Source organism: Streptomyces sp. NPDC101194, from assembly GCF_044767885.1.
Taxonomy (GTDB): domain Bacteria; phylum Actinomycetota; class Actinomycetes; order Streptomycetales; family Streptomycetaceae; genus Streptomyces.
Window position 1 is genome coordinate 343,301 of record NZ_JBIWOS010000003.1, and the last position, 57,671, is coordinate 400,971.

The following is a 57,671-nucleotide window of genomic DNA, read 5'->3' on the forward strand; positions in this document are numbered from 1 at the left end:
GCAAACTCCACCTCACCCCGCCCCCCCCGCTGGCCGGCGCGCCCTGGCGCCCGGGGTGTTTAACAGCATCGGCCCCCGGTCCCCGAATGTAACCTCCCCCGGGCGCCGCACTTACACGGATACCCTTGACACGTGACCGACGCCCAAGAGACCGCAGCAGACACTTCACTGCGAACCACCGGGGGCGCCCCCCCGGACGACGTCGCCCCGGCGCCGATCCCCTTGCTCGAACCGCGCGAGGGCATTCCCCCGGTGGTGGCCTCCGACGACGCCCTCGCCCGGGTGATCGCGGCCTTCGCCGCGGGCTCCGGCCCGGTGGCCGTCGACGCGGAGCGCGCCTCCGGCTACCGCTACGGCCAGCGCGCCTACCTCGTGCAGCTGCGCCGCGCCGGCGCGGGCAGCGCACTGATCGACCCGGTCGGCTGCCCCGACCTGTCGGGGCTCGGAGAGGTCCTGCACGGCAGCGAGTGGATTCTGCACGCCGCCACCCAGGACCTGCCCTGTCTGCGCGAAATAGGGATGACCCCCACCGGACTCTTCGACACGGAGCTGGCCGGACGCCTCGCCGGCTTCCCGCGGGTCGGCCTCGGTGCCATGGTCGAGAACGTGCTCGGCTACTCCCTGGAGAAGGGCCATTCCGCCGTCGACTGGTCCACCCGCCCGCTGCCCGACCCGTGGCTGCGTTACGCGGCGCTCGATGTCGAGCTGCTGATCGATCTGCGCAACGCCCTGGAGGACGAGCTCGACCGGCAGGGCAAGCTGGAGTGGGCGCGGGAGGAGTTCGACGCGATCGCCTCGGCACCGCCCGCTCCCCCGCGCAAGGACCCGTGGCGCCGCACCTCCGGCATGCACAAGGTCCGCCGCCGCCGCCAGATGGCGGTGGTACGGGAGCTGTGGACCGCCCGCGACGAGATCGCCCGGCGCCGGGACGTCTCCCCCGGCAAGGTCCTGGGCGATGCCGCGATCGTCGAGGCCGCACTCGCGCTCCCGCCGAACCTCCACGCGCTCACCGCCCTGCCCGGGTTCGGCCACCGCATGGGACGGCGGCAGCTGGAGCAGTGGCAGGCGGCCGTCGACCGGGCCAAGGCGCTGCCGGACTCGGAACTCCCCCAGCCCGGCCAGACCGTCGCCGGTCCGCCGCCGCCCCGCGCCTGGGCCGACAAGGACCCGGCGGCCGCGGCCCGGCTCTCGGCCGCCCGTACCGCCGTGTCGGAGCTCGCCGAGCGTCTGCACATGCCGCAGGAGAACCTCATCACCCCGGACACGGTGCGCCGGGTCTGCTGGGAGCCGCCCAGGAACCCGACCCCGGACGCCATCGAGACGGCGCTCACCGGGTACGGGGCGCGACGCTGGCAGATCGAACACGTCACCCCGCTCCTGGTCCGCGCGCTGACGTCGGCGGCCTGAGGGCTCGCCGACGAGGGTCGTATTCACGCCAGGTTGCGCGACCTCCGACCGCACCACGTCCTTGATCGCCGGACGGGCTCTTCCTGCGCCCCGTCCGGCGATCGGCGTTCACGGCGCCGCCGACACGACCGCCGCTCACGGCACCGCCGACGACCGGCCCCGCGGCCGTCCCGTCCGGCATTCGCGGCACCTCCGGCCCGTCCGGCTCCTGGGGCGAAACGGCCTCCGCACCGACGCCGTCCGCATGTGACCTTCGCCGCTCCCGTCGCAAGGGGTGGGCAGTGTGGTTACCCACAAGTAGCATGAGGGGGTGGCACGCCGGTGGGCGTGCCCCGCAGCAGTGCCATCCCGCACCCTGGAGGAGAGCCACCGTGCCTCGTACCATCCGGGACGTCGTCTTCGTCGACGGCGTCCGCACCCCGTTCGGCAAAGCGGGCCCGAAGGGCATCTACCACGAGACCCGCGCCGACGATCTCGTCGTGAAGGCCATCCGGGAGCTGCTGCGCCGCAACCCGGACCTGGACCCCGCGCGGATCGACGAGGTCGCCATCGCCGCGACCACGCAGATCGGTGACCAGGGTCTGACGCTGGGCCGCACCGCCGGAATCCTGGCCGGCCTGCCGCAGTCCGTCCCCGGTTACTCCATCGACCGCATGTGTGCGGGCGCGCTGACCGCCGTCACCTCGACGGCCGGCTCCATCGCCTTCGGCGCCTACGACGTCGTCGTCGCCGGTGGTGTCGAGCACATGGGCCGCCACCCCATGGGCGAGGGCGTGGACCCGAACCCCCGCTTCGTGTCGGAGAAGCTGGTCGACGAGTCCGCCCTGTTCATGGGCATGACCGCGGAGAACCTGCACGACAGGTACCCGCAGATCACCAAGCTCCGCGCCGACGAGTACGCGGTCCGTTCGCAGGAGAAGGCCGCCAAGGCGTACGCCAACGGCAAGATCCAGCAGGACCTGGTGCCGATCTCCGTGCGCCGCACCAACGCCGAGGCCGGCGAGACGGGCTGGGGCCTGGTCACCGCCGATGAACCGATGCGTCCGGGCACCACCCTGGAGTCCCTCGCCGGTCTGAAGACCCCGTTCCGTGCCCACGGCCGGGTCACCGCCGGAAACGCCGCGGGCCTCAACGACGGCGCCACCGCCTCGCTGCTCGCGGCCGAGGACGTCGCCCGCGAGCTCGGCCTCCCGGTCAAGATGCGCCTCGTCAGCTACGCCTTCGCGGGTGTCGAGCCGGAGGTCATGGGCTACGGTCCGATCCCGTCGACCGAGAAGGCCCTCGCCAAGGCCGGGCTGACCATCGACGACATCGGCCTGTTCGAGATCAACGAGGCGTTCGCCGTCCAGGTCCTCGCCTTCCTCGACCACTACGGCATCGCCGACGACGACGCGCGCGTCAACCAGTACGGCGGCGCCATCGCCTACGGGCACCCGCTGGCCTCCTCGGGTGTGCGTCTGATGACGCAGCTGGCCCGCCAGTTCGAGGAGCAGCCGGAGGTCCGCTACGGCCTCACCACCATGTGCGTCGGCTTCGGCATGGGCGCGACGGTCATCTGGGAGAACCCGAACTTCACCGGAGGCAACAAGTGAGCTCCACCACTGAGCTTCTGAAGGGCGCGGCCGAGCTGTTCCCCGGCGAGGTCGTCACCCAGGCGCACGTACGCCACCTGGACCTTCCGGCCGGTGCGGGCCGCTTCGCCCTCATCACGCTGGACAACGGCCTGGACCACACCAAGCCGACCACCTTCGGACCGCAGTCGCTGGCGAACCTGAACGCCGCCGTCGACCAGGTCGAGAAGGAGGCTGCCGAGGGTGCGATCACCGGTGTCGGCATCACCGGCAAGCCGTTCATCTTCGCGGTCGGCGCCGACCTCAAGGGCGTCGAGCTGCTGAAGAACCACGACGACGCGCTGGCCATCGGCAAGGGTGGCCACGACGTCTTCCGCCGGCTCTCCGGCCTCGCGGTCCCGACGTTCGCGTACTACAACGGTGCGGCGATGGGCGGCGGTGTCGAGGTCGGCCTGCACTGCACCTACCGCACCGTCTCCAAGGCGCTGCCCGCCTTCTCGCTGCCCGAGGTCTTCCTCGGTCTGGTCCCCGGCTGGGGCGGCTGCGCACTGCTGCCGAACCTGATCGGTGCCGACCGCGCGGTCTCCGTCATCATCGAGAACTCGCTGAACCAGAACCGCCAGCTCAAGGGCAAGCAGGTCTACGAGCTCGGGATCGCCGACGCCCTCTTCGAGGGTGCGGACTTCCTGGAGCAGTCGCTGATCTGGACCGCGAACGTGCTGAACGGCACGGTCACGGTGGAGCGCCCCGAGGTCGACCGCGGTGATGCCTGGGACCAGGCCGTCGCCCGCGGCAAGGCCATCGCCGACTCCAAGGTGCACGGCGCCGCCCCGGCCGCGTACCGCGCGCTGGAGATCATCGCCGCGGCGAAGGACGGCGACCTGGGCGCCGGCTTCGACGCCGAGGACCGGGCCCTCGCGGACCTGATCATGGGTGGCGAGCTGCGTTCCGGGATCTACGCCTTCAACCTGGTCCAGAAGCGCGCCAAGCGCCCGGCCGGCGCCCCGGACAAGTCCCTGGCCCGCCCGGTCACCAAGGTCGGCGTCGTCGGTGCCGGTCTGATGGCCTCGCAGCTGGCGCTGCTGTTCCTGCGCCGCCTGGAGGTGCCGGTCGTGCTGACCGACATCGACCAGGAGCGCGTCGACAAGGGTGTGGGCTACGTCCACGCCGAGATCGAGAAGCTGCTCGGCAAGGGCCGCATCAACCAGGACAAGGCCAACCGCCTCAAGGCCCTGGTGACCGGTGTGCTGGACAAGGCGGAGGGCTTCTCCGACGCCGACTTCATCATCGAGGCCGTCTTCGAGGAGATCGGCGTCAAGCAGCAGGTGTTCGCGGAGGTCGAGGCGGTCGCCCCGGCGCACGCGATCCTCGCCACCAACACCTCGTCCCTCTCGGTCACCGAGATGGCGTCGAAGCTGCAGCACCCCGAGCGGGTCGTCGGCTTCCACTTCTTCAACCCGGTCGCGATCCTCCCGCTGCTGGAGATCGTCCGCGGCGAGCGGACCGACGACGCCTCGCTGGCCACGGCGTTCGGGGTGGCGCGGAAGCTGAAGAAGACCGCGGTGCTGGTGAAGGACGCCCCGGCGTTCGTCGTCAACCGCATCCTCACCCGTTTCATGGGCGAGATCCAGAACGTCATCGACGAGGGCACCCCGGTCGAGGTCGCCGAGAAGGCCATCGAGCCGCTCGGCCTGCCGATGTCTCCGCTGGTGCTGCTGGAGCTGGTCGGCCCGGCGATCGGTCTGCATGTCTCCGAGACCCTGAACCGCGCCTTCCCGGAGCGCTTCACCGTCTCCGGGAACCTCGCGGCCGTCGTGAAGGCGGGCAAGCGCGGCTTCTACGTCTACGACTCCGGCAAGCCGGAGCTGGACCCGGAGGTCGCCGCTCTCCTCGAGCAGGGCGATGTCGTCCTGTCCGAGGAGCAGGTCCGCGACCGCGTCCTGGACGCGGTGGCGCAGGAGATCGGTCTGATGCTGGACGAGGGCGTCGTCGCCGAGGCCCAGGACATCGACCTCTGCCTGATCACCGGCGCGGGCTGGCCCTTCCACCTGGGCGGCATCACCCCGTACCTGGACCGTGAGGGCGTCTCGGAGCGGGTGAACGGCAAGAAGTTCCTCGCGCAGGGCGTGGCGAGCGTTCCGGCGTAACACCGCGCGCGCGACGACGGAGGGTACGGCCCGGTGGACGGGCCGTACCCTCCGTCCGTCTCTGCCCGGACCATCCGGGACCGACGGGGGCGATGACAGAATGTCCGGCCTCACCCCGGAGGTGGACGGCGTCCCCTCCCCGAGCAGGGACGGCGGTCACGGTCAGGCATGGCGGGCACCAGGAGCCACATCAGTCGCAGGGCGCTGCTCCTGGCGGGCGGCGGGACCGCGGTGGCGGCGGCCGGTGGCGCGCTGCTGGGCGGAGCTTCGGGTGGCGGTGCGGGCGACGGCGTACCGCGACCCGGATCCGTCGGACTGTTCGACGTCGACACGGCGTCGAAGCTGCTGCCGCCGAGTCCGCTGCACCATGTCTCGGGCCCGCAGTCGATCTCGTACGGCAGTGCGGCCGGCGACGTGTACGCGCTCCAGGTCGTACCGGCCTCCGTACGGCTTCCCGACGAGAAGCGGCCCCTCGGCGGCCGGGCCCGGCGGCTGGCGGGCGACATGTGCGTGACGGCGCTCTCCCCCTCGGGGGAGGAGACCGGGCACATGCATCTGCGGGGCTTCGGTCACGGGATCTCGTTCGGGGTGGAGCTTTCGGACGGGAACGTGCTGCTCTGGGTGGAGTCCGACGTGGACGGGCGGACCGGGTACGGGCGTGCCGTCGCCCGGGTCCCGTTCCACGACGGTGCGGTGCTCGACAGCGCTTCGCCCCGGATGAGGCACCATCGCCCGCTGCCCGGCAGCCACAAGGTCCATCCGACCCTGGATCCGACGGGCCGCCGCGTTCTGGTCAGCCACTGGATCGGCCGGACCCATCACTACGCGGTCTACCGCGTGGAGGACTTCCTCGCCGGACGGTACGCGCCGCTGCATCGCGTGAGGGACATCGCGCTGCGGGACGGCGAGACGTTCCAGGGCTGTGCCCTGCACGGGGATCACATCTACCAGCTGACCGGGAAGCCCTACACGGACGCGGGGGGCGACAATCCGCCCTCCTCCGGGGGCAACACCTATGTTTCGGCGATCGACGTGCGCAGCGGGCGGGCGGCGGGGCGCCGCAAGGTGACCGTCGCGCCGGGGCTGGACTTCCGTGAACCGGAGGGGATCGCCGTACGGCCGGGTCCGGAGCCCCGTCTCTGCGTGGGCTTCTCGGTCAAGACTCCGGGGCGCCGGAAGCTGACGGTCTACTCGTGTCAGCCGTGACCGGGAACCGTGATCGACCGGCATGACAACCGAACACGCGAGCGGATGTAACGAAGATCACAGCACAGCCCGTCCGTTCATAACTGTTCGGTATCCAGACATCGAATGTTCTACTTTTCAGCCAGTGAAAGTTCACCAAAAGCGTCAGCAGTGTCTAAAGTTCGGTCGGATGCTTCACAAGTTCCTTACGCACCGTGCGCACTCATGTTCGATTGCAGCTCGGCCCCCACTGTGACGTGCGGCAGTCCCTGTCCGCACCGGCGACGCAGTCATGCGCCGCACCCAGGCACAGAAGGAGGAGTCGGCTGCTCATGGGGAAAGCACGACGTCAGGCCGTGTCGGGTTTTCTGATCACCGCGGCCCTGGTGCTCAGCTTCGTCGCCATGCTGGCGGCGGTGGTGATGGCCTCCTTGCCCGTCTTCGCCTGTGCCGCGGCGGTCAGCTACGCGGCCGACCTGCTCCTGCACACCTCCGAGTCCTCGACCCTCGACCGCCTCCGGGACTCACGCTTCGGGCTCACCATCCGGTTCCTGATCCGGCAGTTCCTGCTGCTGGCGCTCTGCGGCTCCATCAACAACCTCGACTCGTTCGTCGTCCAGATGACGTCCGTGGGGCTGCTGCTGCTCTTCGTGCTGCAGCTCGCCTACGGCGCCCTGCTCAAGCGGGTCAAGTCCGAACGGGCCGCACTGCCCTTCACCACGCGCGGACTCGATCTGGACGCGCTGGGGATCCGGCGGCTGCCGCACCCGTTCCTGATGAACAAGCACGTCCGCAAGATGCTGCACCTGGACATCCCGCTGGTCGGCGGCGCGATCGGCACGATCGCCACCGACCGGTGGGAGTACGTGACGTACGGCGGGATCGCCTCGGTCTGGTTCGCGTTCGTCGCCTTCCTGGTCCTGCTGCCCGGGGCACGGAACGCGCTCGTCCTGCCCACCGCCGACGACGCCATCGCCGAGCTGAACTGGCAGCTGCGGCAGTACCGGCCGCAGGTCGCGCTCTACTTCACCTTCGCCGCAGTCTCCAGGGACTTCATGTACCAGGTGAACATGTGGCTGGAGTCGCTGGAGTCACTGGATCTGCGCCCCGTCATCGTGCTGCGCGAGCGGGCCACCCTGAGGTACCTGGACGCCACCTCCGTACCGGTCGTCTGTGTCCCGAAGGCCGAGTACCTGGCCCGTGTGGAGATGCCCGAACTCCGGGTGACGCTGTACCCGGGCAACGCCGGCAAGAACGTGCACATGCTCCAACGGCACGAGGTCAAGCACGTCTTCATCGGTCACGGCGACAGCGACAAGCTCGCCAGCAGCAACCGCGTCAGCAAGGTCTTCGACGAGATCTGGGTGGCCGGACGGGCCGGGCGGGACCGCTACGAGCGCATCAAGCACGCGGTCACCGCCCATCAGATCGTCGAGGTCGGCCGGCCCCAGCTGATGCCGTTGCACCGCTGGACCGGCTCCGTCGGCCAGGAGATACCGACCGTCATCTACGCCCCCACCTGGGAGGGCTGGACCGACGACGCCTGCTACACCTCGGTCATCCCGGCGGGCGAGCACCTCATCCGGACGCTGCTCGCGCACGAGCGGCAGCTGCGGATCATCTACAAGCCGCACCCGCTGACCGGCACCCGCTCCCCCGCCGCCGCGGCCGCGCACCGGCGCATCATCGCGCTGCTCCAGGACGACAACGCCCGCCGGTTCGGCCGGAAGATCCTGGACTCGAAGACCGCGGCCCGTCGGCTGGCCCGTATCGACAAGCGGCTCGCCGCACTCCAGGAGCGTGGCGTCCGCTCGAAGTACCCGGACCTGACCGAGGAGGAGCGGACCACCCGGATCCGCAAGTTCCGCGACCAGGCGGGCACGCTCTACTGGGACTCGCTGCCCGTCGACGCGCACCATGTCGTGACGGACAGGGTGCCCACGCTGTACGACTGCTTCAACCACTCGGACCTGTTGATCGGCGACATGTCGAGCGTGGTCTCGGACTTCGTGGCCACCCGCAAGCCGTACGCCATCTTCAACCTGGAGGGGCTGCCGGACGCGGAGTTCCGCAACGAGCAGCGCACGGCGTACGCCTCGTACCTGCTCGACTCCGAGTGCAACGGCCTGGAGACGGCGCTCTCCGCGATGTTCTCGCGGGACCAGGACGTCATGGCCCCGTACCGGGAACAGCTCAAGGACTACCTGCTCGGGCCGGACAATCCACCGTCGACCGTGCGCTTCGCCGACGCCGCGAACGATCTCTATCTGCGCGGTCTGCGGGACTTCCCCATCGAGTACCCGGAGCAGCCGGGATTCCCCGAGCCCCAGCCGCATCAGCCGGTCTGAGACCCGCCGCCGTACGCCCGTCACCCCGCCCCGCCCACAGGAAGCAGCAGACCTTGACCATCCGTGCCTCCCGTCGCCGTACCGTCGCCGTTGTCCTCGCCGGTGGCACCGGGCAGCGCATCGGGCTCGCCACCCCGAAGCAGCTGCTGAAGATCGCCGGGAAGTCGATGCTCGAACACACCCTGCACGTCTTCGAGAACGCCCCGGACATCGACGAGGTGGTGGTCCTGATGACGCCGGACCATGTCGCCGACGCCGAGAAGATCGTCGCCAGGGCCGGTCTGCGCAAGGTGTCCCGGGTGCTCGCGGGCGGCAGTACCCGGAGCGCGACCACACAGGTCGCGATCGAGGCGGTGGCCGCCGGGCTCGACGGTGACGAGGACTGCAACCTGCTGTTCCACGACGCGGTGCGTCCGCTGCTGTCGCAACGCGTGGTCGAGGAGTGCGTACGGGCGCTGGAGCGCCACCAGGCCGTCGATGTGGCGATCCCCTCCTCCGACACCGTGATCGTGACCCGGACGCACGGCGACGACGGCGAGTTCATCACCGAGGTGCCCGACCGCGGGCGGCTCCGCCGCGGCCAGACGCCCCAGGGCTTCCGGCTCTCCACGATCCGCCGGGCGTACGGGCTCGCGGCGGCCGACCCGCTGTTCCGGGCCACCGACGACTGCTCGGTCGTCGTGAAGTACCTGCCCGACGTACCCGTTCACGTGGTCATGGGCGACGAGCACAACATGAAGGTCACCCAGCCCGTCGACGTCTTCATCGCCGACAAGCTCTTCCAGCTGGCCTCGACGACCGCTCCGGCGCACGGCACCGAGACCTTCTACCGGGAGCAGCTGGCCGGACGGACCCTCCTGGTGTTCGGCGACTCGTACGGGATCGGCGCCGACATCGCGCGCACGGCCGAGGGGTACGGGGCCCGGGTGTACGCCCTCGGCCGCTCCGCCACCGGCACCCACGCGGAGAACCCCGAGGAGGTGGAAGCGGCCTTCGCCAGGGCGTACGCGGAGACCGGCCGGATCGACCACGTCGTCAGCACTGCGGGTGCGCTCCCGATCGGCCGGCTCGACGAGACCGACGGCGCCACGATTCGCGAGGCGCTCCGGGTCGACTACCTCGCCCCGGTCAACATCGCACGCGCCGCGTACAAGTACCTCGCCGAGACCGCGGGCCGGCTGCTGCTCTTCACCTCGGGCGGCTACACCCGCGGGCGCGCCGAGTACAGCATCTGCTCCTCGGTCGAGGCGGCGATGGTGAACCTGACCCAGGCGCTGTCGGAGGAGTGGGCCGAGGACGGCATCCAGGTCAACTGCATGAATCCGGCGGGGGCCGGGGCGTCCGGGCGGGAGTCCACCGGTTCGTCGCCCGCCTCGCGGGAGGTCGCGCGCAGCTCGCTCGACGTCCTGCTCTCCGGCATGACCGGCCAGGTGATCGACGTGCGCCGGCCGGGCCCGGCCCCGACGCCCGGCTCGGCATTCGAATCCGCCCTGTCGCAGGTGCTCGACGACTCCGGGAGCCGACCCGTCTGAACCCCGTACCGGAGACCGGCGCCCACGGAATTCGGAGCTGAAGCCGCCACGGCCACGGATCCAGGAGGACCCGCGTGAAGATCGCTTTTCTGATGTACAGCGCCTACGGACAGGCCGGTACGTCCGTCGCCACCCAGACGCTGGCCAATGCGCTCGCGGCCCGGCAGCACGAGGTGGAGCTGGTGAGCCTGTTCCAGTACCACGACGTTCCGCCGCTCCGCTTCGGGCCGGGCGTCACCCTGCGCACGCTCGTGGACACCCGCAGCGGCTCGCCGGACCTGGAGAACCCGCTGCACGCGACGGCGTCCCAGCACTGCACGGGGTTCAAGGCCGACGACAAGAACCGCTACAGCCGGCTGGTGGACGAACGGGCCGCCGCCCATCTCCGGAGCTGCGACGCCGATGTCGTCATCGCCACCGCCCCCAACACGGTGTCCCTGCTGACCGCTCTGGGGACCGGGCAGTACATCGCGCTGGGTCAGGCGCACACGCACTACCACCACCAGACCGCGGCTTCGCGGAAAATGCTGGACGCCGCGATTCCGCGGCTGGACGGCTTCGTCACCGTGACGGCGAAGGACGCCCAGACGCACCGGGACGCGTACGGCGCGGTCGGGACGGTGTTCCAAGCCATTCCCAACGCCGTCCCCGGCACCTTCCTGCGGGCCGATGTGCACGGCTCGCGCATCGTCACGGCGTCGGGACGACTGGTCGACTGGAAGCGCTTCGACCTCCTCGTGAACGCCTTCGCACAGCTCGGTGGAAAGCACCCGGACTGGACCCTGCGGATCTACGGGAACGGCGAAGAGAAGGCGAGACTGCGCAAGCTCATCGACGATCTCGGGGCGAACGAGCGCATCCTCCTCATGGGGCATACCACGCAGCTGCGTGAGGAGCTGGCCAAGGCGGCGCTGCACACCTCGACCTCGACGGACGAGACGTTCGGCCTGACCATCGTGGAGGCCATGACCTGCGGTGTGCCGGTACTCAGCACGGCAGGTCCGCACGGCCCGTCCGAGATCATCTCCGACGGGGTGGACGGCGCGCTCTCGCCCGTGGGCGACGTGGACGCGTTCGCCGAGAACCTGGACCGGCTGCTGAGCGACGCCGAACTGCGCGTACGGCTGGGCTCGAACGCGGTGGAGAAGTCCCGGCACTACAGCAACGAGTCGCAGGCGCAGGCGTACGAGTCGTACCTTTCGCGTCTCCTCACGGCGCGCGCCTACCGGCCCGAGGCACTGTGCCGGGCCACCCCCGCGGGGGACCTGGAGTTCGCGGTCGATCCGGCGCGGGCGCCGGGCAGCCGGTTCACCGTGCTGTGCGTCAACGCGGCGGACGGGCGGCAGGCGCTGCTGGCGGCGCAGGCCGAGCAGACGACCGACGGGCGTCTGTACGCCTGCGTGCCGGGGCAGTTGCGGCTGGGAACCGGAACGTGGAACGTGCTGCTGCGCCGCGAGGACGACGGTGTCATGCGCCGGGTGAAGGTCGACGAACTCCAGCAGTCGGCGCATGCGCTGATCTCCTCCCCGACCCAGGCCGGCCCGGTGCGGTTCCGCACGTTCCGGCGTTCCGAGGACGGGGGCTTCCTCCAGATCGTCTCGCGCGAGTTCCCCGCTCACGCGGAGGTGCTGTCGGTGGAGACGAACGGCTCGCATCTCAGCGTCCGGTGCTACGTTCTGGGGGTCCCCTCGGTGCCCGGCGGTCCGCAGGTCGACCTCGCCGGTCACGGCGCGAAGGTGATCGCGCAGAGCCGGAAGGACGCGGACTCCTTCATCACCGTCCCGTGCGCGTTCTCGGACGGCTCGGCCGTCTTCACCCTCGACCTCCACCAGTACGCGGACCGGATGATCGGCGTCGACACCATCTGGGACCTGTCGCTGAGCATTCCGGGGAATCTGACGGTGACGGGCGAGGCGCACCGGCTGCGGCTGGGGCGGTTCGGCGACGAGATCATGCAGCGCAAGCACGTCCACGTCTATCCGAAGCGGACGGTCACCACCGCGGAAGGCCGCTCGGTGACCTTCAACCCGTACTACACGGACAGCAATTACCTGTCGCTCGGGCTGAAGTCCGCCTCCTGAGCCATGAACCCGCCCGCTGACGTGAACGGGGCACTCACCGCGGTGAGTGCCCCCGGTCCGCGCGGTCCTCGCGGCTCAGACCCGCGCCGACCGTTCCAGCGCCAGGCCCGGCTCACGACTCTGCCGGGCGACGTGCAGAGCGCCGTCCTCACCGATCAGCGCGAGCACCACGCGGCCGTACGCGTCGTACGCGAGCGCCGGTCCGCCGGTACAGCGCTCGCCCGTCGGCGACCACCACACACCCGCCCCCTCGTTCTCCGTACCGCAGGCGGTGAGCATGATCTGGCCCTCGTGGTCGCGATGGGCCAGTACGGTGCAGTCGTAGCCGTCCAGCATGGCGCGCAGCGCCGCCACGGGGCCGTTCGCGGCGGAGCTGTTGAGCGGGATCGCCCAAGTGCCGGGGCGGTGCGCGACGACACCGCCGGTGGCCTCGTCGGCCCAGTAGTACGTCACCCTGTCCGGTGCGGTCTCCAGGGCCGAGGCACTGCCCGGGACCTGGGCGAACGGTATGTCCTGGTCCTGCGTGAAGGCGCCGCCGGACTCGCTCTGGCTCCAGCGCATCGCCCGCCCCTCTCCCGGGACGAGCACCTCGACGCGTCCGGAGGCGGTGGCGGCCACGGCCGCCCCGTCCCGGAGCGGGCCGCCCTTGAGGTCCTGCCAGCCCTCCCATTTGCCGCCCGACTTCTCACGCCGCAGCGCGAGCCGGCCGTCGGCGTTGCGGACGAAGACGTGCAGCAGCCCCTCGGTGTTGACGACGGCCGTCGGCGTCCCGAGCCGGGCCGCCTTCTCGCGGTCCTTGTGCGGATTACCGAGGGAGTGCCACGCGGTGACGGGGCGTCCGGACTGGAACTGGGTGGCGTGCACGAGGTCGACGACGGGTCCCGCGTCCTTGTGCACCGTGCGACGCCCGGTGAAGTGCACGAAACCGTCGGGGCCCTGAGTCACCGACAGCCGGGTCAGACCGGCCGCCGGAAAGAGGTCCGGTCCCTGCCAGTCGGGGCCGCCGGGACGGACCTCCGTCCAGCGGAGCATTCCCTCGTCGCAGAGCGCGTAGGCGGTGAGCCTGCCGTCCTTGCCGAGCACGAGCCAGCGGCCGTCGGCAGTCGCCCGCGCCGCCCGCTCCCTGCCTTCGTCGTGGACGTCGGCGCCCGGGATCGGGGCCCTTCCCCGGGCAGCGCGCCTGGATCTGACCGGCATGACGTGAAGTCGTCCTTCCCCATGGTTCCTCGGCCCCGGCATCGGAGGCCGTTTCGGCTCTCCGGCTCGCAAGGGGCCGAACCCACCCATCATAGTTTCCTGATCCGCCCCGGGGACCAGCGCTCCCCCGGCATCGGGGTGCCCGTCGGACAACCGCCCCATCACAGAAGGAATAACAATTCGATTCCGGAGTTGAAGATTGCGCGAAGGATTACACAAAAATCGAAAACCTGTCTATAGTGCACGCTCAGCCCCCCACATGCGTGGACCGGCCCCACCCGAGTCCCCAGCCCCATCGGCCCTTCCGCGGCCACGAGATCAAGGGACTCGCAGGATGAGCCATGACGTCGTTCCCCCCGGCCCGCACCCGTCACGGCGGGCCGATTCCCGCAAGAAGGGGCGCAGCAAGGACGGGAGCGGACGCCCACGGCGCCGTACCGGCCGCATTGTGCTGATCAGCCTGCTGGTCCTGGTGCTCGCCGCCGGCGGCACCCTCTACTGGCTGTACAGCCGCCTCGACGGGAACATCAAGGGCGTCGACATCGACAAGGCGCTCGGCGACGACCGACCCGAGAAGCTGCCGACGAGTGGTCAGAACCTGCTGGTTCTCGGCTCGGACTCGCGAGCCGGCGCCGAGAACAAGGAACTGGGCGGCGGTGGCGACGTCAGCGGCGCCCGGTCCGACACCGCGATGGTGGTGCACATTCCCGAGGGCCGCACCGAGGCCGTCGCCGTGTCCATACCCCGTGACACCCTGGTGACCCGGCCCGAGTGCACGAAGGCCGACGGCTCGACGGTGCCGTCGGCGAACCGCGTGATGTTCAACTCCGTCTACTCCCAGGTCGGTCCGGCCTGTGTGGTCAAGACCGTCGAGAAGATGTCCAAGGTCCGGATCGACCACTACCTGGAGATCAATTTCTCCGGGTTCAAGGATCTGGTCGACGCGATAGGCGGCGTCACCGTCGACGTGCCGCAGGACATCGACGACAAGTCCTCCGGTCTCCACCTCACCAAGGGGACGCACAAGCTCGACGGCACCCAGTCACTGGCGTACGTCCGGACCCGGCACGGCATCGGGGACGGCAGCGACCTCGGCCGGATCGGTCTGCAGCAGCAGTTCCTGCTCGCCCTGCTGAGCGAGGTCAAGTCGCAGGACCTGCTGGGCAGTCCGACCAAGTCGTACAAGATCGCCAACTCCGCCACCAAGTCGCTGACCACCGACTCCGGGCTCGCCTCGTTGACGTCCCTCGCGGATTTCGGCCGGTCGATGAACGGCGTGAACCCGAACACCATGGAAACGATCATGCTTCCGGTGGCGTACGACAAGCAGGACCCGAACCGGGTGGTGGCGGCCCAGCCCCAGGCCGGTGAGCTGTGGAAGGCCGTCCGCAACGACGGCACGATCCCGGAGTCGGCGAAGAAGTCCCCCGCCACCGGCGGCTGACGGGGCGTCGGCGGCCGGTCCGTGACACGCTTCCGGCATGCCGACCGAACGGACCCTGGTGATCGTGGACGCGGCCAATGTGGTCGGGTCCGTCCCCGACGGCTGGTGGCGGGACCGGCGTGGGGCGGCCGAACGACTGCGGGACTCCCTGGTCGCGTTCGCCGCGGCCGGTCTGCCGGGGTACCCGGGCCCCGTCGAGCTGGTGCTGGTCGTCGAGGGCGCGGCTCGCGGCATCGGACCGGTGCCCGGGGTGCGGGTGGAATCGGCATCCGGGAGCGGCGACGACCTGATCGTGGAGCTGACCGGGGCCCGGGGGGAACGCGCCTGTGTCGTCGTCACCGCCGACCGCGAGCTGAGGCGGCGGGTGGCGGAGTACGGGGCGCGGTGCGTGGGTCCTCGTACGGTGCGGCCGTCGCGTACCCCCTGAGGCCTTCCGTCCGGATCAGGCCGCCCCGCGTGATCCGGACGAGAGGTCCTGGCCCCCGCCGACCGGGGCGTTGATCCGGCTGTGCCCGCGCCCGTACGCGAAGTAGATGATCACGCCGATGATCATCCAGACGGCGAACCGCAGCCAGGTCTCGGCCGGCAGGTTCAGCATCAGCCAGACCGAGGCCGCCACCGAGAGGATCGGGAGCAGCGGCACCCACGGGGTGCGGAACGCGCGGTGCAGATCGGGGCGGGTCCGGCGCAGCACGATGACGCCCAGGGCCACGACGACGAACGCGAAGAGCGTGCCGATGTTCACGAGCGTCGCCAGTTCGTTGATGCTCGTGAAGCCCGCGACGATCGCGATGACCACGCCGAGCAGGATGGTCGGGCGGTAGGGGGTGCGGAAGCGCGGGTGGGTCACGGAGAAGAACCTCGGCAGCAGTCCGTCACGGCTCATCGCGAAGAACACCCGGGTCTGGCCCAGCAGCAGGATCAGGCAGACCGTGGTGAGGCCGATGGCGGCTCCGAAGCTGATGAACCCGGCGTAGACGGGGTGGCCGACGGCCTTGAAGGCATCGGCCAGCGGAGCCTCGACCGACAGATCGCTGTAGTGCTCCATCCCCGTGACCACCAGCGAAACGGCCACATAGAGCACGGTGCAGATGAAGAGCGAGGCGAGGATGCCACGTGGCATGTCACGTTGCGGAAGCTTCGTCTCCTCGGCGGCGGTGGCCACCACGTCGAAGCCGATGAAGGCGAAGAAGACGATGGAGGCGGCGGTGAAGATGCCCATCACGCCGAAGTTCGTCGGGGCGTAGCCGGACATCAGCTGGATCAACGGCGCGGTCAGGCCGGATCCGGAGGGCTGCGGCTGCGCCTCGGGAATGAAGGGCGAGTAGTTCGCGGCCTTGACGAAGAACAGCCCGGCGATGATGACGATCAGGACCACGGCGATCTTGATGGCGACCACGATCGTCGTGACCCGGGCCGAGAGCTTCATGCCGAGCACCAGCACGACGGTCAGCACGAGCACCAGCGCGAAGGCCAGGATGTCGAAGCCGAATCCTTTCGCCACATCCGTTCCGGAGAGCACTTCGGGCATGGTCCAGCCGAAGTTGTCCATCAGCGAGCGGACGTAGCCGGACCAGCCGACCGCCACCACCGCCGTGCCGAGCGCGAACTCCAGCACCAGGTCCCAGCCGATGATCCAGGCGACGAGTTCACCGAGCGAGGCGTACGAGAAGGTGTAGGCGGAGCCGGCGACGGGGACGGTGGAGGCGAACTCGGCGTAACAGAGCGCGGCCAGGGCGCAGACGATGCCCGCGACCACGAAGGCGAGGGCGGTGGCGGGCCCCGCCGTCTCCTTGGCCACCTTGCCGGTGAGCACGAAGATGCCGGTGCCGATGATGACGCCCACTCCGAAGACGGTGAGGTCCAGCGCGGAGAGGGACTTCTTGAGTGCGTGCTCCGGCTCCTCGGTGTCGCGGATGGACTGCTCGACCGTCTTGGTCCGGAACAGTCCGTCCCTGCTGGGTGGTGTGTCCTGCTGGGCAGTCACCGGCGTACCTCCACGCACTCGTCGTGAACGCCATGATTGGGACCGCCCCGGCGGGGATGGGCCGGTATCGAGAGATTTCACACGAATGGGCCGGTCGGACCACCCTTGCAGGGTGGCCGACCGGCCCATCGGCCGTAACGCGGGTCACTCGTACGGACCCGTGCTCCGCGGGTCAGTCGCGGACGGGTTCGATCACGGCATCACTGTCCGCGCCCGTCTCGTAGCGGCCGTCCAGCTTGGCGACGAGGCCGGTGACCTGGCGGGCGATGTCCGGCGCGGTCAGCCCGATCTCGGCCATGACCTCCTTGCGGGAGGCGTGGTCGAGGAAGCGCGGCGGGATGCCGAAATCACGCAGCGGTACGTCGACCCCTGCGTCGCGCAGCGCCTGGGCGACGGCGGAGCCCACGCCCCCGGCCCTGCTGTTGTCCTCGACCGTGACGACGACCCGGTGCTGCTCGGCGAGCGGGGCCATGGCCTCGTCGACCGGCTTGACCCAGCGCGGGTCGACGACCGTCGTCGAGATGCCCTGGGCGTCCAGCAGATCGGCGATCTCCAGGCACATCGGCGCCAGCGCGCCGACGGAGACCAGGAGGACGTCCGGGCGGGCGGTGCCGGGCTCGCGCAGGACGTCCATGCCGCCGACCCGGCCGACGGCCTTGACGGCCGGGCCGACCGCGCCCTTGGAGAAGCGCACCACGGTCGGTGCGTCGTCGACCTCGACGGCCTCGCGCAGCTGGGCACGGACCTGGTCGGCGTCGCGCGGTGCGGCGATCCGGAGCGTGGGGACGCACTGGAGGATCGACATGTCCCACATGCCGTTGTGCGAGGCGCCGTCGGTGCCGGTGACACCGGCCCGGTCCAGGACGAAGGTCACACCGCACTTGTGCAGCGCGACATCCATCAGGACCTGGTCGAAGGCGCGGTTGAGGAAGGTGGCGTACACCGCGAAGACGGGGTGCAGCCCGCCGGTGGCCAGGCCTGCCGCGGAGACCGCGCCGTGCTGCTCGGCGATGCCGACGTCGTAGATCCGGTCCGGGAACTCCTTCTCGAACCTGGTCAGACCGACCGGCTGGAGCATGGCCGCGGTGATCGCGACGATGTCCTTCCGTTCCTTGCCGAGCTTGACCATCTCCTCGCCGAAGACCGAGGTCCAGTCGAGGCCCGAGGTGGCGACCGGGAGACCGGTGTCGGGGTGGATCTTGCCGACGGCATGGAAGCGGTCGGCCTCGTCGAGCAGGGCGGGGGTGTAGCCGCGGCCCTTCTCCGTGAGGCAGTGCACGATGACGGGCCCGCCGAAGCGCTTGGCGCGCTGGAGCGCGGATTCCAGGGCCTCGATGTCGTGGCCGTCGATGGGACCGACGTACTTCAGGCCGAGGTCCTCGAACATGCCCTGCGGGGCGATGAAGTCCTTCAGCCCCTTCTTGGCGCCGTGCAGCGTGTCGTACAGCGGCCTGCCGACGACGGGGGTGCGCTCCAGGAGATCCTTGCCGCGGGCCAGGAAGCGCTCGTAGCCGTCGGTGGTGCGCAGGGTCGCGAGGTGGTTGGCGAGGCCGCCGATGGTCGGGGCGTAGGAGCGCTCGTTGTCGTTGACGACGATGACGAGCGGGCGGTCCTTGGCGGCGGCGATGTTGTTCAGCGCCTCCCAGGCCATACCGCCGGTGAGCGCGCCGTCACCGATGACCGCGACGACGTGGTCGTCCTTGCCCAGCACCTCGTTGGCCTTGGCCAGACCGTCGGCCCAGCCGAGCACGGTGGAGGCGTGCGAGTTCTCGATGACGTCGTGCTCGGACTCCGCGCGGGAGGGATAGCCGGAGAGTCCGCCCTTGCTCTTGAGCTTCGAGAAGTCCTGGCGACCGGTGAGGAGCTTGTGCACATAGCTCTGGTGACCGGTGTCGAACAGCACCTTGTCCTTCGGCGAATCGAAGACGCGGTGCAGGGCGATGGTCAGCTCGACCACACCCAGGTTGGGGCCGAGATGGCCGCCGGTCTTCGAAACGGCGTCGACGAGGAAGGTCCGGATCTCTTCGGCGAGCTGGTCCAGCTGCTCGGGAGTGAGCCGGTCCAGGTCACGCGGTCCACCGATGCGGGTCAGCAGAGCCACCCGTTCCTCCTTGCGTTTGAGCTGGTCGAGCATGCCGATCCGATGAGTCTAATGTTCCGTTCGCGCGCGGGGTCGGCGGGCGGGCTCTTCGGGACACACCCGGTACAGGGCCGGGGCTCCGTGCCCACGAACGGACACGGCTGTGCCCGGCACCGCGAGGGGTACCGGGCACAGGACCGGGCGGCCGTGACGTTACGCGCGGCCTGCGCTCTTCTGGGTGCGGCGGGAGACCGAGTCGATGATCACGGCGGCCAGCAGCACCGCACCGGTGATCATGTACTGGATGGCGTTGGCCATCCCGATCATGTTCAGGCCCTGCTGGATCGACTGGATCACGATCATGCCGAGCAGCGCGGACCAGACCTTGCCCCGGCCGCCGAAGAGACTGGTGCCGCCGATGACGGCGGCCGCGATGACCAGCATCAGCGTGTTCCCGCCGCCGACGCTCTTGGTGGCGCCACCGGAGAGGCTGGCGATGAAGAGTCCGCCGAAGGCGCCCAGCATTCCGGAGAGCGCGAAGACGATGATCCGGATCCGGTCGACGTTGATACCGGCGCGGCGTGCCGCCTCCGCGTTGCCGCCCACCGCGAAGACCTGTCGGCCGAAGGTGGTCCGGCGGGCCACGAAGTCCGCGACGACCAGTACGGCGAGGAAGAGCACCAGGGCCAGCGGCAGGCCGCGGGCACCGGAGGGCTCGTTCAGCACGTACGCGACGGCGAAGCACAGGACGGCGACGATGCCCGTACGGAGCAGGATCTCGGTGGTCGGACGGGCCGGCAGGCCCGCGGCCCCCCGGCGTCGGCTGTCCATCAGGAGCGAGGCGGCGTAGGCGAGGACGGCGACCAGGGCGACACCGTACGCGACGGCCTTGTCCTCGAAGAAGTAGTTGGTGAGGTTCTCGACGATGCTGCCCGACGGCGTGTTGATCGAGCCCTCACCGCCCATCATCCACTCCTGCAGACCGCTCCAGCCGAGGAAGCCGGCCAGGGTGACGACGAAGGCCGGCACTCCGATCTTGGCGAAGAAGAAGCCGTGCAGTGCGCCGAGCACCAGGCCGGAGAGCACCGCGACGAGTACCGCCGTCCAGTCGCTCCAGCCGTGGTTGACGTTGAGCACGGCCCAGACGGCCGCACCGACACCGGCGACCGAGCCGACGGACAGGTCGATCTCGCCGAGCAGCAGCACGAAGACGATGCCGACCGCCATGATGCCGAGGCCGGAGCTGTAGACGGCGATGTTGGCGAGGGAACTGGCGGAGAGGAAGTTGCTGTTCTGGAACTGGAAGACGACCGCGATGACGATCAGGCCGACGAGAACCGGCAATGAGCCGAGCTCGCCGCCGCGCACCTTGCGGGTGAACTCGGTCCAGTAGCCCTTGAAGCCCTCCTCGCGGACGAGCAGGCGCGGGTCCACCGCGGGGGCGGGGGCCGCCGACGGCTCGGCCGCGGGTGTCGCCGCGGGCTCGTGATCGGCGGTTTCGGGGGTCTTGGCGAGGTCGCTCACTTCGCGTCCTCCTTCGTGGCTGTGCGGGCCTGACGGCGCGTGACGGCGTTGTCCGTGGCACCGGTGATCGCGGAGATGATCTCCTCGTGGGACGTTGTCGCCACGTCGAAGACTCCGTTGTTGCGGCCCAGCCGCAGCACCGCCACCTTGTCGGCGACGGCGCGCACGTCGGCCATGTTGTGGCTGATGAGGATGACGCCGTGGCCGCGCTCGCGCAGCCGCTCGACGAGGTCGAGGACCTGGGCGGTCTGTTCGACGCCGAGGGCGGCGGTCGGCTCGTCGAGGATGACGACCTTGGGGTCACCGATCAGGGCGCGGGCGATGGCCACGACCTGACGCTGGCCGCCGGAGAGCGAGGCGACCGGAATACGGACGCTGGGTATCCGGATGGACAGCGTGTCCAGCAGTTCCTTGGCGCGCTTCTCCATCCCGATCTCGTCGAGGACGGAGGCCTTGCGCAGTTCGCTGCCGAGGAAGAGGTTGGCGACCACATCGAGGTTGTCGCAGAGCGCCAAGTCCTGGTAGACGGTGGCGACTCCGAGCTCCTGGGCGTCGTTCGGCCGGTTGATGCGGACCGGTTCGCCCTCCCACTCGATGGCGCCTTCGTCGATCGGGTGGACACCCGAAATGGTCTTGACGAGGGTCGACTTGCCGGCGCCGTTGTCGCCGACCAGGGCGACGACTTCGCCGGAGCGAATCTCCAGGTCCACATCGGTGAGCGCCTGGACGGCGCCGAACCGCTTGGAGATTCCGCGCAACGCCAGCACGGGCGTAGCGGACACGTGAATCATCTCCTTCGCCGCCTGACCGGCGGGGATGGTACTGCTGAGCACAGGGGCGGTGCCGGTCACCGGGCCGCCGGGAAGACCCGAACGTCCGAGGCGCCGCCTCGGAACGTCGTCGCCGGGGGACGACCACGCGCCGAGACCACGCCCGGGAAGGGGTTCCGTGCCGGCCGGGGGCGCTCGGTGCGCCCCGGGGGACGGCCGTGTGCGGTGACCGGAACCGGTGAGAAGTCCGGCGCCCGCCCCTGCTGCGGGGCATGTGACGGGGCGGGTGCCGGACCGGACCGGGGTGACGTCGGCCGACGGGTGACTACTTGACGCCGGCGGCGTCGCAGGCCGCCTTGTACTGGGCGGTGCAGATCTCCTCGACCTTGTAGACCTTGTCGGCGACGATCGTGGAGGCGATGTTCTCCTTGGTCACGACCGAGGCGTCGTACAGCTTGGACGGGGTGCCCTTGAACTCGCCCGAGAGGCTGTCGACCTTGACCGGGGCCAGGTCGTCGATCTTCTCGCCCTTGAGCAGCCGGACGGCGATCTCGGCGGTGGTCTCGGCCTCCGGCTTGATCTGCTTGTAGATCGAGAAGGACTGCTCGCCCGTGAGGATGCGCTGCAGACCGGCGAGCTCGGAGTCCTGACCGCCGACCGGAACCTTCACACCCTGCTTCTTCAGGGCCGTGATGATGCCGCCGGCCATGCCGTCGTTGGCGGAGTAGACACCCTGGAAGCCGTCCTTGCCCAGGGAGTCGATGGCCGCGCCCATCTTCTTGTTGGCCTCGTCCGCCGACCAGTCCGGGATGTCCTGCTCGTAGACGACCTTCTTGACCTGCTTGTCGAGGACGCTGTGCGCACCCCTCTTGAAGAAGGGGGCGTTCGGGTCGGTCGGCGAGCCGTTGATCATGACAACGTTGCTGTCCTTGGCCTTGGCGCCCATCGCCTTGACCAGCGCCTCGCCCTGGAGCTGACCGATCTTCTCGTTGTCGTAGGAGACATAGGCGGAGATCGGACCCTCGGCGAGACGGTCGTACGCGACGACCTTGACGTCCTTCTTCGCGGCCTGCTGGACCCAGGACTTCGCGGCCTTGTAGTCGACGGTGTCCAGGATGATGACCTTCACACCCTGCGTGACGAGCGCGTCGAACTGCTTCTTCTGGGTCTCGCTGTCCTGCGCGGCGTTGTTGTACTTGACCTCGCAGTCGGAGCACAGCGCCTTGATCTTCGCCTCCATGATGGGGCGGTCGAACGTCTCGTAGCGCGTGGTCTTGTTCTCCGGCAGGAGCAGGCCGATGGTCTTGCCGTCGCCACCGCTGCCGGCCTTGTCGTCACCACCCGCCTTGCCACAGGCTGCGAGGGAGACGGCCATGGAAACAGCGGCCGTGCCTATGACAATGCGTCGCATCGTTGCGTTCATGTGGGGTTGCCTCCCTGACGAGGCCGCGACGGTGCGGCCGAGGTGGCAGGAAGTCAACTCGGCCGCGAGGTCAGCGTCAAGGAGTAAATCCTTAACGAGATGACAACGGTGCCATCCGTTATCTAAGTGAAGGCAGGGGCGCTCGTCGACAAGGTGCTTTCCAAAAGGGTTGAATCCCCCATCTCGCTGAGGACGAGGGCCAGGGCGCCCAGGACTTCGGCCCGGCCGCCCAGCGCTCCGGGCAGCACCGAAAGCTGCCGGGCCGCGCTCGGAATGGCGTACCTGGAGACCGAGTCGCGGATCGGGGCCAGCACCAACTCGCCCGCCTCGGCGAGCGAACCGCCGAGCACCACCCGGCTGGGGTTGAGCAGATTGCAGAGATTGGCCACCCCGCTGCCGATGTGCCGTCCGACGTCCCCGATCACCCGACGGCAGCCGGGATCGCCCTCACGGGCCAGCTGGACCACCCGTTCCATGGTGAGGTCGGGCCCGTGACTCGGCTGGAGCAGCGGCAGCACGTAGCGCGCGGCCGTGAAGGTCTCCAGGCATCCCCGGTTGCCGCACCGGCACACCGGGCCCGATTCGTCGAGCGTGATGTGCCCGATCTCACCGGCCGTGCCGCCGGGCCCCCGGTAGATGTGCCCGTCGATCACCAGACCGGCCCCGACCCCGCTGGCGACCTTGATGTAGGCGAGGTCCCTGACCCCCCGGCCGCTCCCCCACACCAGTTCGCCGAGCGCCCCGAGGTTGGCGTCGTTGTCGACGTACACCGGCACTCCGAGCCGGCCCGCGAGCTCCTCGCTGGGGTTGATGCCCGTCCAGCCCGGCAGGATCGACGTGGAGCCCAGCGTGCCGGACTCGACGTCGATCGGGCCGGGTACACCGAGGCCCACCCCGATCACCTTCTCCGGGCTGATCCCGGTCGTCTCGATGAGTCGCTTGACCAGCCGCTCGGCCCGGCCGAACCCCTCGGCCGAAGAGGCGTCGACATCCAGCGGCTCGGACTCCTCGGCGAGCACCTGGTGGGCGAGATTGCCGACCGCCACCCTCAGATGCGTATGACCGAAGTCGACACCGACCACGACGCCGGCGTCGCCGCTGAGCGAGACGCTGCGGGCCCGGCGGCCGCCGGCCGAGGTGGGGGTCACCTCGACCGTGCCGCCGTCCTTCAGTTCGCGAACGATGTTGGAGACGGTGGCCGCTGACAGGCCGGTGCTCCGTGCGATCTCCGCCTGCGTGAGCGAACCGGCCATGCGCACCGCGCGCACGACCCGCTCAAGGTTGGCGCGATGCAGAGATGTCTGCGACCCCGGAGTCTCCATCGACTCTCTCACTCCTGCCATTTTCTCTAACATGTGAACTCTAAGCTGACCGTTTTGGGGTACTCCCCGTCAAGACCTTGAGCATGCGAAGCCTCGGATGAGCACCGAGCCCTCACCTGGGCGGTCTTCCGCACACGGCGAACCGCCCGCCGGCGCGTGGCCGGCGGGCGGTTCGGGTCCGTGAGGGGTGACGGTGCTACTTCACCGCACCCGCGGTGAGCCCCGCGACGACCTGGCGCTGGAAGACGATGTAGGCCGCCAGGACCGGCAGCATCGCCATCACCAGACCGGCGAAGAGGCCGGACCAGTCGCCCTTGTACCCCTGGCTGTTGGCGAGTTCGACCAGCCCCTGGGAGAGCACCCGGTGGTCCGGGTCGGTGTTCAGCACGGTCGGCAGCATGTACTGGTTCCACTGCCCGAGGAAGTTGAAGATGCCGACGCTGATCAGGCCGGGTTTCGCCATCGGCAGCATCACCTGGAAGAACGTCCGGGTGTGCGAGGCCCCGTCGAGCACCGCCGCCTCCGCCACCGAGGTCGGCAGCGTCCGGAAGAACGAGGTGAGGAAGAAGACGGTGAACGGCAGCGAGTACGCGATGTAGACCATGATCAGTCCGTGTCGCGTGTTCAGCAGGGCCATGTTGTTCATGACGAAGAACAGCGGGACCAGCGCCAGGATGATCGGGAAGCTCATCCCGCCGATGAACAGGTAGTAGATGAAGCGGTTCCCGGGGAAGTCGAACCGCGCCAGTACGTACGCCGCCATCGATCCGAGCAGCAGAGTCCCGACGAGCGAACAACCCACCACCACGATGGTGTTGAAGAAGTAATCGCTCATGTGCGCCTGGCTCCAGGCGCGCGACCAGTTGTCGAAGTGCAGCTTGTCGGGGAGCGCCAACGGCGTCGACAGGATCGAGTCGTCGGACTTGAACGACGACATGACCGCCCAGAGCAGCGGCATGACGACCAGGATCGCCCAGATGATCAGCACACCGTGCGAGAAGACGTTGAGGACCTGGCCCTCGCTGCTCTTCTCCTTGCCGACAGGGGCGGGCGCCTTGGACACGGGGGCCGGGTCCGCCGCCGGAGCGGGAGGAGCGGTGTCAGTGGTCTTCACGTGTACTCACCTCGTACTGTCGAGCCGGACACGGAGGCCGACCTGTGGTGCTTGCTGGGGGTCCGGGCGCCGTCCCCCGTCCGTCGCGGCATCAGAACTCCAGCCGCTCGCGCCGGCCCAGTCGCATCACGACGGCGGCGAAGGCCATGGTGACGATGAGCAGTCCGACACCGATCGTCGTCGCGTATCCGGCCTGTCCGTCGCGGAAGGCGGTCTGGTACACGTACAGCGGCAGAACCGTGGTCGAGTAGTCGGGGCCGCCGGGGCCCACGGTCATGACCTGTACGGCGGTGAACGCCTCCACGCCGAGGGCCAGGATGCCCATGTAGACCCAGCCCGACTGCACCGTGTCCCAGAGCAGCGGGAGGGTGATCCGGAAAAACGTGGTGAAGCGGTTGGCGCCGTCGAGGAGCGCCGCCTCGTAGAAGTCCTTCGGGATGGACGCCATGCCGGCGGAGAAGAGGACGACGAAGAACCCGACCGTCGACCAGACCAGGACCGACATGACACAGATGAGCGCGAGGTTCGGATCGCCCAGCCAGTCCGGCTGGATGGATCCCAGACCGATCGCCTTCAGTGTCGAATTCAGCACCCCGCTGGTGGGGTTGAACCCGAACTGGAACAACAGGGCGACGATGACGATCGACAGCACCTGCGGGAAGAAATAGGCGATCTTGTAGAAACTCGACCCGCGCACGCCGGAGACCGCGGCGTTCTTGCGCCGCCGGCCTCCGACATTGAGCATGAAGGCGAAGAACAGCGCCAGGCCCAGCGTCACCAGCGGCAGCAGCAGCACGAGCAACACGCTGTGCTGCAACGACTTCCAGAAGATGTCGTCCTTCAGCATCCTCGTGTAGTTGTCGAACCCGACCATCTTGAAGTCCGGGCTCAGGCCGGTCCAGTCCGTGAACGAGTAGTAGATGGACTGGATGAACGGCCAGATGACGAAGACCGCGTACAACGCCAGTGGGACTACCAAGAACCCCACGATGAAACGGTACTTGCCGTGCTGCATCGTTTACCGACCCCGATCTTTCCGCGGGTGCCGCCGCTGGTGACGGTTGCTCACTGGTGCTTGTAGTGCTTGATGGACTGGTCCTTGGCCGCCGCGTCGGCGAAGGCCTGGATCTTCTTGATGGCCTCCGCAGGGGTCGCGCGGCCGGCCATCATCTCGCCGATACCGGCGACACCGATCTGCTCCTTCTGGAGCTTCACGTACCAGTCCTGCAGACGCGGGTTCACCACGTTGTCGCCGGCCTTCTTCAGCGAGTCGACACCGGACTGCATGGCGGTCGACAGGGTCAGACCGTCGGTGCCGCCGTTGAAGGCGCTGAGCGACTTGACCTGCTTGGTGAAGTTCTTGGAGGACTCCTCGGAGAGCATGATGCGCAGCTGCTCCATGCCGCCCTCGGGGTTCTTCGCGTTGGCCGGGACGACGAAGGGCTCGCCGCCGGAGGCCCAGATGGTGCCGAACGGCATCTTGTCGGACGAGTCCAGGCTGGACGGCGGCGCGACCATCATCTTGAAGTCCTTGGGCGTGGTCGGCGCCGCCTCGTTCTCCACCCACGAACCGTTGGGGATGAAGAGCGCCTTGCCCTTGGTCCACTCGGTCTGGGACTGGATGTGGGTCAGGCCCGGGGTGCCCTTGAGGATGTACCCCTTCTGGTACAGCTCGTAGTACGCCTCGAACGCCGCCTTGACCGCGGGGTCCTTCCAGGCGTTCGGCTCCAGGTTGTCGATCTTGTCGAGAACCTCCCGGCCACCGATCTTGGCGATGAACGGGTAGAGCGAGAACGGCAGGTAGTACGGGTACTTACCGGCGTACGTCCAGCCGGCGATGCCCTTCTTCTTCGCCTTCGCGCACAGGGCGAGCATGTCGTCCCAGTTCTCGGGGTACTGCGCGTCGAGGTTGTCGAGCGCGGTCTGCGAGTACCAGACGCCGTAGACCGTGTACGCGTAGTACATGATCCAGACCGGGTCGCCGTCGAACTGACCCATCTCCAGGACACCCGGGCGCAGCGTGTCGCGGACCTTCTTGCTCGGGTCGTCGATGGACGGGGCGTCCATCAGCGGCGTCAGGTCCGCCAGCTGCTTCTTGCCGACCAGGACGCCCATGTCCATCTGCTCGGCACCGGAGTTGTCGATCAGGTCCGGCGGGGTGCCGCCGTTGAAGCGCGGCTGGAGCTGCGACTGGATCTTCTGGGTCGCGACGTGCTTGACCTTCGGGGCCTTCGGGAACGCCGCGTTGTACTTCTTCTCCGCGTCGATCGCGTACTGCTGGCCGAAGCCGCCGTCGAAGATGACCACCTCGAGGGGGGCCGTCTCGTTGACGCCGAGCGGGTTCGTCTTGCTGACCTTGCCCTTCTCGACCTTCTTGTCACTGCCGCTGTCGCTGCTCGCACACGACGACAGGAAACCCATCGTAGGAACGGTGAGCAGGCCGAGCGCGGCAGATCGCTTGATCACATCGCGACGGCCGAGGCCCTCATTCTTGTGGGCGGAGGTGGATCCCATGCTCAAGTCCTCGCCTTCTCCAGGACTCAGGCGGTGTGTACCGGTCGCCCGTCGAAATTCGCCTCAGGCGAAGGGCCCCGCCACCGCGGTCAGTTGCGCTTGGGTGGTGCTGATCTCAGGCTAGCCATGTGCAGTGGGGGGCTTCGGGAGATCGGGCAGCGGATGCACTTGTCGTGCCCCGTGACCGTTCCCCCGTGTCCCCCTTGTCCGCGGCGCCGGAATCAGCTGTGCAGACGCCGACAGGTATAGTCCACTTGCGCCCGACTGAGCAAGATCGAATGCAAGGTCGAGCAGCAGTCTTTCCCGAGTTGAGACCTCGCGGATACCTGGACCCCGCGCACCTCCGTCCGGGTGTAACGATTTCCGCATTACGGTCGATTCGGCTTGCGATTCGCACTCAACACCCTTGACACATCACGCCACTTGGCTCCCTACTGGACCTTGCGCATCCCCCTGACAACGTTGTCCAAGCGCACTTCCTCGGGAGGAATGGCTCCGCATGCAGCCCCGACATGGTTCTCGCAGGAGACAAAGCCGCACGGCCGCACTGGTCGCGGCTTCACTGGTTCTGGTCGTGACAGCCCCCACCGCGGCCGCCGCACAGTCGGCCGGGACAGGCGAAAAGCGCCAAAGCACCTCGGGTGAAAGGACATTCAGCTCGTCCTTCGAAGCGGACGAAAAGCAACCGGACTGGCGCAACACCGTCGAAGAAGGCCCTGACGGAAAGAAGCGGTCATCGGGTGTCGACGGCGGATTCTCCACCGGAATACCGGGCAATGTCACCGACAAGGTGACAGACGTCCGTGCAAGTGGCGAGAACACCGGCGGCGGGGAGGTGAAGGAGAACCTGGTCGACGGCGAGTCCGGCACCAAGTGGCTGACCTTCGCACCCACCGGCTGGGTCGAGTTCGATCTCGTCGAACCGGTCAAGGTCGTGACCTACGCACTGACGTCGGCCAACGATCACGACGAACGCGACCCGAAGGACTGGACCCTGCAGGGCTCCACGGACGGCAAGGACTGGAAGGACCTCGACTCCCGGACCGGCCAGAGCTTCACCGAGCGGTTCCAGACCAAGTCGTACGATGTCACATCGGACGCGGCCTATCAGCACTTCCGGCTGCAGATCACGAAGAACAACGGCGCCTCCGACGCGACCCAGCTCGCCGACGTCCAGTTCTCCGACGGCGACACCTCGGCCCCGGCGCCGGAATCGATGCGCAGCCAGGTCGACCGCGGCCCGTCCGGCTCCCCCACCGCCAAGTCGGGTGCGGGCTTCACCGGCAGGAAGGCCCTGCGGTACGCCGGTACGCACAAGGCGGACGGCCGGGCCTACTCGTACAACAAGATCTTCGATGTGAACACGGCTGTCACCCGTGACACCTCACTCTCCTATCTGATCTATCCCCAGATGGGCGAGACGGATCTCTCCTACCCGGCGACGCACGTCTCGGTGGACCTGGCGTTCACGGACGGCACGTACCTGAGCGATCTGCGGGCCACCGACAGCAACGGCGGCCTGCTGACCCCGCAGGGTCAGGCCGATGCCAAGCGGCTCTACGTCAACCAGTGGAACAAGGTCGACTCGGCGATCGGGACGGTCGCCGCGGGCAGGACCGTGGACCGGATTCTGGTGGCGTACGACTCCCCCGACGGGCCGTCGAAGTTCCAGGGCTGGATCGACGACATCAAGATCGCCCCGAAGGCGCCCGAGAAGCGCCGCGCGCACCTCTCCGACTACGCGTCGACGGTCCGCGGCACCAACTCCAGCGGTTCCTTCTCGCGCGGCAACAACTTCCCCGCCACCGCGCTCCCGAACGGCTTCAACTTCTGGACCCCGGTCACCAACGCCGGGTCGACCAGCTGGCTGTACGACTACGCGCGCGGCAACAACGACGACAACCTGCCCACCCTCCAGGCCTTCAGCGCCAGCCATGAACCGAGCCCCTGGATGGGCGACCGGCAGACCTTCCAGCTGATGCCGTCGGCGGTCCCCGGCACTCCGGACGCCTCCCGCAAGGCGCGGGCCCTGCCGTTCCACCACGAGAACGAGACGGCGAAGCCGCACTACTACGGTGTGACATTCGACAACGGCCTCAAGGCGGAGATGACACCGTCCGACCACGCGGCCCGGATGCGGTTCACCTACCCCGGTGACGACGCGAGCGTCGTCTTCGACAACGTCTCCAACGACGGCGGGCTCACCCTCGACCCGGGGACCAGCTCCTTCACCGGCTTCTCCGATGTGAAGAGCGGCGGCTCGACCGGCGCCACCCGCCTCTTCGTGTACGGCGTCTTCGACGCCCCGGTCACCGCGAGCGGCAAGCTGTCCGGCGGCGGGGGCGACGACGTCACGGGCTACCTCCGCTTCGACGCCGGCAAGGACCGCACGGTCGAGCTGCGCCTGGCGACCTCGCTGATCAGCGTCGACCAGGCGAAGCGGAACCTCGCCGCCGAGATCCCCGCCTCCCGCTCCTTCGGGCGGGTCGAGGACCGGGCGCAGCGGGCCTGGGACGACATCCTGGGCAAGGTGGAGGTCGAGGGCGCCACGACCGACCAGCTGACCACGCTCTACTCCAGCCTGTACCGGCTCTATCTGTATCCGAACTCGGGCTTCGAGAGGGTCGACGGCAAGGACAAGTACGCCAGCCCCTTCTCCCCGCAGGTCGGCTCCGACACCCCGACCCACACGGGCGCGAAGATCGTCGACGGCAAGGTGTACGTCAACAACGGTTTCTGGGACACCTACCGCACGACGTGGCCCGCGTACTCCCTCCTCACGCCGGACAGGGCCGGCGAGATGGTGGACGGCTTCGTCCAGCAGTACAAGGACGGCGGCTGGATCTCCCGCTGGTCGTCCCCCGGCTACTCCGACCTGATGACCGGCACCTCCTCGGACGTCGCCTTCGCGGACGCCTATGTCAAGGGTGTGAAGTTCGACGCCGAGGCCGCGTACGACGCGGCGCTGAAGAACGCCACCGTGGTCCCGCCGTCCTCGGGCGTCGGCCGCAAGGGCATGCAGACGTCCCCGTTCGTCGGTTACGCCGACACCTCCACGCACGAGGGCCTGTCCTGGTCGCTGGAGGGCTACCTCAACGACTACGGCATCGCGCAGATGGGCCGGGCGCTCTACGAGAAGACGAAGAAGGAGCGGTACAAGGAGGAGTCCGAGTACTTTCTGAACCGCGCCCGCAACTACGTCGGTCTCTTCGACAGCAAGGTGGGCTTCTTCCAGGGCAAGGACGCCAAGGGCGACTGGCGACTCCCCGCGGACCGCTACGACCCTCGGGTCTGGGGCTACGACTACACGGAGACGAACGGCTGGGGCTACGCCTTCACGGCCCCGCAGGACAGCCGGGGCCTGGCGAATCTCTACGGCGGGCGCGCCGGCCTGGCGAAGAAGCTCGACACCTACTTCGCCACGCCGGAGACGGCGGGCCCCGAGTTCGTCGGCTCGTACGGCGGTGTCATCCACGAGATGACGGAGGCGCGCGACGTACGGATGGGGCAGTACGGCCACAGCAACCAGGTCGCACACCATGTCACCTACATGTACGACGCGGCCTCGCAGCCCTGGAAGGCCCAGGAGAAGGTCCGTGAGGTACTCGGCCGCCTCTACACGGGCAGCGAGATCGGGCAGGGCTACCACGGTGACGAGGACAACGGCGAGCAGTCGGCCTGGTACCTCTTCTCCTCGCTCGGCTTCTATCCGCTCGTGATGGGCAGTGGCGAGTACGCGATCGGTTCGCCGCTGTTCACGAAGGCCACGGTGCACCTGGAGAACGGCCGCGATCTGGTGGTCAGGGCGCCGAAGAACAGCGCGAAGAACATCTACGTGCAGGGCCTGAGGGTCAACGGCAAGAAGTGGAACTCCACTTCACTGCCGCACGACCTGCTCGCCAAGGGCGGCGCCCTGGACTTCGACATGGGTGCGAAGCCTTCGTCGTGGGGCACCGGCAAGAACGCCGCGCCGGTCTCGATCACCACGGACGACAGCGTGGCGACGCCGAAGGCCGACGTGCTGAAGGGCACGGGCCCCCTGTTCGACAACACCTCTGCCACCTCTGCGACGGTCGCCTCGGTGGACCTGCCGGTGCCCTCGGCCACGAACGCGGCCCAGTACACGCTGACTTCGAGCGCGGCGGCCAAGGCTCCGACCGGCTGGGTCCTGCAGGGCTCGTCGGACGGCACGACGTGGAAGGACCTCGACAAGCGGTCGTCGCAGTCGTTCGCCTGGGACAGGCAGACCAGGGTGTTCTCGGTGCGCGCTCCGGGCTCGTACGCGCACTACCGCCTGGTGTTCGCGGGTGAAGGGAGCCTCGCGGAGGTGGAGTTGCTCTCCTGATCCTCCGCCCGCCCCGGGTCGCGCGGACGGCCGGTGTCTCGCTCCGAGGCACCGGCCGTCCGCATGCCGGGCGGTCGGCCGGGTGTGGAGCGGCCGAGCCCGTTCGGTCAGTCCCGCTCCGGGGTGTCCGGAACGGCCCGGGGCAACAGACTGTCGGGCCATGTCACATTCCATGCCGTGATCACCGGATTGCCGTGCTCGGTGCCGAGCCGCGAGACCGCTCCCGTGGCGAGCTGGAAGAGCGTGCCCTCGGCCGGGGTCAGACCGAGGTAGCGGGCGGTGAGTACGCGCAGGAGGTGGGAGTGGGCGACGAGCGCGATGTCCCCGTCCGTGTCGCGCTCCGCCGCCCCGGCGACTTCGGCCAGCACCCGGTCGGCTCGGGCACCGACCTCGGCGGGTGTCTCGCCGGGGTGCGCCTCGGGGCCGGGGGCGACCCCGTCGGTCCACAGATTCCAGTCGGGGCGGGTGCGGCGGATCTCGTCGGTGGTCACGCCTTCGTAGCCGCCGTAGTCCCATTCGCGCAGTTCGGGGGTGACACGGGCTGCGACGAGCCCGGCGAGCTCCGCGGTGCGCCGGGCGCGTGCGGCGGGGCTGACCAGGGTGAGCGCGATCCGCCGGTCCGCGAGCAGCGGAGCCAGCGCGCGGGCCTGTCGTTCGCCGAGGGGGGTCAGGGGCAGATCGGTGTGGCTCGTGTGCTGCCCGGACCGCGACCACTCGGTCTCGCCGTGCCGGATCAGGATCAACTCGCCCATGGGTCTCATCCGCTTTCTGTGCTGTTCGTACTGCTTAACCGGCAAACCCCCTGGTCCACGATCGCATTCCGCGCGCCCGGGACGGGGTGGCCGATGCCCTCGTTTCCCGGGTGCGGCAGGCCCATGTCCCGTGCAACGACACCGCATCATCGCAGCAGAGCAGCGAGGCTAGGGGCTGTCCGGACCATCCGGAACCGGTGGACCGTCGAGCTCGCGCAGCAGTGCACGGGCCCGCTCCACTTCCGGATCGAGAACATGGAGGTCAAGGTAGATGCCGAGGGCCTCGCGCAACACGCCCCTGGCCGTTTCGACGGCTTCCGTCGCACGGTAGGCCTCGCCCAGGTGGACCAGCGTCAGGGCCTCGTTGTAGCGGTGCCGCAGTGCGCGGTTGAGGTCCAGGCTGTGCCGGTAGCAGTCGATGGCCTCCGCGTGTTCACCGAGTCGGTGGTAGGCGTAGCCGAGGGTGTCCCAGGTGTTGGCCTGGCCTCGTTCGTCGCCCAGTTCCCGCTGGATGGCCAGCGCCTCCTGGCAGCGGCGCACCGACACGGAATGGTCACCGAGCTGGCCGTGGTCCCAGGCCACCGCGTTCAGGGCGCGGGCGCGTCCCGGGAGGTTTCCGACCGAGGTGAACTGTTCCACGGCGCGCTGATCGTGCCGCAAGGCTGCGTGCTTGTCGCCCTCGCGCTCGTACAACCAGCCCAGGGCGAGGTGGGTGTGGGCGGCGGAGAGGAGATCGCCGTTCGTCTCCGAGAGGGCCGACGCACGGGCCAGCTCCTGGTGGGCTTCGGCGAAGCGGCCGGTCTCCGTGCAGGCACAGGCGAGCGCGCGACGGGACTCCGCCTGGGCTGCCGGATCCCCGAGGCGAACCAAGGCGGTGAGCACGGTGCTGTGCACGGCGGTGACGTCCGCCCACCGCCCCCGACGGGCGAGAAAGGTGGTGATCGCCCATGCCGTCCGCCATGCCCGGGCATCGTGTCCGGCGCGTACCGCGTGGTTGACGGCTGCTGTCAGCACGGTGTGCTCGCTCTCGAACCACGCCATGGCCTGGTCGGCGTCGGCGAATTCCTCGAAGCGCGTGCCGTCTGCCGGCGATGCCGACGGGAGCGGGTCGCGGTAGGGCAGCAGAAGTCGGTCGGCTGCGTATGCCGTGTGCGCGTAGTGGTCGAGAACGCGGGTGAGTGCCGCATCCGCTTCACCGGCGAGGGCAACGGATTCCGTCATCTCGAGGGCGTACGCACGCAGCAGGTCGTGGCAGCTGAAGCGGCCGGGGACGCGTTCCTGAACGAGGTGGTGGGCCTGGAGTCGGTGCAGCCTTGTACGGAGGCGGGAGAGGGGCAGGCCGGTGAGGCTGACGGCGGCGGGCAGGCCGATGTCGGCCCCGGGTGCCTGGGCGATCTGCCGGAACACCTGGGCGGAATCGGTGTCGAGTGCACGGTAGGAGGAGGCGAAGACGATCCGTATGTCGCTGCTCGCCTCGCCCGTCTCCAGGGCGTCCAGCGGGGTCGCCGCTTCCCGCAGTTCGGCCACCAGGGCGCTCAGGGTGAGCATCGGGTTCGTGGTCAGGCGGGCGGCGAGGACGCTGATGGCGATGGGGAGCCCGGCGCAGTGGTGGAGGAGTTCCGTCGCCGCCGCGGGTTCCGCGGCGAGCCGGTCGGAACCGAGGCGGCGGACGAGCAGGTCGCGCGCCTGGGCGCGGTCGAGTGTTTCCAAGGTGAGCCGGACGGTGCCGTGGGAGGCGGCGAGGCCGGGAAGTTGGTGACGGCTCGTGATCAGGACCGTACACGTGGGGCTGCCCGGTAACAGCGGCACCACCTGGTCGGTGTCACGGGCGTTGTCGAGCATGATGAGCAGTCGTCGGCCTGCCGTGAGACTTCGATACAGCGCGGCCTGGGACTGGGGGGTGGCGGGAAGGCTCCCGGCTTCGGCGCCCAGGGCCTCCAGGAAACCCCGCATGACCGTGTACGGGTCCGCCGGTTCACCGGCGGGGGTGAAGCCCTGCAGATCGGCGAACAGCTGACCGTCGGGGAAGCGCTCGTGCCGGCCATGGGCCCAGCGCAGTGCCAGCGAGGTCTTGCCGACGCCCCCTGTGCCACAGATCGCGGCGATCGGCACGGACCCGCTGTGCGGTTCCTCCTGCGGAGCCAACAGTTTTTCCAAGCAGGCCAGTTCAGTGTCACGACCGGTCAACAGAGGCGGCAGAGACGGAAGTTGTCTGGGATGTGCTGCGGCGGTACGTGACGGGTCGGGCGCGGCGTCCCGCGTCGGCGGCGCGAGCCGCGGATCCGAGATCAGGATCTGCTGGTGCAGATCGCGCAGCGGCGGCGCCGGGTCGATGCCCAGCTCCTCGGCGAGGCGGCGGCGTAGGTCCTGGTAGTGGTTGAGGGCGTCGGCGGGGCGTCCGCAGCGGTAGAGGGCGAGCATCAACTGGCCGGCGAGCCGTTCGTCCAGAGGGTCGTCCTCGGCGAGGGGTGCCAGCGCTGTCACCAGCTCGGTGTGGAACCCGCGGCGCAGTTGGAGATCGCCCCAGTCCAGAACGGCTGCGAGGCGTTCGACCTGCGCCGCCTCGCGCTGGGAGCCGAACCACGGGGTGTCCATGCCGGGACACATGTCGCCCCGCCAGGTCGCGAGGGCCTTCTCGAAGAGGCTCGCCGCCTCGGTCCCGTCCCCCGCGTGCGCGGTGGTCCGAGCCCTGGCGACGAGATCCCGGAAGCGGTGCAGGTCGACAGCCGTGGCGGTTACGGCCAGTACGTATCCTCCCGACCGCCGCGCGATCTGCACCTCCTCGGCCACGGCGCGCAACGCGAGGCGCAGCCTGGAGAGGTAGCTGTAGAGCGTCGACCGGGCGCGCTGTGGGGCCCGCTCTCCCCAGACCCGGTCAACGAGTTCGTCGACCGTGACCACGTGGTTGGCTTCGAGCAACAGCACCGCCAGAACGCGCCGCTGGCGAGCGGGTCCCAGGTCCGGCCGATGACCGTCGACCCGGACCTCGACCCCTCCCAGCACACGGAACTCCACCTCCATACCAACCACCCCCGGGGCGCGATCCTAGACCGCGGCCGGCGGCTCCGAGCAGCTGTTTCAAGCTCTCTTCAAGGTTGGGACACGGTCGGTCGAGCAGGGTGGTGGCCATCTCGTCGGACGGGCCCGGTGACGGGCCGCCGCAGGAGGCGACGGAGCCGGCCGACGAGGACCCACCTGCCGAGAAGCAGGACACCATCCCGATCTCAAGGAGCACACATGCGTATGCGTCATGCCCTGACAACGGCGTGCCTCGCCACCGCACTCACCCTGGGGGTCACGGCACACCCCGCGACCGCGGCCCCGGACAAGCCGATCGGCGACAAGATAGCCGAGCAGGCGCTCAGCCAGTACACCAGCACCAACGCCGAGGTGAAGAAGCGCAAGTACGAGGGCGCGGCCAACGGCGTCAACGCCAAGAACAACTGCAACTTCTACACCGGCTTCTGGACCGACCCGCGCAATCGCCGCTTCGACGGGTCGAGCGCCCCGCGCACCGGTACCGACCGCGCCACCTGCGGCACGAGCAAGGGCTACATGTACGTCAAGAAGAACAGGGCCTGGGTCAAGACCTGGACCCCCGTGAAGTGGAAGTCCCGCGCCTGGTGCTCCGACTTCGCGAAGTACACCTGGTACTGGGGCGGCGCGAAGGTCACGGGGCTCAACGCGTCCGCCGGTTCCTTCCGCAGCTACGGGCTTGCCAACCACACCTGGCACTCTCGCGCCGACGTGGCCAAGAAGAAGGGCGCCAAGGGCGCCTACGTGCCGAAGAAGGGCGATGTCGTCAGCTACGACTGGGACAGGGACGGAGTCATCGACCACGTCGGTGTCCTCACCACGTACAGCACCAAGTACAAGGCGTACTTCTCCGTCGAGGGCAACTCCGGCGAGAAGCTCAACTACAAGAACACCAAGCAGTCGGCGGTGTCGCCGCTCGTCGTCGGCTACACCTCGCCCAAGAAGCTCTGACGGTGGCCGTGCGGCGGTGAGCCGGTACGGGAAAGGGCCGCACCCCTTCGTCCTGCGAAGAGGTGCGGCCCACTGCCCTGCCGGATCGCCTACTTGCGGATCAGGTTGCGGAGCACGTACTGCATGATGCCGCCGTTGCGGTAGTAGTCCGCCTCACCGGGGGTGTCGATGCGGACGACCGCGTCGAACTCCACACCGGTGTCGGTGGAGACCTTGACCGTGCGCGGCGTGGTGCCGTTGTTCAGCTCGGTCACACCGGTGAAGGAGAAGGTCTCCTCGCCGGTCAGGCCGAGCGACTCGGCGGTCGCACCCTCCGGGAACTGCAGCGGGAGGACGCCCATGCCGATGAGGTTCGAGCGGTGGATGCGCTCGTAGGACTCGGCGATGACAGCCTTGACACCGAGGAGCGCGGTGCCCTTGGCGGCCCAGTCGCGGGACGAGCCGGAGCCGTACTCCTTGCCCGCCAGGATGACCAGCGGGGTACCCGCTGCCTGGTAGTTCTGCGAGGCGTCGTAGATGAACGACACCGGCGCGCCGTCCTGGGTGAAGTCGCGGGTGAAGCCACCCTCGGTGCCCGGGGCGATCTGGTTGCGCAGGCGGATGTTCGCGAAGGTGCCGCGAATCATGACCTCGTGGTTGCCGCGGCGCGAGCCGTAGGAGTTGAAGTCGCGGCGCTGGACGCCGTGCTCCGTCAGGTACTTGCCGGCCGGGGTGTCGGCCTTGATGGCACCGGCCGGGGAGATGTGGTCGGTGGTGACCGAGTCGCCCAGCTTGGCCAGCACGCGGGCGCCGGCGATGTCCTCGACCGGGGTCGTCTCCATCGTCATGCCCTCGAAGTACGGGGGCTTGCGCACGTAGGTGGACTGCGGGTCCCACTCGAAGGTGTTGCCGGTCGGGATCGGCAGCGCCTGCCACTGGGCGTCACCCGCGAAGACGTCCTGGTAGGACTTGTTGAACATGTCCTCGCCGATGGCGTTGGCCACGACGTCGTTCACCTCGGCCTCGGAGGGCCAGATGTCGGTGAGGTAGACCGGCTTGCCGTCCTGGTCGGTGCCCAGGGCGTCCTTGGTGATGTCCACCTTCATCGAACCGGCGATGGCGTACGCGACGACCAGCGGCGGGGACGCCAGGTAGTTCATCTTGACGTCGGGGTTGATCCGGCCCTCGAAGTTGCGGTTGCCGGAGAGCACCGAGGTCACGGCCAGGTCGTGCTCGTTGACCGCCTTGGAGACCTCCTCCGGCAGCGGGCCGGAGTTGCCGATGCAGGTGGTGCAGCCGTAGCCGACGAGGTTGAAGCCGACCTTGTCGAGGTACGGCGTCAGGCCCGCCTTGTCGAAGTAGTCGGTGACGACCTTCGAGCCCGGGGCGAGGGTGGTCTTGACCCAGGGCTTGCGGGTCAGGCCCTTCTCGACCGCCTTCTTCGCCACGAGCGCCGCGGCGACCATGACGTACGGGTTCGAGGTGTTGGTGCAGGAGGTGATCGCGGCGACGGTGACGGCGCCGTGGTCGATCTCGTACGACGTGCCGTCGGGGGCCGTGACCGTGGTCGGGCGGGACGGGACACCGTTGGAGGCGGCCGGGGCGTCGGAGGCGGGGAAGGACTCCTTGCCCGCCTCCTCGTCGTCGGCGACGTAGTTGCGCACGTCCTGGGCGAACTGCTGCTTGGCGTTCGCGAGGACGATGCGGTCCTGCGGGCGCTTCGGGCCGGCGATCGACGGGACGACCGTCGACAGGTCCAGCTCCAGCTTCTCGGAGAAGTCCGGCTCGGCGGCCGGGTCCAGCCAGAGGCCCTGCTCCTTGGCATACGCCTCGACGAGCGCGACCTGCTGCTCGCTGCGGCCGGTCAGCTTCAGGTAGTTCAGGGTCTCGCCGTCGATCGGGAAGATCGCCGCGGTGGAGCCGAACTCCGGCGACATGTTGCCGATGGTGGCGCGGTTCGCCAGGGAGGTGGCGGCGACGCCCTCGCCGTAGAACTCGACGAACTTGCCGACGACACCGTGCTTGCGGAGCATCTCGGTGATGGTCAGCACGAGGTCGGTGGCGGTGGTGCCGGCCGGCAGCTCGCCGGTCAGCTTGAAGCCGACGACGCGCGGGATGAGCATGGAGACCGGCTGGCCGAGCATCGCGGCCTCGGCCTCGATGCCACCGACGCCCCAGCCCAGCACGCCGAGGCCGTTGACCATGGTGGTGTGCGAGTCGGTGCCGACGAGGGTGTCGGGGTACGCCTGGCCGCCCCGGACCATGACCGTACGGGCCAGGTGCTCGATGTTGACCTGGTGCACGATGCCGGTGCCCGGGGGGACGACCTTGAACTCGTCGAAGGCGGTCTGGCCCCAGCGCAGGAACTGGTAGCGCTCCTTGTTGCGGCCGTACTCCAGCTCGACGTTCTGCGCGAACGCGTCGTTGGTGCCGAACTTGTCGGCGATGACGGAGTGGTCGATGACCAGCTCGGCCGGGGCGAGCGGGTTGATCTTGGCCGGGTCGCCGCCCAGCTCCTTGACGGCCTCACGCATGGTGGCGAGGTCCACGACGCACGGCACACCGGTGAAGTCCTGCATGATCACACGGGCCGGGGTGAACTGGATCTCCTGGCTGGGCTGTGCCTGGGAGTCCCAGCCGCCGAGCGCCCGGATGTGGTCGGCGGTGATGTTCGCGCCGTCCTCGGTGCGGAGCAGGTTCTCCAGCAGCACCTTCAGGCTGTAAGGGAGGCGCGCGGAGCCCTCGACCTTGTCCAGCCTGAAGATCTCGTACGACTCGTCGCCCACGCGCAGCGTGCTGCGGGCGTCGAAGCTGTTCGCCGACACGACAGTCTCCTTCATCAATGTGCGCGTACTCCGCGCCGCGCCTCATTACGGCGGGCGCCGCGTGGTGCCGCCTACGGCCCCTCGACCATCCGCTGAGGTAAGGCTTAGTTAGGCTACCCTTACCGAGTGGCGGGCCACGGTGCGCCTTCGGTATATATCTCGATGTCGAGATAACTCTAGTACATCACCGCCGCACGGTCATGTGCGGGCGGGGTCGCCCTTCCACCGTCGGCCGAATGCCGCAGGGGCCGAAGATCGAGAGCTTCTCGACACTCGCCGGCGAACCGCACTTCGGCCGCACGCCTCGCGAGCCAGGCGCTCGCCGCCGCGGCCGGGCCCGCCCCGCCGTTCGGTAGTCTCGCCGCCGCACGCCGCCCGCCGTCGGCGCCCCGATGGGCGTACGGAGCGGCACGGGCGCCCGGACGAAGGAGGAACATGAACGACGTCATCGAGTTCAAGGACATCTCTCCGACCACCCTCGCCGATCTCCTCGGGCGGCAACAGGTCATGGACCTCGGCATCCGCCCCCTGTGGCCCTCGATGCCGCGCGTCGCCGGCCCGGCGTTCACCGTGCGGTGCCCCCCGGGCGACAACCTGATGCTTCACGCGGCCGTCCACCGCGCGGAACCCGGCTCGGTCGTCGTCGTCGAAGCGGGCGACGTGGACTACGCACTCGCCGGCGGGAACGTCTGCGCCGTCGCACAGCGGCGAGGTATCGCGGCCTTCGTGACCGACGGAGTGATCCGCGACCTCGCCGAGGTGCGCGCCATGGGCTTTCCCGTCTTCGCCAGAGGGGTCGTCCCCGTCCCCGGAGCCAAGAAGGCCGTCGGGCCGCTCAACGGTCCGGTGCGGTGCGGCGGCGTGGACGTCGACGCCGGCGACATCGTGGTGGCCGACGAGGAGGGCATCGTGGTCACTCCCCGCGCCCGCCGGGCGCAGGTACTCCTCGACGCCCGGCAGAAGTTGACCGAGGAAGCGGACGAATCCCTCGACGCATGGGAGAAGGCGCATCGCGCCCGCATCGACAGGATCCTGGCCGAAGGCGGCTTCGAGGCCTGACTCCTCCACCCCCGTTCCCCGGACGGACGTACACCGTTCGCCGTCACGCCGGTCCGGGTGAACCATGGAACGCACGGTGCGCCGGTCGCCGCACCCTTCACACGCGACCGGCCCCGCAACTTCCGTGCCTGCACGCCCTGCCGTCACCCGAATGCCACACCCCACCACAGGTCGCATCTCATATCTGAGATAACCTTTCGCCATGTCAGACGATTACCTCGTACGCATCGGCAAGCTCATACGTGACGCCCGTCAGCACCGGGGCTGGACACAGAGTCAGCTCGCCGAGGCGCTCGCCACCAGCCAGAGCGCCGTGAACCGCATCGAGCGCGGCAACCAGAACATCAGCCTTGAGATGATCGCGCGTATCGGTGAGGCACTCGACAGCGAGATCGTGTCGCTCGGCTACGCCGGGCCCATGCACCTGCGAGTGGTCGGCGGCCGTCGGCTCTCGGGCTCCATCGACGTCAAGACGAGCAAGAACGCGTGCGTGGCCCTGCTCTGCGCCACACTGCTCAACAAGGGCCGCACGGTGCTGCGCCGGGTGGCCCGCATCGAGGAGGTCTACCGCCTCCTGGAGGTGCTGAACTCCATCGGCGTGCGGACCCGGTGGATCAACGACGGCACCGATCTGGAGATCGTCCCGCCCGCCCGGCTCGACCTGTCCGCCATCGACGCGGACGCCGCCCGCCGGACCCGTTCCATCATCATGTTCCTCGGCCCGCTGCTGCACCGGATGGACTCGTTCAAACTCCCGTACGCGGGCGGCTGCGACCTCGGTACGCGAACCATCGAGCCGCACATGATCGCGCTGCGCCGGTTCGGCCTGGAGATCGCCGCGACCGAGGGGCTCTACCACGCCCGGATAGACCACTCGGTCACGCCCGACCGTCCCATCGTGCTGACCGAGCGCGGGGACACCGTGACCGAGAACGCACTGCTGGCCGCCGCCCGGCACGACGGCACGACCGTCATCCGCAACGCATCGTCCAACTACATGGTCCAGGACCTGTGCTTCTTCCTGGAGGCGCTGGGCATACGCGTCGACGGCATCGGCACCACCACTCTGACCGTGCACGGCTCCCCGCACATAGACGTGGACGTCGACTACTCCCCCTCCGAGGACCCGGTCGAGGCGATGAGCCTCCTCGCCGCCGCCGTGGTGACGGAGTCCGAGCTGACGATCCGCCGGGTACCGATCGAGTTCCTGGAGATCGAGCTCGCGGTGCTGGAGGAAATGGGCGTCGACTGCGACCGCACGACGGAGTACACCGCCGACAACGGCCGTACCCGGCTGGTCGACCTCACGGTCCGGCCCTCCAAACTGGAGGCGCCGATCGACAAGATCCACCCCATGCCGTTCCCCGGGCTCAACATCGACAATGTGCCCTTCTTCGCGGCCATCGCCGCCTCGGCCCAGGGCCAGACCCTCATCCACGACTGGGTCTACGACAACCGGGCCATCTACCTCACCGATCTGAACCGCCTGGGCGGCAGGCTGCAACTCCTGGACCCGCACCGGGTGCTGGTCGAGGGACCGACCCGGTGGCGCGCCGCCGAGATGATGTGCCCGCCCGCGCTGCGGCCCGCCGTGGTGGTGCTGCTCGCCATGATGGCGGCGGAGGGCACGTCCGTACTGCGCAATGTGTATGTGATCAACCGCGGTTACGAGGAGCTGGCGGAGCGGCTCAACTCGGTGGGCGCGCAGATCGAGATCTTCCGGGACATCTGACCGGCGGGGTGTCGTGCCCCTTGACGGCAAGGGGCACGACACCCCAAAACGCCTGACGACCTGCGGTTATACCCTTTCTCGACCTTCCATTGATCACCGCTGTTTTTCATCACCTTGTGCAACGCGTATGCAAGATGATCTTGAATGGGTAACGACGCGTCAGACACGTCTGATTGCCCGTTAGCCTTTACGGAGGGTGTTCACTAGAGGGGCGGCGCAATGCCCGCACCGACGCTGCCACTGGCGCTCGCAGCCACCGTCGACACGCCGGAGCTGTACGACTCCCTCAGCTGACCAGCCCGCCACGCGGCAGCGACACAAGCCGCGCCCGCCCGGCCAACGGCCACACAGCCCGCCGCGCCCCAAGGCCGAGCGTACGAGCTGCCCCGGGGCGTGACGCAGGCACCACCCGCATGACCACCTCACCCGGCCGGAGAGCACCGCGCCGACTGTCCCGAACGAAGGAACCGCACCGTGCCCTATCCGCCGCCTCCGACTCCCAGACCGCCGCCCCGCCCGCCGTGACGCCTGAACAGTCGGCCCGGCCCTGTACGGCATCCGCCCCAAGGCCACCTCGGCCCGGCTCACGTACGGCCGTCACGCCGTGATCGCGGTGGACGAAGCGGGCCGCATCGAGGTATACGCCGTCCGGCCCGGCATGTGTCCCCGCGGCAGTACCGCTACGTCAGGTGACGGATCTTGTGCATATGCGTGCCGCCAAGTAGCTTCCGCAGTAGGCTAATTGTCCTGCATAGCACTAAGTGCGTTCCTTCCGCTTGCCCTGTTTCGCGGACAGACGGCGGCGTCATCTCCCTCCCGGCGGTGAGTGACCGTTGAGTGCGCGCTCTCTGCCGCAGGCTGGGCAGGCGGATACGGAGGGGGAGCGGAAAGGCTGATGAGAGCCGCGTACACGCTATGGCACGAAGTGCTCTCTGCAGAGTTCTTCGGTGCGGACCATGCGCTGCGGAGCACCGTCCTGTACGTCGATGACGAGAGTGAACGGCAGCTCGCCGAGCTCTACGGCATCGAAACGAGTCTGGCCTTGGCCGTTGCCGACGAACTCAACTGGGGCGACCCCGAAAGATCCCTGTTCAGCCGCGTCCAGCGCGAGTGCGCGCAATGGGTGAACGGCGGGACACAGGTGCCGCCGCCTAGCCTCCCCGTGCTCGCCCTGTCCGTGCTGGCTGCTACCCGCATGGCGTCAGCCGACGGGATGCTGAGGAGTAACTTCTACGGGCGCTGGATCCAGGTGTTCGGCGAGCAGCTGTCCGGCTACCGCGCGAACAAGCTGGAGAAGGCCTTCGAAGACGTCGCCGAGATGTGGGAGCAGCTGGACACCTGGCTGGAGGATACGGGCGGTCTCTTCGGCACCAGCACGGTGAGCACCGAAGAGTCCCGCTGGAAAATCGGCTACCCCATCTCGCAGGCTCTGGTCCGCGGTTCGGACCGGCACGTCCTCACACGTTTCTTCGCCACTACTCGCCTGAGGCCGCAAAATGGGACCGAGGTCTCCGGTCGAGAACTCCTGCGGCGGCTCCGTGTTTGGACAGCGGGTCGGGACCGGCACCTGTCGCCCCGGCTCATGGAAGAGCTCGCAGACGCTGCTGACACCGGCGAGACGCTCGTCTCCAGTCTCCTCAAGCGGCTCGCCGATGACTGGGACGGAACCCTCCACGAGCCTGAACACGGACACCGGCGCCGGGCTCTCGGGCTCCGGCTCATGGTCGCCGACCGCGGAAGGCGACTGGACTGGCTGGCCGAGGCTGTCGAAGCGACGCCCGAGACCAAGGTCTGTCTGCCAGGTGGGCGCGCTTTCACGCTCCGTAAGGAGTACGGCGACGTTTACGGAGGTTTGGAGTCCCTCCGGCCATCCCCTCAGCAGTTGGCTTACGGCGTACGTCTCGAGGGCGAGGCCTTGGTCCTTGAATGGGTGCCGCAGGAGGTCGTGCTGCTGCGGATGCACCCCTACCTCGGCGAGTGGGTGAGCACAGAATACTTCGAGCCCGGCGAACAGCACTGGATACTTGCCGCCGACTCCGCCGTCGATGGAGTACGCTCCATGGTCAATGCTCTTGGCGGCCGGACGGTCCGCGAGACGTCGACGCCGGTCATGGGTTGGAAGCTGTTCAAAGGCGTCCGTGCCGTCAACGGGGGTGCCTTCGCTAGCACTTTGGATCGCGGTGGAGCGCACGCCTACGTCCTCGAGCCCCAGCTCCGGCAGCGCGCCGAGTTGTCCGGCGGACTCCGCATCGCGCCCGAGTACCGGGCGGGTTCCGGAGTTGCGGGCCACTACCTCCGCGGCGCCGGCCCGGACCTGCTGCTGCCCGCGAGTGAATCCCCAGACGGCCGCGTCGAGGTCGTGCTCGACGGCTACACGGAGAAGTTGCGTGCCGACCCCCGCATTCCTTTCCCGCTGCGCCTCGTCCCTCTTGACGAGGGGAAGCACCAGGTAGGCACAGCGCAGAGCAGCCAGGTCTTCACCTTGTACGACGGGTTGCACGACAGGCTTCCGCCAGGGACCGGGATGCTCGGGTACGACTGCGGCGGAAGCGCCCAGCGTGAGCTTAGCGAGGTCGGCGACTCCGACGCGGCTATCCGAGGTGCTTATGCACCGGACAACATCAGGCTGCCGCGCACCGAGCTTGTACGGAGTGATGTCCTGGAAGCAGTGCTGATCGATCACCGCGGCAGTACGCGCAGAGTCAAGCAGCAGTCAGTCCCAGCGTGGATGGTGTCACGGCTGCCGGAAGAGGCCCGCGGCTCCTGCCTTGAGGTCGAGGTGCCGGAAGAATATGTGTGGCTGGTCTACCGGACGGCTGCCCGGTGGTCCGTCCGGGCACTAGCCGCAGCAATTGACATTCCCGACCCTGAGCCGTCCCACGATGACTACGCCTGGGCGCATGCGGTAATGAGCGCCGCCGAGCGTTCGCACGCCCCCGTCTGGCTCGGGTATGTAGCAGCGGCAAAAGCAATCGCCGGAAGGCGGGGAGCCTGATGACCGATCCAGGAGACCTGCTGCTGCGCTGGGTGAGCGAGCGGGGAGCGGGCGCGCTTTCCGACGTCAAGCAGGGCATGTGGTGGTTCGCATCCACATATTGCCCGGACATCGAGCCGGGTGCAGCGGGCCGCTGGCTGCGCGACGCTGTATCCCTAAGCCACATGGACATCGACTGGCGCAACCGGCGCTGGTCCGCGGCACCGCCCGTACTGACGCGGCTGCCGCAGGCCCGAGGGCTGGCCGTGCTGGCCGGGAGCCGGACGGTTACTTTCGACGATCGTCTCGATCAGGCAGTGAGAGATGGCTTGGTAGAGCTCTTCCGGGTGCCCAGCGCGCGTCCGCCTCGGGACATTCCTCTGCCTGTTTCGCTGATGGTCCAGTTCGACGACGAGGCTGGGCTGGCGCAGTGGGCGACCGAGCTTGGAGCCGAGTACACATCCTGCTTCGCTCTCCAGGGCGCTGCCCTGCTTCCACCCCTCGGACTTGAAGTGCGGACATCCGCACCGGAGTTCGGGCAACCGCTGGAGCAGTACAACCTGGACCGCCGGGAATACCAGCCTGCAGTCCGCCCCCGGGGGGATGGCCTTTACCGGCTCAAGCAGCGCGAAGGCAAGCGTGTATGCCAAGTTCGGCACAATGGCGAGTGGTACCAGACCAGCCACGAGGAAGGGGTCTACTTCGTCCTGGAGTCCCGGAACCCGGAGGCCGATGTGCTCCGCTGGCTGCCCGAAAAGGACTGCGGGCGGGAGAGATTCGGGACACTGTACGTCGACTGGGGCTACCCTCTGCCCGACCTCCACCGGCGCGTGGCCGTCATGTGCTCCGGCCTCGCGCCGCGAATCAATGCGCATGCCGAGAACCTGGCGTACGACAACGTACCCAAGGCCGTAGCAATCAAGATCGCAGACTCGCTGGGACAGCACCTTGGAGAGAATGATGAGTGACTCCGTCGCGGAAAAGCCCCGCAGCAGCGGCCGAGACGTCGATATCCTGGGGTCGTTCGAGCACCTGAAAGAAGCGCTCTTCCGCTACTACAACACGCCGTTCGGCCTCGCTGACCAGCACCTGGAAGCGGAACGGCAGGGCCTCTTCGACGTGGACGGCGGGGCGTGGCGGCGCCCCCTCCTGGAAGTCCGCCCGCGATACGGCACTGTGGACGCGGGGATCGCGGAGTCCGTCCGCTCAGCGGGTGCCCACCCCGACCTCGCGGAATTGGTGCAGCTCGGTCTGCTGCAGGGTGTTCCGTCGCTCTACGAGCACCAGCACCGAGCCCTCACTGCTGCGGTCCGCGACGGACGTGACGTCGTCGTCACGGCAGGCACCGGCTCCGGCAAGACGGAGTCGTTCATGCTGCCCATCCTGGCCGACCTCGTTCGTGAATCCGCGGCCTGGTCGGCGGGGACACTGCCGTCCAACCGCTGGTGGGCGACCCCAGACGGCGAGTACCAGCCGCAGCGGGCAGGGGAGAACGGTCGCCAGGCTGCCGTGCGCGCTCTGGTCCTCTACCCGATGAACGCCCTCGTCGACGATCAGATGATGCGCCTGCGCAAAGCCCTCGACAGCGACGAGATCCGGGCGTGGCTTGCGCGATCACGACCCGGCCACCGCTTCTACTTCGGCCGGTACACCGGAGCGACGCCTGTCCCCGGCGACTTCGGTTCGAGCACCGGTGTGAAGACGCTCCGCAAGGAGTTCGCCGCGACGGAGGAGCGCTCGAGGCAAGCGCAGAAGGCTGCCGGAGACGGCCGGTTCTTCATCCCGAGGCTCGACGGCGCGGAAATGCGCTCCCGCTGGGACATGATCCAGGCTCCGCCAGACATCATGATCACGAACTACAGCATGCTCAACGTCATGCTGATGCGATCGCGCGAGTCGGGCATTTTCGACAAGACGCGCCGCTGGCTCGAAGAAGTCCCGAACGCCCGCTTCACCTTGGTAGTCGACGAGCTCCACATGTACCGGGGCACAGCAGGCACGGAGATCGCTTTCCTCCTGCGCAACCTGCGCCACAGGCTCGGCCTGGACGACAAGCCAGAGAAATTCCGGATCCTCGCGGCTTCCGCATCCCTCGAGGCGCCCCGCGACCTGGACTTCCTGCAGGAGTTCTTCGGCGCTGACCGCGACCGGTTCGAGGTCCTCGGCGGCCAGCTCGTCCTGCCGCCCCACACACGCACCGACATCTCCGAGCACGCCCCTGCGTACGCGGCTCTCGGCACCGCCCCCGAACCTGCTGAGGCTGAACGGCTCCTGGTTGACACAGGAGCAGCCGATGCGTTCGTCAATGCTCTGCGTGACGGCGACCGGCTCATCGCGGACTTCGACACGGAAGTCGCCGCGCGACTCTTCCCAGGCGCTGATGCTCCAACCCAGACGGACGCCATCCGCGGAATCCTCGCCGCGCTACGCAGCTCAGCCGGCCCTGACACGCCCAAACTTCGCGGACATCTCTTCTTCCGTAACATCCCCGGAGTGTGGGCCTGTTCAGACCCGGCATGCCCGGATGCCCCGCGCTCAGAGGGCGCCGCGAGGACCGTCGGCAAGCTGTACTCCCGACCCACGCCTCGGTGCAGCTGCGACGCCCGCGTTCTCGAACTCCTCTACTGCCAGAACTGTGGAGACGCCTTCCTCGGCGGATACGCGCCCGCATCGGCATTCCGGAACACCAAGGAACGTCCCTTCGAAGCCGGCCTGCTCGCCGACCTGCCCGACCTCGACTCGCTTCCTGACGCTGCTGCTCTCGGGCCCAGCGCGGCCAATTACATCGTCTATTGGCCGCGCAAAGACGAACCGGCCACGGACAAACTCGCCTGGGACTCCACATCCGACAAGGGGGTGCTGAGCGCCAGCTTCGAGTTCAAGCGCAGCAAGTACGACCCGCGCACCGGCATGCTCCGAAACCAGAGCAACCACACCGGCTGGTCCTTCCATGTCAGCGTTCCCCGGTCGAAGAAGGGAAACGCCCGGCTCAAGCCCGACAACCTTCCAGCGACACCGACCCAGTGTCCTTCTTGCGGCGACGACTGGGAGCTACGGCAGGCAGGAAGCGAGCACCTCAGCCTGAGCGACCCGCGCCGCATGCGCACGCCGGTGCGGTCTATGCGCACCGGTTTCGAGAAGGTCAACCAGGTCCTTACCACCGGGATCCTCTCGCTCCTCCCGAACCGGCAGGCCGTCGTCTTCTCTGACAGTCGGCAGGATGCGGCCAAGCTCTCAGCCGGCCTCGGCCTCCGCCACTATCAGGACCTGCTGCGCCTGCTCCTCGCCGAGGAGGTAGCGGATCAGGGCGACCCGGTGGCAGACCTCGCCGCCGTCTCAGGCTTCTACCGAAAGTCGCCCGACAACCCTGTGGGCCGGGAGACGGCCAAGGCCGCACGCGACCGGCTCAGGGCCCGGGACCGGGATACGTACGACGCGTGGGAGAAGCTCCAGAAACCCCAGGCTGCAGCGAGCCTCGACGACCTTGACGACGATCTCCCCGACCCCGCTGAGGAAGCCGCGCTCTACGGCCTTCTGAGCCGGGTGCCCAGTCTCGACAGCCACGCCGCCGCCGTTGCTGAACGCCTCGTCCAGCTCGGCGCCAATCCCGGTGGGCCGAAGGCGTCCCTCCAGCAGACGGCCTACCAGATGGGCTCTCAGCCGCAGCCCTGGACCTCGCTGTACCGCTGGCCGGAGGGGGGGAATGGCGAAGTACGTGATGAATCCAGCCTTGTCCTGAGCGAGCGCCAGGAACAACTGCGTCAGGACATGCGCGAATCCCTCAGCACTGAGCTGCTCAGCGGCCTCTTCGGCAGTGCCGGGCGTGACTTCGAGTCTCTCGGCCTGGGCTGGCTCACCGTCGCGTCCGACCAGGCGCCGCTCGAAGCCGAGCGGGCGTCGGATGCTGCGCTTGCCCGGACGAGCCTGCGCATCCTCGGCCACATGCGCCGGTTCGCCGGACTGCGCAAGCCGGCAGACAACCCGCCCAAGAAGCTCCGGGACTTCTGGGCCAGTGCAGCAGATTACCTCGGTCAGGACCCGGACGACCTCCAGGCCACGGTGGAGCTGATCTGGGGGACTGCAGTCCTCAAGTACGTCATCCAACCCGAGCACGTCGCGCTGCGCCACGGCAGTGCGGTGTCCTGGACCTGCTCCACATGCAATCGCCGCCACCTCCACCCGGGCGTCGGCATCTGCACGAAATGCCGACGGCCCCTGCCTGCAGAGTCCGAGCAGTTCGAAAGCATCGACGCCGACTACTACGCCTGGATGGCACGCAAGCAGTTCGGGCACTTCCGGCTCAACACCGCTGAACTCACCGGCCAAACGGACCGCCTCGACGCTCAGGCCCGCCAAGCCCGCTTCCAGGGCATCTTCCTTGATGGCAAGGAACACGAGATCCCAGACACCCTCGACGTCCTCTCCGTCACCACCACGATGGAAGCCGGCGTCGACATCGGCCCGCTGTCCGCAGTCCTCATGGCCAACATGCCCCCGACCCGGTTCAACTACCAGCAGCGTGTGGGACGCGCGGGACGCCGCAGCTCGCCGGTCGCACTCGCTCTGACCGTGTGCCGTGGCCGCAGCCACGACGAGTACTACTTCCAAGACCCGAAGCGCATCACCAACGACGCGACCCCGCGTCCCTACCTGTCTACCGACATGAAGGACATCTACCAGAGGGTCCTCGCCGCGGAAGTGCTGCGCCGGGCCTTTGACGCAGTGCACGTTACAGTGGGGGACGACGCAGGGATCGACCCGACCCGCAACGTCCACGGCCAGTTCGGGCACTGCGCCGACTGGCACGTCGTCAGCGAGGCCATCGACGCTTGGATTAAGTCGCACGAGGCTGAGGTCCGAAGGCTCGCTGAAGCCCTCGCCGACTGGACCCGGAGCGTATGGTCCCCGGCTGAGGCAGCGGAATGGGTCGCCTCGGATCTTGTCGACCGCGTTGCACGGATCGCAGACCGCGCAAGCGGCCACCACGAGCTCAGCCAGCGGCTTGCAGAGTCGGGCCTACTGCCGATGTTTGGATTCCCTACGTCGGCCCGGTACTTGTACACGAAGCGCCCCTACGACTCGTACCCATGGCCGCCGAGCGGAGTAGTCGACCGCTCTCTGGACATCGCCATCTCGCAGTTCGCACCCGGCGCGGAGACCGTGAAGGACGGACAGGTCCACACCGCTACCGGAGTGGTCGCGTTCGAGCCAACGGGCAGGGCCCCGCGAGCCGTGGATCAGCCGCTTGGGCAGTCCATCCCCATCGGCATCTGCCGCGCCTGCGGACATCTTGCGGACGAAGTGCAAATGTCTCCAGTGCAGGAAGACGACGCGCCTCAACATCCCTGCCGCGCCTGCGGAGCTGCTGACGGGTCATATCGCGAGCTCGAACTCCGCGAGCCAGCCGGCTTCTACTCCGGCGGCAAGGCCCGTGACTTCGACGGCAACTTCGCCTGGCGTGCGAGGTCGCTGGCACCGCGCACGGCTGCCGATCTCGAGCGTGGCGCGCCAGAGAAGATTGCGACGGCAGGAATGGTCGTCCACGCGGGCAAGGGCCAGCGCTTCTCGGTCAACGACAACGGCGGTCGGCTCTTCAGCTTCGCGAAGCTCACCCCGACCGCACGCTGGTCCGGCGCATACCTGGAGACTGGGGCGGCGGAGCTGTTCCCCTGGCTCACAAAAGACATTGCAGCCGGCGAGGAACCGCTCACCACAGCCATCGGCGCTACCCAACACACCGACCTGTTCCTCCTCGGACCTCAGGCCGGCGAGATCCCCGCTCTCGGCCTGCGTCTCAACCTCACGTCCGTGCCCCAGAGCACCGGCTTCCCGGACGACCGCTCAGGCAGGCGGGCTGCCTGGTACTCGCTTGCCGCCCTGCTCCGATCCGCCGCAGGCGCAATCCTCCAAGTGCAGCCCAACGAGATCGCGTCCGGCATCCACGGAGCAGGATCCGGCAGCCGCGAGGCGCGCACATTCGCCTTCCTCTCTGACACCCTGGACAACGGTGCTGGCTACTGCACGCACCTCGCTGAGCGCGACGTCTTCGAGCAACTGATGGCTACAGCGAACAAAATGCTGGCCACCTTGGCCACAGGAGCGCATGGTCGCGACTGCCGAGGCTCGTGCTACCAGTGCCTCCGCGACTACACAAACATGGCGTATCACAGCCTGCTCGACTGGCGTTTGGCCGGCGACCTCCTCGCTATCCTCCAGGGCAGGGGTGCCGCAAGCGATCAGCGCGCCCGACGCGCCGCAGGACTGCTGCGGAACTGGGCTTCGGACTTCTCGCCCGAAGATGCGGAGTTCGTGGACGACCTCGGAGGTACCGGACCTGCCGTCCTCTTCGAAGAGCGGGTCTGGGTCGCGGCCAAGAGCCCGTTCGAGGCGGCCGACGGGTCGCTGCAGTCCGCCCGTATCAGTGTCGTGCGCGACACTGCCGCCTCTAATGGTCGGAACGCTACCGACGTGGTGTTCGTCGACGATTTCCTCCTCGACAAGGCGCCAGCCCGGGTCACAGCTCTGATCGCCAACTTCGACGCAATGTAGTAGGCGACGCTCACTGCTGTCTGGGAGGCGTAACTGCAAGGGAAGTTGCGATCTTTGAAGGGAGGCAGGCGCCGGTAGCCGTGCATGCTCCCGCAGCTGCCGGCGGCCTGTGCCAGGATGATCACCTGAGGATGCAATGGATGGTTGAACCGGAGGCGGACATGAGCGACCCGGTACTCCTGCAGCGGTTCGCGGCATGGCTCCAGCCGCAGCCGTCAGCGGTGGATGCTGAGCGCAGCGCGTTCTTCCAGAACGGGATCATCGTGCTCGACACGAACGTGCTCCTCAGCCTGTACGAGTACACGGAGACCTCCCGGGAGGAGGTGCTGTCGGCGCTTGAGCAGACCGCGGGACGGTTGTGGATGCCGTACCAGGTCGGCCTCGAGTTCGTCCGCGGCCGCCGCAGCACGCTTGAGTCGCGGAAGAGAGCGCTCGCGGACGCCGCGTCAGATGTGAACAAGAAGCTCATGGCCGCGCGCAAGGCGATTATCGAGGCCAAGAACCTCGTGCGCACCCAGCTCGACAAGTACGCCCGGGCACCGGAAGAGGTAGCTAGCCTGGATGCACTGGTCAAAGACGCAGAGGTCGACAAGCACCTGTCCGTCTACAGGGACGAGTTCAGGCGCCACCTGGATATGTTGAAGACCGATCACGGCCTGGCCCTGAACGCGACTGATGCGGAGGATCCGATCCTCCCGCGCGTCGCGGAGCTCTACGGAGAGGGTGTTGGTCAGCAGCCCGACGATGACGTGCTGCGCAAGCGACTAGAGGAAGCAACCGCCTTCCGATTCCCGAACAAGATTCCTCCAGGGTTCGCGGACTCCGACAAGGACACGCCTCTCAAGTCCGCTGGTGATTTCTTGCTCTGGGAAGAGGTCGTCGAGTACGTAAGCCATCTACCTGAGCCCGGTCGCCGAGTGCTGTTTGTATCGAACGACACGAAAGAGGACTGGTACGAGTCTGGCTCCGGCACTCGCAGTTCGCGCCCGTGGCCGAGCTTGGTCGACGAGCTGAAGCGCAGGGCAGGGGCAGAGCTGAGGGTCGAGACCCAGCTGCACTTCTACAGTGGGATCAGGGAGTTCCTGAACGTCGAACTCGCTGAGGACACTTACGCAGAGATCGTTCGGGTGTCTGAGACCTACGATGCAAAGATCCACAACGACGGGCCGCTTGTAACCGAGGAGACGGCTCCCCGACTTCCCCCACCGGAGGGACTGCCGCTCGTCGCACTGCAGTCGGCAGGCCTCACGTCCCCGGCCGTACGAGCTGCTGTCGACTCATCCTCCCCGTCCCACTGGACGTTCCAGTGGTGGCTCATCGGCGTGACCGCTCAGCTTGGGCGGAGGGTGCCCGACGACGGGGAGCCCGGCGTCGGTTTCGCGGCGGCATCGAGGAGCTCCGAACGACCGTCACCGCTATGGAAGCCGGGTACGGTCCTGCCGCCGGGCGAGTGGCTGCACCGGGACTCGTCGTGGATCGCGCCGTGGTTCATGGAGTTGCTGGACGCCACTCCGAAAATGGACAGGGCCGTACTGCGCGGACTCGCGGCGCAGCAGGCGCAGGAGAACCGGCGCTCGCGTGGCTGACGGTGAAGTTCATCGAGTGCTAGGCACGTGGGCCCTGACCAGCGCGTTCGCATCTTTCAGCGCTGTCAGGGCCTTCGCTGCTTACACGGCGGAAAGTCACTGGGGACAGACGTGAAAGTCCCTTAAAAGCCCCTCAGATTCTCCTGCTCCGAGGGTCTCTGCGGGCGATCCACGTACCCGCAGCTGGTCGGAGGTGTTGAGAAACCTTGCGCAGGGCTTGTCTGATATGGGACTCGCCTCGTCATCTGAAGCTTCCCCGTGATCTTGGACACTCGATGGTTATGTCGCGAGGGTGTGTTGGTGCCGCTGCCTGGTCTCGGCCGGGGTGAGGTAGCCGAAGATCTTGTGCTTGCGTAGGCGGCGGCGGTTGTAGAAGGTCTCGATGAAGGTGAAGACCTCGGCGCGGGCGGTGGCCCGGTCGGGCCAGGTTCGGGTTCCGATCTCCTCCGTGAGCAGGGCCCAGAAGCTCTCGACGGCGGCGTTGTCGAAACATGATCCGATGCGTCCACAGCTTTGCCGCAGCCCCAACTCCCGTATTTGTTCGCAGAATTGGGTGGACGTGTACTCACTTCCGCGATCACTGTGTATGACGCAACCGGGCTCCAGCCGGGCCCGGCCGTGGGCCATGTCGAGTGCGTCGACGACGAGTTCGGCGCGGTGGTGGTCGGCCATGGCGTAGCCGACGACCTCGCGGGTGGCCAGGTCGAGCCAGCAGGCGAGGTAGAGCCAGCCCTCGGCGGTGGGCAGGTAGGTGATGTCGCCGACCAGCTTGGTGCCGGGGCGCTCGGCGTGGAAGTCGCGGCCGATCAGGTCGGGGGCCGGCTTCACCTTCGCGTCCGGCCGGGTCAGCGAGCGGTGCTTGCGTCGGGTGACGCTGCGGATGTCGCGCTCACGCATGACGCGGGCGATGCGCTTGCGGTTCACCCGCCGCCCCAGAAGCCGCAGCTCGGCGTGGATGCGCGGGACGCCGTAGGTCTTGCGGGAGGCGATGTGCAGCACGGTGATCTCGTGCGCGAGTACGTCGTCGGCCGCCTGGCGGGCCCGGCGGGCGGCCTCGCCCTCGTGCCAGGCGTAGTAGGAGGAGCGGGCCACGTGCAGCACCCGGCACAGCAGGACGATCGGGTAGTTCGCCTTCTCCGCATGGATCAACCGGTACAGCTCGTTCACCGGTCGTTCTCCTTCACGAAGAAGGCCGTCGCTTTTTTCAGGATCTCGATCGTCTGCTGCTGTTCGCGGTTCTCCTTGCGCAGCCGCTTGAGTTCCTCGCGTTCGGCGCTGGTCAGCTCGCCGGGCTGTCCCTCGCCCCGGTCCGCCTTGGCCCGGCGGTACCAGCCGCGCAAGGACTCCGAGCTGATGCCGAGTTCCCGGGCGACCGCGGTGACCGTCCTGCCCGAGGAGTCGACGAGCGCGATCGCGTCCCGCTTGAACTCCTCGGTGTACCGCTTCGTGTACTTGCTTCCCACCTGGTGCTACTTCCTCTGGAACCTCAGGTCCCAGTCTCCAGGTGTCCTGGATCAAGGGGAAGCTTCAGTCTGGTCCGTGCCGCTGTCTTCGGACTGGTTCGCGGTAGCGCCTCTGCGGCCGGATCCGCTGTTGTCGCCAGCGTCGTGTGGTGGATGCAGCGATGATCACCGGCCGCATCGGTACCCCGCAGCCAGCGGCTCGTAACCTCCGGCGATGATCGCGCTCTACGGCTCGGGAAGACGTCCTGAGCGGGACGTCCCCTCTGCCAGCGCATGACTGGACCGTGGCCTGTGGGGTGAAGCAGAGGAGATCACCAGGTGGGGGCTCTGCCCATCCCGCCGGGTCTCTCCCCCAGGCGTCAGCCACAGCGGACGCCTGGTTCTCCTCCGCAGAGCTCACGCGGCTCTGCGCCGCTTGGGCTCGGATCTCCCGCGCTGACGTACAGACACGGCGACGGCCGGCGGATACGAGGCCACCGGTGCGGTGTGGATCGTGGGTGGGTCGGCGGGCAGGGCCGCGGCTCCCGCGCAGAGGAACCGCTTCAGTTGCCCGTCGGTGATGCGCACCCACAGGTCGGTGTGGCCGTCGCCGTTCACGTCGCCGGGTGCGGGGATCTCGTGGTCCTTCCACTCCGCTAGGGAACCAAAGAGGCTCCTCCGCCGATGGGTTGAGACTTCGAACACCTTCCTCAACGGCACGGGAGCCTCGTCGTTTGCAGCCGCTGTCCTGGCCTTGTCCGCGCCACTCGATCAGTGGCTCGCCTGAAAAAAGCTCAGTGATGCCCCTGAGAAACTACTGATTCCCTGCGTTAGTCGATGAGAGTAGGTTGCAACGGGCCACGGCCATCGCCCGTCGCTCCAAGGTAGTCGGGGTTTGGCACCATCTCGCGGTGGAGATACCGCAGGTCCGCCCCACACCGCAGTGCGAGTCGCTCCTGGCGCGTGCGCTCTGCCGTGGAGACGGTCTCACCGTTGCGGGTCGTGATGACGATCGCGGGCCGCTCCGTCGAGTCGATGGCTTCGTTCAGCGCGGCCCAGACGAGGTCACGGAAGTTTCCGGCCCGGCCCCAGCAGATGTATCGAGTGGCGTCGCTGGCGATGGCGTAGCAGTGGTTCGGCTTCTCCCCGACCGAATCGGGCTTCATCACCCAGCCGCTACCACATGCCGCACGAACGATTTCCTCCGGCCCCTGGAACCGATTTACCGCGTAGCGGGCATAGTTCCCGATCCCCTCCTGCGCTCGGGCGTACTCCTTCATGGGGACATCCTTGATCCAGACCCGGGCGTCCTTCTCCGGCCCGTAGGCGAGCAGGACTCCGCCGACCTTGGGGTCCTCGATCCATCGCCGGTACTGGTTCGTCTTCTCGGTGAGGCTCAAGAACTCCCAGTCCATGTCGTTGGCCTGCTGGTAGATCTCGATGAGAAGGCGCTCACGAATGGGTGCCGGCAGCTGTTGCAAAGCCACGGTGATTACTCCTGGGGTGCTCGGGTGGCGGGGAACTGGAGTCGGTGCTCGTCGTACGCGGTCTCAAGACTGGCCGCGTCCTTGATCCACTCGTCCATGAGGGTGGCCACCTTCTGGTCGCTGAAGTCGATGTTCGACGGGGTGATCTTCGCCAGGGTCTCGATCTCGCCATCCCCGTCAAGCGCGCGCTTGAGCTTGAGCGCGGCAGCGATGCGGCGGAGGTCGCTGACGAAGTCCAACACCGTGACGCGCTCCTTTCCCTCGCGCAGCCGGAGGCCTCGCCCGAGCTGCTGAACGAAGATGCGGCGGGAGTGAGTGACTCGCGCGAAGCAGAGGATATTCACGTCCGGTACGTCGACGCCCTCGTTGAGGATGTCGATCGCCGTCAGGATGGGCACTTCGCCGGCCCGGAAGGCGAGTAGGCGTTTCTGCCGCTCCCTCTTGGTGAGTCCCGCGTGGATGGCGAGGGCACCTGACCAAAGGGGGGTGCGCCGCAACAGGTCAGCGAGCCGCTCGGCATGTTCGATAGTCCGGCAGAAAACAATGGCGCGAGGGTTGCGCGTGCCGGCCCATGCGGTGGCCAGCTCGTCGCGGATGGCTTCATCCCGCTGCGGCAGGAAGAGCTTGGCGTTGAGTTCGGCAAGTCCGTATGAGTGGTTACTGGCCTCGCGGACGATGTCCCAGTTGATGTCGTCGACGAACAGGCGGTAGTCGACCTGAGCGAGGTAGCCGCGCCGCATGCCCTCCTCGATCCCCAGGCTGAAGCTGGGGGCGCCTAGCTGATGGGTGATGTCGTGCTTGTCACCGCGCCATGGGGTCGCCGTGACGCCCAGGTGCCTGGCCAAGCTGAGGAGTTCCAGCAGCTCGTCGTATTGGCCTTCTTCACCCACGTGGTGGGCTTCGTCGATCATGACGAGACCTGGGTGGTACCCGAATCGCGCGGCCGAGAGCGCCGAGCCGACCGTCGCGCAGGTGAGGCCGGAGAGATCGTTGGGGCGGGTGTCGCCCGTGAGGATCCGCGTCGGGACATCCTTGGGTAGGTGCCGCCAGAGAGCCCGTTCAAGCTGCTGGACAAGGTCTTTCGCGTGCGCGACGACCAGGACCTGGTCCTGGGGGGCACGTCGCAGGTGCGCCCCGATCACCTCGCCTCCGACGACCGTTTTACCCAGGCCAGTGGCAAGCACAAGGAGCGCACGACCTGATGCATCGAGATCGGAGGTCAGTGCCTGGAGCGCCTCGGTCTGGTACGGCCGTGGCGTCACTCTCCCAAAGCGGGGCGGTACCCGGTCGAAGCTGGTCGTCAGGTCC

Annotated in this window: 35 protein-coding genes (1 of these 35 cut by a window edge); 17 read left to right on the forward strand and 18 right to left on the reverse strand. The window is 68.2% G+C overall.

What is annotated here, in order from left to right:
• Nucleotides 1-132: 132 nt before the first annotated feature.
• From ACIRP2_RS14680 to ACIRP2_RS14710, 7 genes are all read left to right on the forward strand, one after another.
• Nucleotides 133-1,407, forward strand: a complete 1,275-nt coding sequence (locus ACIRP2_RS14680; RefSeq protein ID WP_404250086.1) for an HRDC domain-containing protein — start codon at nt 133-135, stop codon at nt 1,405-1,407.
• Nucleotides 1,408-1,778: 371 nt separating this feature from the next.
• Nucleotides 1,779-2,999: a thiolase family protein gene (locus tag ACIRP2_RS14685; protein ID WP_404250088.1), complete on the forward strand. Its 1,221-nt coding sequence runs from the start codon at nt 1,779-1,781 to the stop codon at nt 2,997-2,999.
• Nucleotides 2,996-5,125: a 3-hydroxyacyl-CoA dehydrogenase NAD-binding domain-containing protein gene (locus tag ACIRP2_RS14690; protein WP_404250090.1), complete on the forward strand. Its 2,130-nt coding sequence runs from the start codon at nt 2,996-2,998 to the stop codon at nt 5,123-5,125. The genes ACIRP2_RS14685 and ACIRP2_RS14690 overlap by 4 nt, the downstream gene beginning before the upstream one ends.
• Nucleotides 5,126-5,293: 168 nt before the next feature.
• Nucleotides 5,294-6,331, forward strand: coding sequence for a signaling protein (locus ACIRP2_RS14695; protein ID WP_404250092.1), 1,038 nt, complete (start codon nt 5,294-5,296; stop codon nt 6,329-6,331).
• 311 nt (nt 6,332-6,642) lie between these two features.
• Complete coding sequence (locus ACIRP2_RS14700) at nt 6,643-8,658, forward strand: hypothetical protein (protein WP_404250094.1); 2,016 nt, start codon at nt 6,643-6,645, stop codon at nt 8,656-8,658.
• 53 nt (nt 8,659-8,711) lie between these two features.
• The gene (locus ACIRP2_RS14705) at nt 8,712-10,190 is read left to right on the forward strand and encodes an SDR family NAD(P)-dependent oxidoreductase (protein ID WP_404250096.1); all 1,479 of its coding nucleotides are present in this window, start codon (nt 8,712-8,714) and stop codon (nt 10,188-10,190) included.
• 74 nt (nt 10,191-10,264) lie between these two features.
• Nucleotides 10,265-12,271, forward strand: coding sequence for a glycosyltransferase (locus ACIRP2_RS14710; RefSeq protein WP_404250098.1), 2,007 nt, complete (start codon nt 10,265-10,267; stop codon nt 12,269-12,271).
• Between the two features lie 75 nt (nt 12,272-12,346).
• Here ACIRP2_RS14710 and ACIRP2_RS14715 read toward each other — a convergent pair whose 3' ends face one another.
• Nucleotides 12,347-13,468, reverse strand: a complete 1,122-nt coding sequence (locus ACIRP2_RS14715) for a hypothetical protein (protein ID WP_404250100.1) — start codon at nt 13,466-13,468, stop codon at nt 12,347-12,349.
• Between the two features lie 334 nt (nt 13,469-13,802).
• Here ACIRP2_RS14715 and ACIRP2_RS14720 point away from each other — a divergent pair, with 334 nt between their 5' ends.
• Nucleotides 13,803-14,912, forward strand: a complete 1,110-nt coding sequence (locus ACIRP2_RS14720; protein WP_404250102.1) for an LCP family protein — start codon at nt 13,803-13,805, stop codon at nt 14,910-14,912.
• A 37-nt stretch (nt 14,913-14,949) separates the two neighbouring features.
• The gene (locus ACIRP2_RS14725; RefSeq protein WP_404250104.1) at nt 14,950-15,339 is read left to right on the forward strand and encodes an NTP pyrophosphohydrolase; all 390 of its coding nucleotides are present in this window, start codon (nt 14,950-14,952) and stop codon (nt 15,337-15,339) included.
• 15 nt (nt 15,340-15,354) lie between these two features.
• On the opposite strand, the gene ACIRP2_RS14730 is transcribed toward ACIRP2_RS14725, so the two are convergent.
• The 9 genes from ACIRP2_RS14730 to ngcE all read right to left on the reverse strand — a co-directional run bounded on the left by ACIRP2_RS14730 (nt 15,355) and on the right by ngcE (nt 27,646).
• Nucleotides 15,355-16,899, reverse strand: a complete 1,545-nt coding sequence (locus ACIRP2_RS14730; protein ID WP_404250106.1) for an amino acid permease — start codon at nt 16,897-16,899, stop codon at nt 15,355-15,357.
• A 172-nt stretch (nt 16,900-17,071) separates the two neighbouring features.
• The gene (dxs, locus tag ACIRP2_RS14735; RefSeq protein ID WP_404250841.1) at nt 17,072-19,000 is read right to left on the reverse strand and encodes a 1-deoxy-D-xylulose-5-phosphate synthase; all 1,929 of its coding nucleotides are present in this window, start codon (nt 18,998-19,000) and stop codon (nt 17,072-17,074) included.
• Nucleotides 19,001-19,192: 192 nt separating this feature from the next.
• Nucleotides 19,193-20,503 (reverse strand): sugar ABC transporter permease, encoded by a 1,311-nt coding sequence (locus ACIRP2_RS14740; protein ID WP_404250108.1) that lies wholly within the window; start codon nt 20,501-20,503, stop codon nt 19,193-19,195.
• Nucleotides 20,500-21,294, reverse strand: coding sequence for an ATP-binding cassette domain-containing protein (locus ACIRP2_RS14745; protein ID WP_404250110.1), 795 nt, complete (start codon nt 21,292-21,294; stop codon nt 20,500-20,502). Before ACIRP2_RS14745 ends, ACIRP2_RS14740 begins: the two co-directional genes overlap by 4 nt.
• A 304-nt stretch (nt 21,295-21,598) precedes the next feature.
• Nucleotides 21,599-22,696 carry a substrate-binding domain-containing protein gene (locus ACIRP2_RS14750; RefSeq protein WP_404250112.1) on the reverse strand — a complete coding sequence of 366 codons (1,098 nt, stop codon included), beginning with the start codon at nt 22,694-22,696 and terminating at the stop codon, nt 21,599-21,601.
• A 122-nt stretch (nt 22,697-22,818) separates the two neighbouring features.
• On the reverse strand, nt 22,819-24,018 hold the full coding sequence (locus tag ACIRP2_RS14755) for an ROK family protein (protein WP_404250843.1): 1,200 nt from the start codon (nt 24,016-24,018) through the stop codon (nt 22,819-22,821).
• A gap of 196 nt (nt 24,019-24,214) precedes the next feature.
• Nucleotides 24,215-25,132: a carbohydrate ABC transporter permease gene (locus ACIRP2_RS14760; protein WP_404250114.1), complete on the reverse strand. Its 918-nt coding sequence runs from the start codon at nt 25,130-25,132 to the stop codon at nt 24,215-24,217.
• A gap of 91 nt (nt 25,133-25,223) precedes the next feature.
• Entirely contained in the window at nt 25,224-26,147 is a 924-nt protein-coding gene (locus ACIRP2_RS14765) for a carbohydrate ABC transporter permease (protein WP_404250116.1), read from the reverse strand.
• Nucleotides 26,148-26,197: 50 nt separating this feature from the next.
• Complete coding sequence (gene ngcE / locus ACIRP2_RS14770) at nt 26,198-27,646, reverse strand: N-acetylglucosamine/diacetylchitobiose ABC transporter substrate-binding protein (protein ID WP_404250118.1); 1,449 nt, start codon at nt 27,644-27,646, stop codon at nt 26,198-26,200.
• Between the two features lie 499 nt (nt 27,647-28,145).
• Here ngcE and ACIRP2_RS14775 point away from each other — a divergent pair, with 499 nt between their 5' ends.
• The gene (locus ACIRP2_RS14775; protein ID WP_404250120.1) at nt 28,146-31,991 is read left to right on the forward strand and encodes a GH92 family glycosyl hydrolase; all 3,846 of its coding nucleotides are present in this window, start codon (nt 28,146-28,148) and stop codon (nt 31,989-31,991) included.
• Between the two features lie 107 nt (nt 31,992-32,098).
• Here ACIRP2_RS14775 and ACIRP2_RS14780 read toward each other — a convergent pair whose 3' ends face one another.
• Together ACIRP2_RS14780 and ACIRP2_RS14785 are read right to left on the reverse strand one after the other, a co-directional pair.
• A complete protein-coding gene (locus tag ACIRP2_RS14780; protein WP_404250122.1) occupies nt 32,099-32,743 on the reverse strand; it encodes a histidine phosphatase family protein in 645 nt (214 codons plus the stop codon).
• 168 nt (nt 32,744-32,911) lie between these two features.
• Nucleotides 32,912-35,764 (reverse strand): BTAD domain-containing putative transcriptional regulator, encoded by a 2,853-nt coding sequence (locus ACIRP2_RS14785; RefSeq protein WP_404250124.1) that lies wholly within the window; start codon nt 35,762-35,764, stop codon nt 32,912-32,914.
• Between the two features lie 216 nt (nt 35,765-35,980).
• Between ACIRP2_RS14785 and ACIRP2_RS14790 the strand changes: the two genes are divergently transcribed.
• A complete protein-coding gene (locus ACIRP2_RS14790) occupies nt 35,981-36,730 on the forward strand; it encodes a hypothetical protein (protein ID WP_404250126.1) in 750 nt (249 codons plus the stop codon).
• Nucleotides 36,731-36,819: 89 nt separating this feature from the next.
• Here ACIRP2_RS14790 and acnA read toward each other — a convergent pair whose 3' ends face one another.
• Nucleotides 36,820-39,534, reverse strand: coding sequence for an aconitate hydratase AcnA (gene acnA, locus ACIRP2_RS14795; RefSeq protein ID WP_404250128.1), 2,715 nt, complete (start codon nt 39,532-39,534; stop codon nt 36,820-36,822).
• Between the two features lie 435 nt (nt 39,535-39,969).
• Here acnA and ACIRP2_RS14800 point away from each other — a divergent pair, with 435 nt between their 5' ends.
• The 6 genes from ACIRP2_RS14800 (at nt 39,970) to ACIRP2_RS14825 (ending at nt 53,434) form a co-directional block, all read left to right on the forward strand.
• Nucleotides 39,970-40,593: an RraA family protein gene (locus ACIRP2_RS14800; protein WP_404250130.1), complete on the forward strand. Its 624-nt coding sequence runs from the start codon at nt 39,970-39,972 to the stop codon at nt 40,591-40,593.
• A 202-nt stretch (nt 40,594-40,795) separates the two neighbouring features.
• Nucleotides 40,796-42,325: a helix-turn-helix domain-containing protein gene (locus ACIRP2_RS14805; protein WP_376274064.1), complete on the forward strand. Its 1,530-nt coding sequence runs from the start codon at nt 40,796-40,798 to the stop codon at nt 42,323-42,325.
• 895 nt (nt 42,326-43,220) lie between these two features.
• Complete coding sequence (locus ACIRP2_RS14810) at nt 43,221-45,320, forward strand: hypothetical protein (RefSeq protein WP_404250132.1); 2,100 nt, start codon at nt 43,221-43,223, stop codon at nt 45,318-45,320.
• Nucleotides 45,320-46,267, forward strand: a complete 948-nt coding sequence (locus tag ACIRP2_RS14815; RefSeq protein WP_404250135.1) for a hypothetical protein — start codon at nt 45,320-45,322, stop codon at nt 46,265-46,267. The genes ACIRP2_RS14810 and ACIRP2_RS14815 overlap by 1 nt, the downstream gene beginning before the upstream one ends.
• Entirely contained in the window at nt 46,260-51,848 is a 5,589-nt protein-coding gene (locus ACIRP2_RS14820) for a DEAD/DEAH box helicase (RefSeq protein ID WP_404250137.1), read from the forward strand. Before ACIRP2_RS14815 ends, ACIRP2_RS14820 begins: the two co-directional genes overlap by 8 nt.
• Before the next feature lie 140 nt (nt 51,849-51,988).
• The gene (locus tag ACIRP2_RS14825; protein ID WP_404250139.1) at nt 51,989-53,434 is read left to right on the forward strand and encodes a PIN-like domain-containing protein; all 1,446 of its coding nucleotides are present in this window, start codon (nt 51,989-51,991) and stop codon (nt 53,432-53,434) included.
• Nucleotides 53,435-53,713: 279 nt separating this feature from the next.
• Here the strand turns inward: ACIRP2_RS14825 and ACIRP2_RS14830 are convergent, their stop codons facing one another.
• From ACIRP2_RS14830 to ACIRP2_RS14850, 5 genes are all read right to left on the reverse strand, one after another.
• Nucleotides 53,714-54,601 (reverse strand): IS3 family transposase, encoded by an 888-nt coding sequence (locus ACIRP2_RS14830; protein WP_404250141.1) that lies wholly within the window; start codon nt 54,599-54,601, stop codon nt 53,714-53,716.
• Nucleotides 54,598-54,897 (reverse strand): transposase, encoded by a 300-nt coding sequence (locus tag ACIRP2_RS14835; RefSeq protein WP_404250144.1) that lies wholly within the window; start codon nt 54,895-54,897, stop codon nt 54,598-54,600. Before ACIRP2_RS14835 ends, ACIRP2_RS14830 begins: the two co-directional genes overlap by 4 nt.
• A 396-nt stretch (nt 54,898-55,293) precedes the next feature.
• Nucleotides 55,294-55,494, reverse strand: coding sequence for a hypothetical protein (locus ACIRP2_RS14840; RefSeq protein WP_404250147.1), 201 nt, complete (start codon nt 55,492-55,494; stop codon nt 55,294-55,296).
• A 212-nt stretch (nt 55,495-55,706) separates the two neighbouring features.
• Entirely contained in the window at nt 55,707-56,363 is a 657-nt protein-coding gene (locus tag ACIRP2_RS14845; protein WP_404250149.1) for a hypothetical protein, read from the reverse strand.
• 5 nt (nt 56,364-56,368) lie between these two features.
• A protein-coding gene (locus ACIRP2_RS14850; RefSeq protein WP_404250151.1) for a DEAD/DEAH box helicase family protein crosses the window boundary here: on the reverse strand, nt 56,369-57,671 show its 3' portion. Its footprint extends 356 nt past the window's final position; 1,303 of the gene's 1,659 nt are visible here — the last part of the coding sequence; its start codon lies off the right edge, out of view — the gene reads right to left on this strand; its stop codon occupies nt 56,369-56,371.

Excerpts from the sequence above, each read along its gene's own strand:
- ACIRP2_RS14695 (WP_404250092.1), top strand. The coding sequence starts at position 5,294 with ATGGCGGGCACCAGGAGCCACATCAGTCGCAGGGCGCTGCTCCTGGCG.
- ACIRP2_RS14700 (WP_404250094.1), top strand. The coding sequence starts at position 6,643 with ATGGGGAAAGCACGACGTCAGGCCGTGTCGGGTTTTCTGATCACCGCG.
- ACIRP2_RS14715 (WP_404250100.1), bottom strand. The coding sequence starts at position 13,468 with ATGCCGGTCAGATCCAGGCGCGCTGCCCGGGGAAGGGCCCCGATCCCG.
- ACIRP2_RS14720 (WP_404250102.1), top strand. The coding sequence starts at position 13,803 with ATGAGCCATGACGTCGTTCCCCCCGGCCCGCACCCGTCACGGCGGGCC.
- ACIRP2_RS14725 (WP_404250104.1), top strand. The coding sequence starts at position 14,950 with ATGCCGACCGAACGGACCCTGGTGATCGTGGACGCGGCCAATGTGGTC.
- ACIRP2_RS14745 (WP_404250110.1), bottom strand. The coding sequence starts at position 21,294 with ATGATTCACGTGTCCGCTACGCCCGTGCTGGCGTTGCGCGGAATCTCC.
- ACIRP2_RS14750 (WP_404250112.1), bottom strand. The coding sequence starts at position 22,696 with ATGAACGCAACGATGCGACGCATTGTCATAGGCACGGCCGCTGTTTCC.
- ACIRP2_RS14755 (WP_404250843.1), bottom strand. The coding sequence starts at position 24,018 with ATGGAGACTCCGGGGTCGCAGACATCTCTGCATCGCGCCAACCTTGAG.
- ACIRP2_RS14765 (WP_404250116.1), bottom strand. The coding sequence starts at position 26,147 with ATGCAGCACGGCAAGTACCGTTTCATCGTGGGGTTCTTGGTAGTCCCA.
- ngcE (WP_404250118.1), bottom strand. The coding sequence starts at position 27,646 with ATGGGATCCACCTCCGCCCACAAGAATGAGGGCCTCGGCCGTCGCGAT.
- ACIRP2_RS14775 (WP_404250120.1), top strand. The coding sequence starts at position 28,146 with ATGCAGCCCCGACATGGTTCTCGCAGGAGACAAAGCCGCACGGCCGCA.
- ACIRP2_RS14780 (WP_404250122.1), bottom strand. The coding sequence starts at position 32,743 with ATGGGCGAGTTGATCCTGATCCGGCACGGCGAGACCGAGTGGTCGCGG.
- ACIRP2_RS14785 (WP_404250124.1), bottom strand. The coding sequence starts at position 35,764 with ATGGAGGTGGAGTTCCGTGTGCTGGGAGGGGTCGAGGTCCGGGTCGAC.
- ACIRP2_RS14790 (WP_404250126.1), top strand. The coding sequence starts at position 35,981 with ATGCGTATGCGTCATGCCCTGACAACGGCGTGCCTCGCCACCGCACTC.
- ACIRP2_RS14800 (WP_404250130.1), top strand. The coding sequence starts at position 39,970 with ATGAACGACGTCATCGAGTTCAAGGACATCTCTCCGACCACCCTCGCC.
- ACIRP2_RS14805 (WP_376274064.1), top strand. The coding sequence starts at position 40,796 with ATGTCAGACGATTACCTCGTACGCATCGGCAAGCTCATACGTGACGCC.
- ACIRP2_RS14810 (WP_404250132.1), top strand. The coding sequence starts at position 43,221 with ATGAGAGCCGCGTACACGCTATGGCACGAAGTGCTCTCTGCAGAGTTC.
- ACIRP2_RS14815 (WP_404250135.1), top strand. The coding sequence starts at position 45,320 with ATGACCGATCCAGGAGACCTGCTGCTGCGCTGGGTGAGCGAGCGGGGA.
- ACIRP2_RS14820 (WP_404250137.1), top strand. The coding sequence starts at position 46,260 with ATGAGTGACTCCGTCGCGGAAAAGCCCCGCAGCAGCGGCCGAGACGTC.
- ACIRP2_RS14825 (WP_404250139.1), top strand. The coding sequence starts at position 51,989 with ATGGTTGAACCGGAGGCGGACATGAGCGACCCGGTACTCCTGCAGCGG.